General features: G+C 63.1%; 56 protein-coding genes, 2 pseudogenes and 1 riboswitch (2 of these 59 running past the window's edge). Of the genes and pseudogenes, 20 read left to right on the top strand and 38 right to left on the bottom strand.

Going from position 1 to position 55,632, the window contains the following annotated elements; translation table 11 throughout:
* Together RX331_RS14000 and RX331_RS13995 are read right to left on the bottom strand one after the other, a co-directional pair.
* Positions 1-279, bottom strand: the 5' portion of a protein-coding gene (locus tag RX331_RS14000) for a low temperature requirement protein A (RefSeq protein ID WP_317257108.1). 900 nt of this gene lie to the left of the window's left edge; the window shows 279 of its 1,179 coding nt (coding positions 1-279); its start codon is at positions 277-279; its stop codon lies beyond the left edge, outside the window.
* A 28-nt stretch (positions 280-307) separates the two neighbouring features.
* The gene (locus RX331_RS13995) at positions 308-544 is read right to left on the bottom strand and encodes a BolA family protein (protein ID WP_074815459.1); all 237 of its coding nucleotides are present in this window, start codon (positions 542-544) and stop codon (positions 308-310) included.
* Positions 545-728: 184 nt separating this feature from the next.
* Between RX331_RS13995 and RX331_RS13990 the strand changes: the two genes are divergently transcribed.
* Positions 729-1,091, top strand: coding sequence for a DUF427 domain-containing protein (locus RX331_RS13990; protein WP_317257107.1), 363 nt, complete (start codon positions 729-731; stop codon positions 1,089-1,091).
* 137 nt (positions 1,092-1,228) lie between these two features.
* On the opposite strand, the gene RX331_RS13985 is transcribed toward RX331_RS13990, so the two are convergent.
* Positions 1,229-1,402: a DUF1328 domain-containing protein gene (locus RX331_RS13985; RefSeq protein WP_283033872.1), complete on the bottom strand. Its 174-nt coding sequence runs from the start codon at positions 1,400-1,402 to the stop codon at positions 1,229-1,231.
* Positions 1,403-1,576: 174 nt separating this feature from the next.
* On the opposite strand from RX331_RS13985, the gene RX331_RS13980 reads away from it, so the two are divergent.
* Positions 1,577-2,761 (top strand): acyltransferase, encoded by a 1,185-nt coding sequence (locus RX331_RS13980; protein ID WP_317257106.1) that lies wholly within the window; start codon positions 1,577-1,579, stop codon positions 2,759-2,761.
* Between the two features lie 48 nt (positions 2,762-2,809).
* Here RX331_RS13980 and purL read toward each other — a convergent pair whose 3' ends face one another.
* The gene (gene purL, locus RX331_RS13975; RefSeq protein ID WP_317257105.1) at positions 2,810-5,017 is read right to left on the bottom strand and encodes a phosphoribosylformylglycinamidine synthase subunit PurL; all 2,208 of its coding nucleotides are present in this window, start codon (positions 5,015-5,017) and stop codon (positions 2,810-2,812) included.
* Positions 5,018-5,179: 162 nt separating this feature from the next.
* Between purL and RX331_RS13970 the strand changes: the two genes are divergently transcribed.
* Complete coding sequence (locus RX331_RS13970) at positions 5,180-5,668, top strand: PaaI family thioesterase (RefSeq protein WP_317257104.1); 489 nt, start codon at positions 5,180-5,182, stop codon at positions 5,666-5,668.
* Entirely contained in the window at positions 5,658-6,590 is a 933-nt protein-coding gene (locus tag RX331_RS13965) for a DMT family transporter (protein ID WP_410708196.1), read from the top strand. Before RX331_RS13970 ends, RX331_RS13965 begins: the two co-directional genes overlap by 11 nt.
* A 21-nt stretch (positions 6,591-6,611) precedes the next feature.
* On the opposite strand, the gene RX331_RS13960 is transcribed toward RX331_RS13965, so the two are convergent.
* The 8 genes from RX331_RS13960 to purC all read right to left on the bottom strand — a co-directional run bounded on the left by RX331_RS13960 (position 6,612) and on the right by purC (position 12,600).
* Positions 6,612-6,995, bottom strand: coding sequence for a hypothetical protein (locus tag RX331_RS13960; RefSeq protein WP_317257103.1), 384 nt, complete (start codon positions 6,993-6,995; stop codon positions 6,612-6,614).
* Positions 6,996-7,174: 179 nt separating this feature from the next.
* Positions 7,175-8,209, bottom strand: coding sequence for an ABC transporter substrate-binding protein (locus RX331_RS13955; protein WP_317257102.1), 1,035 nt, complete (start codon positions 8,207-8,209; stop codon positions 7,175-7,177).
* A gap of 86 nt (positions 8,210-8,295) precedes the next feature.
* Positions 8,296-9,591: a tetratricopeptide repeat protein gene (locus RX331_RS13950; protein WP_317257101.1), complete on the bottom strand. Its 1,296-nt coding sequence runs from the start codon at positions 9,589-9,591 to the stop codon at positions 8,296-8,298.
* A 77-nt stretch (positions 9,592-9,668) separates the two neighbouring features.
* Positions 9,669-10,634, bottom strand: coding sequence for a tripartite tricarboxylate transporter substrate-binding protein (locus RX331_RS13945; protein WP_317257100.1), 966 nt, complete (start codon positions 10,632-10,634; stop codon positions 9,669-9,671).
* Positions 10,631-11,332 (bottom strand): phosphoribosylformylglycinamidine synthase subunit PurQ, encoded by a 702-nt coding sequence (gene purQ, locus RX331_RS13940; protein WP_317257099.1) that lies wholly within the window; start codon positions 11,330-11,332, stop codon positions 10,631-10,633. The genes RX331_RS13945 and purQ overlap by 4 nt, the downstream gene beginning before the upstream one ends.
* The gene (locus RX331_RS13935; RefSeq protein ID WP_317257098.1) at positions 11,329-11,562 is read right to left on the bottom strand and encodes a hypothetical protein; all 234 of its coding nucleotides are present in this window, start codon (positions 11,560-11,562) and stop codon (positions 11,329-11,331) included. The genes purQ and RX331_RS13935 overlap by 4 nt, the downstream gene beginning before the upstream one ends.
* A 10-nt stretch (positions 11,563-11,572) precedes the next feature.
* Positions 11,573-11,815 carry a phosphoribosylformylglycinamidine synthase subunit PurS gene (purS, locus tag RX331_RS13930; RefSeq protein WP_317257097.1) on the bottom strand — a complete coding sequence of 81 codons (243 nt, stop codon included), beginning with the start codon at positions 11,813-11,815 and terminating at the stop codon, positions 11,573-11,575.
* Between the two features lie 17 nt (positions 11,816-11,832).
* A complete protein-coding gene (gene purC, locus RX331_RS13925) occupies positions 11,833-12,600 on the bottom strand; it encodes a phosphoribosylaminoimidazolesuccinocarboxamide synthase (RefSeq protein WP_171708996.1) in 768 nt (255 codons plus the stop codon).
* Between the two features lie 318 nt (positions 12,601-12,918).
* On the opposite strand from purC, the gene RX331_RS13920 reads away from it, so the two are divergent.
* Positions 12,919-13,242: a DUF1476 domain-containing protein gene (locus tag RX331_RS13920; protein ID WP_317257096.1), complete on the top strand. Its 324-nt coding sequence runs from the start codon at positions 12,919-12,921 to the stop codon at positions 13,240-13,242.
* A 155-nt stretch (positions 13,243-13,397) separates the two neighbouring features.
* On the opposite strand, the gene cynS is transcribed toward RX331_RS13920, so the two are convergent.
* The 4 genes from cynS to RX331_RS13900 form a co-directional block, all read right to left on the bottom strand.
* Positions 13,398-13,886, bottom strand: a complete 489-nt coding sequence (gene cynS, locus RX331_RS13915) for a cyanase (RefSeq protein WP_057843778.1) — start codon at positions 13,884-13,886, stop codon at positions 13,398-13,400.
* Between the two features lie 62 nt (positions 13,887-13,948).
* Positions 13,949-14,878 carry an ABC transporter ATP-binding protein gene (locus tag RX331_RS13910; RefSeq protein ID WP_317257095.1) on the bottom strand — a complete coding sequence of 310 codons (930 nt, stop codon included), beginning with the start codon at positions 14,876-14,878 and terminating at the stop codon, positions 13,949-13,951.
* Positions 14,879-15,031: 153 nt separating this feature from the next.
* Positions 15,032-15,871, bottom strand: coding sequence for a nitrate ABC transporter permease (gene ntrB, locus RX331_RS13905; protein ID WP_317257094.1), 840 nt, complete (start codon positions 15,869-15,871; stop codon positions 15,032-15,034).
* Positions 15,872-16,037: 166 nt separating this feature from the next.
* Positions 16,038-17,420, bottom strand: a complete 1,383-nt coding sequence (locus RX331_RS13900) for a CmpA/NrtA family ABC transporter substrate-binding protein (RefSeq protein WP_317257093.1) — start codon at positions 17,418-17,420, stop codon at positions 16,038-16,040.
* A gap of 167 nt (positions 17,421-17,587) precedes the next feature.
* Here RX331_RS13900 and RX331_RS13895 point away from each other — a divergent pair, with 167 nt between their 5' ends.
* Positions 17,588-19,516, top strand: a complete 1,929-nt coding sequence (locus RX331_RS13895) for a sigma 54-interacting transcriptional regulator (protein ID WP_317257092.1) — start codon at positions 17,588-17,590, stop codon at positions 19,514-19,516.
* A gap of 33 nt (positions 19,517-19,549) precedes the next feature.
* Here the strand turns inward: RX331_RS13895 and RX331_RS13890 are convergent, their stop codons facing one another.
* Positions 19,550-19,918, bottom strand: a complete 369-nt coding sequence (locus RX331_RS13890) for a hypothetical protein (RefSeq protein WP_317257091.1) — start codon at positions 19,916-19,918, stop codon at positions 19,550-19,552.
* 353 nt (positions 19,919-20,271) lie between these two features.
* On the opposite strand from RX331_RS13890, the gene RX331_RS13885 reads away from it, so the two are divergent.
* The gene (locus tag RX331_RS13885; protein ID WP_317257090.1) at positions 20,272-20,526 is read left to right on the top strand and encodes a hypothetical protein; all 255 of its coding nucleotides are present in this window, start codon (positions 20,272-20,274) and stop codon (positions 20,524-20,526) included.
* 533 nt (positions 20,527-21,059) lie between these two features.
* Here RX331_RS13885 and RX331_RS13880 read toward each other — a convergent pair.
* Entirely contained in the window at positions 21,060-21,671 is a 612-nt protein-coding gene (locus RX331_RS13880; RefSeq protein ID WP_317257089.1) for a hypothetical protein, read from the bottom strand.
* A 166-nt stretch (positions 21,672-21,837) separates the two neighbouring features.
* Between RX331_RS13880 and RX331_RS13875 the strand changes: the two genes are divergently transcribed.
* Positions 21,838-22,218 (top strand): nuclear transport factor 2 family protein, encoded by a 381-nt coding sequence (locus RX331_RS13875; protein ID WP_317257088.1) that lies wholly within the window; start codon positions 21,838-21,840, stop codon positions 22,216-22,218.
* A 57-nt stretch (positions 22,219-22,275) separates the two neighbouring features.
* Here RX331_RS13875 and RX331_RS13870 read toward each other — a convergent pair whose 3' ends face one another.
* The 3 genes from RX331_RS13870 to RX331_RS13860 are packed head-to-tail and all read right to left on the bottom strand — an operon-like array spanning position 22,276 to position 24,896.
* Positions 22,276-23,151 (bottom strand): sulfurtransferase, encoded by an 876-nt coding sequence (locus tag RX331_RS13870; RefSeq protein ID WP_317257087.1) that lies wholly within the window; start codon positions 23,149-23,151, stop codon positions 22,276-22,278.
* A 45-nt stretch (positions 23,152-23,196) separates the two neighbouring features.
* Positions 23,197-24,318, bottom strand: a complete 1,122-nt coding sequence (locus tag RX331_RS13865; RefSeq protein ID WP_317257086.1) for an acyl-CoA dehydrogenase family protein — start codon at positions 24,316-24,318, stop codon at positions 23,197-23,199.
* Positions 24,319-24,353: 35 nt separating this feature from the next.
* Complete coding sequence (locus RX331_RS13860; protein ID WP_317257085.1) at positions 24,354-24,896, bottom strand: OsmC family protein; 543 nt, start codon at positions 24,894-24,896, stop codon at positions 24,354-24,356.
* A 226-nt stretch (positions 24,897-25,122) separates the two neighbouring features.
* Between RX331_RS13860 and RX331_RS13855 the strand changes: the two genes are divergently transcribed.
* Positions 25,123-25,773 (top strand): TetR/AcrR family transcriptional regulator, encoded by a 651-nt coding sequence (locus tag RX331_RS13855; RefSeq protein WP_317257084.1) that lies wholly within the window; start codon positions 25,123-25,125, stop codon positions 25,771-25,773.
* A gap of 22 nt (positions 25,774-25,795) precedes the next feature.
* Here RX331_RS13855 and RX331_RS13850 read toward each other — a convergent pair whose 3' ends face one another.
* From RX331_RS13850 to RX331_RS13840, 3 genes are all read right to left on the bottom strand, one after another.
* Positions 25,796-26,593: a DUF2182 domain-containing protein gene (locus RX331_RS13850; protein WP_317257083.1), complete on the bottom strand. Its 798-nt coding sequence runs from the start codon at positions 26,591-26,593 to the stop codon at positions 25,796-25,798.
* Between the two features lie 51 nt (positions 26,594-26,644).
* Positions 26,645-27,277 (bottom strand): DUF1326 domain-containing protein, encoded by a 633-nt coding sequence (locus RX331_RS13845; protein ID WP_317257082.1) that lies wholly within the window; start codon positions 27,275-27,277, stop codon positions 26,645-26,647.
* 261 nt (positions 27,278-27,538) lie between these two features.
* The gene (locus RX331_RS13840) at positions 27,539-28,741 is read right to left on the bottom strand and encodes a TrmJ/YjtD family RNA methyltransferase (protein ID WP_317257081.1); all 1,203 of its coding nucleotides are present in this window, start codon (positions 28,739-28,741) and stop codon (positions 27,539-27,541) included.
* 300 nt (positions 28,742-29,041) lie between these two features.
* Between RX331_RS13840 and RX331_RS13835 the strand changes: the two genes are divergently transcribed.
* From RX331_RS13835 to RX331_RS13820, 4 genes are all read left to right on the top strand, one after another.
* On the top strand, positions 29,042-30,769 hold the full coding sequence (locus tag RX331_RS13835) for an alpha/beta hydrolase family protein (RefSeq protein WP_317257080.1): 1,728 nt from the start codon (positions 29,042-29,044) through the stop codon (positions 30,767-30,769).
* 45 nt (positions 30,770-30,814) lie between these two features.
* Positions 30,815-31,429, top strand: coding sequence for a hypothetical protein (locus tag RX331_RS13830; RefSeq protein ID WP_317257079.1), 615 nt, complete (start codon positions 30,815-30,817; stop codon positions 31,427-31,429).
* Between the two features lie 176 nt (positions 31,430-31,605).
* Entirely contained in the window at positions 31,606-32,820 is a 1,215-nt protein-coding gene (locus tag RX331_RS13825) for an NADP-dependent isocitrate dehydrogenase (protein ID WP_317257078.1), read from the top strand.
* A 216-nt stretch (positions 32,821-33,036) separates the two neighbouring features.
* Positions 33,037-33,525 (top strand): DUF3455 domain-containing protein, encoded by a 489-nt coding sequence (locus tag RX331_RS13820; protein WP_317258119.1) that lies wholly within the window; start codon positions 33,037-33,039, stop codon positions 33,523-33,525.
* Positions 33,526-33,635: 110 nt separating this feature from the next.
* On the opposite strand, the pseudogene RX331_RS13815 reads toward RX331_RS13820, so the two are convergent.
* The 8 genes and pseudogenes from RX331_RS13815 to alaS form a co-directional block, all read right to left on the bottom strand.
* Positions 33,636-33,800: pseudogene (locus tag RX331_RS13815) on the bottom strand (cytochrome b); the annotation flags it as partial.
* A pseudogene (locus RX331_RS13810) lies at positions 33,799-35,685 on the bottom strand (efflux RND transporter permease subunit); the annotation flags it as partial. The pseudogenes RX331_RS13815 and RX331_RS13810, both read right to left, overlap by 2 nt.
* Positions 35,685-36,818 (bottom strand): efflux RND transporter periplasmic adaptor subunit, encoded by a 1,134-nt coding sequence (locus tag RX331_RS13805; protein WP_317257076.1) that lies wholly within the window; start codon positions 36,816-36,818, stop codon positions 35,685-35,687. The pseudogene RX331_RS13810 and the gene RX331_RS13805, both read right to left, overlap by 1 nt.
* A 234-nt stretch (positions 36,819-37,052) precedes the next feature.
* Entirely contained in the window at positions 37,053-37,727 is a 675-nt protein-coding gene (locus RX331_RS13800) for a DUF2270 domain-containing protein (protein ID WP_317257075.1), read from the bottom strand.
* A 256-nt stretch (positions 37,728-37,983) separates the two neighbouring features.
* Positions 37,984-38,340: a septal ring lytic transglycosylase RlpA family protein gene (locus tag RX331_RS13795; protein ID WP_317257074.1), complete on the bottom strand. Its 357-nt coding sequence runs from the start codon at positions 38,338-38,340 to the stop codon at positions 37,984-37,986.
* Positions 38,341-38,521: 181 nt separating this feature from the next.
* On the bottom strand, positions 38,522-38,866 hold the full coding sequence (locus RX331_RS13790; protein ID WP_317257073.1) for a hypothetical protein: 345 nt from the start codon (positions 38,864-38,866) through the stop codon (positions 38,522-38,524).
* A 207-nt stretch (positions 38,867-39,073) separates the two neighbouring features.
* Positions 39,074-40,303, bottom strand: a complete 1,230-nt coding sequence (locus tag RX331_RS13785; protein ID WP_317257072.1) for a cyclic nucleotide-gated ion channel — start codon at positions 40,301-40,303, stop codon at positions 39,074-39,076.
* On the bottom strand, positions 40,304-42,979 hold the full coding sequence (alaS, locus tag RX331_RS13780) for an alanine--tRNA ligase (protein ID WP_317258118.1): 2,676 nt from the start codon (positions 42,977-42,979) through the stop codon (positions 40,304-40,306).
* A 233-nt stretch (positions 42,980-43,212) separates the two neighbouring features.
* Positions 43,213-43,303, top strand: a riboswitch (glycine riboswitch).
* A gap of 136 nt (positions 43,304-43,439) precedes the next feature.
* Here alaS and gcvT point away from each other — a divergent pair.
* The 3 genes from gcvT to gcvP all read left to right on the top strand — a co-directional run bounded on the left by gcvT (position 43,440) and on the right by gcvP (position 48,029).
* A complete protein-coding gene (gcvT, locus tag RX331_RS13775) occupies positions 43,440-44,585 on the top strand; it encodes a glycine cleavage system aminomethyltransferase GcvT (protein ID WP_317257071.1) in 1,146 nt (381 codons plus the stop codon).
* A 33-nt stretch (positions 44,586-44,618) separates the two neighbouring features.
* Positions 44,619-44,984: a glycine cleavage system protein GcvH gene (gcvH, locus tag RX331_RS13770; RefSeq protein ID WP_317257070.1), complete on the top strand. Its 366-nt coding sequence runs from the start codon at positions 44,619-44,621 to the stop codon at positions 44,982-44,984.
* A 171-nt stretch (positions 44,985-45,155) separates the two neighbouring features.
* Complete coding sequence (gene gcvP, locus RX331_RS13765) at positions 45,156-48,029, top strand: aminomethyl-transferring glycine dehydrogenase (protein WP_317257069.1); 2,874 nt, start codon at positions 45,156-45,158, stop codon at positions 48,027-48,029.
* 101 nt (positions 48,030-48,130) lie between these two features.
* Here the strand turns inward: gcvP and RX331_RS13760 are convergent, their stop codons facing one another.
* Together RX331_RS13760 and recA are read right to left on the bottom strand one after the other, a co-directional pair.
* Positions 48,131-49,114, bottom strand: coding sequence for a hypothetical protein (locus tag RX331_RS13760; RefSeq protein WP_317257068.1), 984 nt, complete (start codon positions 49,112-49,114; stop codon positions 48,131-48,133).
* A 129-nt stretch (positions 49,115-49,243) separates the two neighbouring features.
* Positions 49,244-50,335 (bottom strand): recombinase RecA, encoded by a 1,092-nt coding sequence (gene recA, locus RX331_RS13755; RefSeq protein WP_317257067.1) that lies wholly within the window; start codon positions 50,333-50,335, stop codon positions 49,244-49,246.
* An 828-nt stretch (positions 50,336-51,163) separates the two neighbouring features.
* Between recA and RX331_RS13750 the strand changes: the two genes are divergently transcribed.
* The 3 genes from RX331_RS13750 (at position 51,164) to RX331_RS13740 (ending at position 52,444) form a co-directional block, all read left to right on the top strand.
* A complete protein-coding gene (locus RX331_RS13750) occupies positions 51,164-51,289 on the top strand; it encodes a hypothetical protein (RefSeq protein ID WP_317257066.1) in 126 nt (41 codons plus the stop codon).
* Between the two features lie 140 nt (positions 51,290-51,429).
* A complete protein-coding gene (locus RX331_RS13745; RefSeq protein WP_317257065.1) occupies positions 51,430-51,636 on the top strand; it encodes a hypothetical protein in 207 nt (68 codons plus the stop codon).
* Between the two features lie 628 nt (positions 51,637-52,264).
* A complete protein-coding gene (locus RX331_RS13740; RefSeq protein ID WP_283033834.1) occupies positions 52,265-52,444 on the top strand; it encodes a hypothetical protein in 180 nt (59 codons plus the stop codon).
* Positions 52,445-52,529: 85 nt separating this feature from the next.
* Here the strand turns inward: RX331_RS13740 and RX331_RS13735 are convergent, their stop codons facing one another.
* The 3 genes from RX331_RS13735 to RX331_RS13725 all read right to left on the bottom strand — a co-directional run bounded on the left by RX331_RS13735 (position 52,530) and on the right by RX331_RS13725 (position 53,565).
* Complete coding sequence (locus RX331_RS13735) at positions 52,530-52,865, bottom strand: PilZ domain-containing protein (protein ID WP_317257064.1); 336 nt, start codon at positions 52,863-52,865, stop codon at positions 52,530-52,532.
* A gap of 106 nt (positions 52,866-52,971) precedes the next feature.
* On the bottom strand, positions 52,972-53,202 hold the full coding sequence (locus RX331_RS13730) for a hypothetical protein (protein WP_317257063.1): 231 nt from the start codon (positions 53,200-53,202) through the stop codon (positions 52,972-52,974).
* Between the two features lie 84 nt (positions 53,203-53,286).
* The gene (locus RX331_RS13725) at positions 53,287-53,565 is read right to left on the bottom strand and encodes a hypothetical protein (RefSeq protein ID WP_317257062.1); all 279 of its coding nucleotides are present in this window, start codon (positions 53,563-53,565) and stop codon (positions 53,287-53,289) included.
* A gap of 169 nt (positions 53,566-53,734) precedes the next feature.
* Between RX331_RS13725 and RX331_RS13720 the strand changes: the two genes are divergently transcribed.
* Positions 53,735-54,196: a PaaI family thioesterase gene (locus RX331_RS13720; protein WP_317257061.1), complete on the top strand. Its 462-nt coding sequence runs from the start codon at positions 53,735-53,737 to the stop codon at positions 54,194-54,196.
* Positions 54,197-54,533: 337 nt separating this feature from the next.
* On the opposite strand, the gene RX331_RS13715 is transcribed toward RX331_RS13720, so the two are convergent.
* Positions 54,534-55,632, bottom strand: the 3' portion of a protein-coding gene (locus RX331_RS13715) for a pyrroloquinoline quinone-dependent dehydrogenase (protein ID WP_317257060.1). The gene runs 935 nt beyond the window's last position; 1,099 of the gene's 2,034 nt are visible here — the last part of the coding sequence; its start codon lies beyond the right edge, outside the window; it ends in the stop codon at positions 54,534-54,536.

Genomic DNA, 55,632 nt, shown 5'->3' with positions numbered 1-55,632 from the left:
GCCCAGCATCATCGCAAACAGCAGCAGCCGGACCGGGGTCTTTTCCGGATCGAGCCAGTTGGTGATCCAAGAGGTGAAAACCCAGACCCACCAAACGGCGAGAAACAGCAGCGTGACCTGCAGCGCGCCGAGCAGCGTGAAATGCGCCAGCAGCGTGTGCGATATCTGGGTAATCGCGAAGACGAAGACGAGGTCGAAAAACAGCTCCGCGTAGGTGACGCGGCTGTGCTGATGCGGCACGATCACGCGAAACATCGCGCCGTGTGGATTATCCGTCATCGGTGCCCCCGCCTCGCCGGATCGGGGACTAACCTCCCGGCACTCCGGTCTGCAATGCGAGTGCGTGCAGCACGCCGCCCATCTGGCCCTTGAGCGACTGATAGACGATCTGGTGCTGCTGCACGCGCGACTTGCCGCGGAAGGATTCCGAGATCACGGTCGCGGCGTAGTGGTCGCCGTCGCCTGCGAGATCGCGGATCGTCACCTCGGCATCAGGGATCGCTGCCTTGATCATCGATTCGATATCGTGGGCGTCCATCGGCATTCCAGCATGTCTCCGTCAGGTGCTTCGAATCACGGCCGGCTCGCGCGGCTGTGACAGCCAAACCTAGCGCGTACGCTCTTCTAGGTCACGCCTGGCGCCACTATATTCCGCCCCGACCGCTTTGACACCGCGACATCCCGCCCGCCCGATCACGTCGGGCTGACCAAAAAAGAGGCCCAGAATCATGAAATTGCCCGGCCCCGACCATCCGATCACGATCACGGCAAACCCGCGGCGCATCAGGGTCTCGGTCGACGGCGTCGTCGTCGCCGACACCACCCATGCCCTGACGCTGAAGGAAGCCAGCTATCCGGCAGTGCAATATCTGCCGCGCGAGGACGCCAATATGGCGCTCTTGGCCCGCACCGAGCGGACCACGCACTGCCCCTACAAGGGGGACGCCAACTATTTCAGCATCAATGCCAATGGCCGGCGCATCGAAAATTCGATCTGGACCTATGAGACGCCCTTCCCGGCCATGGCCGAGATCGCCGGGCACCTGGCGTTCTACCCGGACAAGGTGACGATCGAGGAAGTGGCGTCGTAAGCCCGATGTCATTCCGGGATGGCGCGAAGTGCCAGACCTCAGGTGCGCAGTTGCGCACCGGGGAATCTCGAGATTCTCAGGGGCGCAAGTGCGCCCCATAGTTCGATGCTTCGCATCGCCCGGAATGACAGCAGGAGCTACGCTCTGAATATCGTGAGCCCGAGGATCAGGAGCACCAGGAAGATCACGACGAAGACATAGAACAGGAAGCGGGCGATGTCGGCGGAAGCCGCCGAAATGCCGGTAAAGCCTAGAATGCCGGCGACGATCGACACCAGAAAGAAGATCAGCGCCCATTTGAGAATTGTCATTGCCTGCTCCGCAGCCTCTCTACAGCCATGCCCAATGGCGACCCATCAAGAACGGCGGGTTGCGCCGCCGGTTCCGAAGCGACGAACATGCGAATTAGCTGGCACGAATCGGCCTTGCTGAATCAAGGTTCCCAGCGGCAACATTTGACCAGACAGCCCGGCCGGGAGGCCCGTATGACATCGATTTCCACCGTGGGGCATGCCGACGTCAGCGCCGTGCCCACAGCCAAAACGCGAAACCTTTCGCTCGATCGCGCCCGCACCTTCCTGACACTGGTGGTGCTGCTCCACCACGCCGTCATTCCCTATACCTATTTCGGCCATACCGACGCGAAGTCCTTCTTCGGCTTCGATATGATCGTGCTCGCCACCGACAGTTTCTTCATGGCGATGTTCTTCTTCCTGTCGGGGCTGTTCGCCTGGTCAGGTATCGCACGGAAGGGCGCGCTGAGCTATCTGGCGGACCGCCTGCTTCGGCTTGGCCTGCCTTTCGTGATCTGCGCCTTCACGGTCATTCCGCTCGCCTATTATGCCATCTCGCTCCGGCACCATCCCGAGGTGGGCTTTTCGGAATTCTGGTGGAATCTGGTCACGAAGGGCCCGTGGCCGAGCGGGCCGATCTGGTTCCTCTGGGTCCTGCTCGCCTTCGACGTGGTCGCCTGCATCCTGCACCGATTGTCGCCCAACCTGCTCGATCCGATCAATCGCCTTTCGCTGTACGGCCGCCGCCGGCCCGCCGCGTTCTTCGCGGTCATGTTGGCCGTCACCGCCGCGTTCTATGTTCCCGGGCTGATGATTTACGGGCCAAGCAGTTGGTTCGAGTTCGGGCCGTTCTCGGTCCAGCACGGTCGCGTCATGCTCTATGCGAGCTACTTCTTCTTCGGCGCCGGCATCGGGGTTGCGCAAATGGATCGCGGCCTGCTCTCGGCAGACGGCCGGATGGCGAAGGTGAGCTGGGACTGGATGGTGCTGGCGATCGTGCCGTATTGCCTGCTCTGGACGCTGATCTTCATCAAGCGCCAAATATTGGGCAACCCGTCGCCATTGCCGAACTGGTATGAGGGACTCTATGCCGTCTGTTTCGCGGTCTTCAGCGTCGCCATCCTGTTTCTGATCCTGGCCTTTTTCCAGAGGTTCAGGCAATCGGGCACAGCCAGGCTGCTCGATCCGATGCAATCGGACGCCTACGGCATGTTCCTGGTGCATTACCCGATCGCGCTGTGGCTGCAATATTGGCTGTTCGACTATGACCTGCCCGCGATTGTGAAGGCGACCGTCGGCTTCGTGCTGACGGTGGCGTTCAGCTGGGCGCTGACACGGGCGTTGCGACAGATCCCCGGCGCGACGAAGGTGCTGTGACCTCACCCGTCATTCCGGGTCTCGGACCATCCCGGAATGACGGCAAGCTTACGACGCCTTGCCGCTCATATAGGCCGGCAGCCAGTGCTCGAACGCGGTCTTGAGCGTCTCGACCGCGACCTGCCCCTCACCGGCCGCCGTGAGCGCATCGCCGCCCGTGGTGCCGATCCGCGCGCAGGGCACGCCGGCGCCCTTCATCTTGGCGAGCACGAGGCCGGCATCCGCCGCCGGCACGGTGACAATGTAGCGCGCCTGATCCTCGCCGAACCAATAGGCATGCGGCACGATCGAGGCTGGCGCCGCAAGGAGCTGCGCGCCGATGCCACCAGCGATCGCCATCTCGGCGAGCGCGATCAACAGCCCGCCATCGGAAACGTCATGCACCGCGGTCGCAGTGCCGGCGCGGATCATGCCGCGCACCACGTCGCCATTGCGCTTTTCGGCGGCAAGATCGACTGGCGGCGGCGCGCCCTCTTCGCGGCCGCAGATATCGCGCAGATAGACGGATTGTCCGAGCCAGCCGTGGGTGTCGCCGATCAGCAGGATCGCCTCGCCGGCCACCTTGAACGCCAGCGTCGCCGATTTGGTGAAGTCATCGAGCACGCCGACGCCGCCGATCGAGGGCGTCGGCAGGATGCCGCGGCCGTTGGTCTCGTTGTAGAGCGAGACGTTGCCGGAGACGACCGGGAAGTCGAGCGCGCGGCAGGCTTCGCCGATGCCCTTCAGGCAGCCGACGAACTGGCCCATGATCTCGGGCCGTTCCGGATTACCGAAATTGAGATTGTCGGTGATGGCGAGCGGACGGCCGCCGACCGCAGTGATGTTACGCCAGGCCTCCGCCACGGCCTGCTTGCCGCCCTCGAACGGGTCAGCCTCGCAATAGCGCGGCGTCACGTCGACGGTGAGCGCGAGCCCCTTCGGCCCGTCCTCGACGCGCACCACCGCGGCGTCGCCGCCCGGACGCTGCACGGTATTGCCCAAAATGACGTGATCGTATTGTTCCCACACCCAGCGCTTCGAGCACAGCTCGGGCGTTGCGATCAGCTTCTCCAGCGCCGGCATGATTCCGACCGGCGGCTTCACCTCGCGCGCCTGCACCACTGGCAAGGCTGCTGACGGCACATGCGGCCGGTCATACACCGGCGCCTCGTCGCCAAGCTCCTTGATCGGCAGGTCGGCCATGACGTCGCCGCCATGCTTGACCACAAAACGCTTGCTCGGCGTGGTGTAGCCGACGATGGCGAAGTCGAGCCCCCACTTCGTGAAGATCGCCTCGGCCTCTTTCTCCTTCTCGGGCTTGAGCACCATGAGCATGCGCTCCTGGCTTTCCGATAGCATCATCTCATAGGCGCTCATGCCGGTCTCGCGCGTCGGCACATCATCGAGGATCAGATCGACGCCGAGATCGCCCTTGGCGCCCATCTCGACCGCCGAACAGGTCAGGCCCGCCGCACCCATGTCCTGGATCGCGATCACACAGCCCTTTTCCATGATCTCGAGGCAGGCCTCCAGAAGCAGCTTTTCGGCGAAGGGATCGCCGACCTGCACGGTCGGACGCTTCTCCTCGGAATTATCGTCGAACTCGGCCGACGCCATCGAGGCGCCGTGGATGCCGTCGCGCCCCGTTTTCGAGCCGAGATAAACGATCGGCATGTTCACGCCGGAAGCCGCCGCATAGAAGATCTTGTCAGCATCGGCGAGGCCGACCGCCATCGCATTTACTAGGATGTTGCCGTCATAGCGGGTGTGGAAGCGCACCTGGCCGCCGACCGTCGGCACGCCGAAGGAATTGCCATACCCGCCAACGCCGGCGACCACGCCCGACACCAGATGGCGGGTCTTGGGATGCTCCGGCGCGCCGAACGACAGCGCATTGAGGCAGGCAATGGGGCGCGCGCCCATGGTGAAAACGTCACGCAAGATGCCGCCGACGCCGGTGGTCGCGCCCTGATAGGGCTCGATATAGCTCGGGTGGTTGTGGCTCTCCATCTTAAAGACCACCGCCTGCCCGTCGCCGATGTCGATCACGCCGGCGTTCTCGCCCGGGCCCTGGATCACCCAGGGCGCCTTGGTCGGCAGGCCCCGGAGATGGATGCGCGAGGACTTGTACGAGCAGTGCTCGTTCCACATTGCCGAGAAAATCCCGAGCTCGGTGAAGGTCGGCACCCGCCCGATCAGCTTCAGGATGCGCTCATACTCGTCGGGCTTGAGACCATGGCTGGCGACGAGTTCGGGAGTGATCTGGGGCTCGTTCATGGGTGCCTTAATAGGAAGATCGACGGGAGGCGAAAAGGCCTTTTATGGCGCATTTCGGCCCTGTCCAGAGCTTTGCGAGGGGGACCTTGCAGGATCGGCGTTTGCACATCGTTCCCGGATCAGATTTAAGGGCGCAAACATCTGGTTGAAGGGCCTTTTTTCGTGAACGAACTACCCAAAAATGCATTTCAGAACCGCCCCGACCTTCACGTCGAAACCGGGGGTGAGTTTGCGGGTTGGCGGACCTGGACCCGCGACAATTTTGAGACCCATACCGGCCCTTTCTGGCACCGGATGGATGAGAACGGGAAGGTCCGCTGCGCGTTCCGGGTCGAGAAGAAACACCTCAACGGCCAGCGCAACGTCCATGGCGGCTGCTTCATGTCGTTCGCCGATTACAGCCTGTTTGCGATCGCCTCCTCCGTGCTGGAGGGCCCGGGCGTCACGGTTGCGTTCGCCTGCGAGTTTCTTGATGCGGCGCGCGAGGGCGAGCTGATCGAATGCGATGGGGAGATCACCCGCGCCGGCCGCTCGCTGATCTTCCTGCGCGGCGTCCTGAAATCCGGCGAGCGGCCGCTGTTCACCTTCTCCGGCACGATCAAGCGCGTGAAGTGGAAGAAGCCTGCGGACGCTGGCGCCGTTGCCAGCTGACGCGCCACAGCCCCGCCGCACCTGGCGCGACTATCTGCTGCTGCTTGCGCTGGCAGGCTGCTGGAGCTCGACCTATCCGCTGACCAAGATCGGCCTCAGCTCGATCCCGCCGATCACCTTCATCTCGGCGCGCTCGCTGTTGGCGGCCGCTTTCCTGTTCGTGATCCTGCGCGCCCGCGGCCTGCGCATCCCGACCGACGGCAAGGCCTGGAAGCTGTTCGCGCAGCAGCAGACCATCAATTCGACGATCCCGTTCCTCTTGATCACATGGGCGCAGCAATATGTGCCGGCCTCGAACACCGTGGTGCTGGCCTCGACGACGCCGATCTTCGCCTTTCTCATCACCTGGGGCATTACGCGGCACGAGCCGGCAACGCTGCTCAAGCTAGTCGGCGCCATTCTGGGACTGGCCGGCACGGCCGCGATCATCGGCCTCGACGCGCTCGCAACCCTCGATGCCAACATCCTGGCCGAGATCGTCATCCTGCTCGCCACCATCTCGTTTGCCTTTGCCACGATCTACGGCTTGCGGCTGACCGAATACGATCCGATGGTGGTCGCCGCCGGCTCGCTACTGTTCGGCGGGCTGATCCTGCTGCCGCTGGCGCTCATCGTCGATCATCCCTGGACGTTGCGGCCGACGGCCGAAGCGCTGGCCGCCACCGTCGCGATGGGCATCTTCTCCAGTGCCTTCGGGCTGATGCTGTTCTACATGTGCCTGACGCGGCTCGGCACGCTCACCACCAATGCGCAAGGTTACTTGCGGATCCCGATCGGTGTCGGCCTGTCGGTGCTGCTGCTCGGCGAATCCGTGCCGGCCAATCTTGCGCTCGGCCTCGTGCTGGTGATGGCCGGCGTCGCCGCCATGACCATTCCGGCCACGAGCTATCGCAAATGGATCAACCGGCTGCTTTCCCGGTAACCGCGCCACCAACGCCGCCAGCTATTGCAGGCCGACCAGCGTGAGATCGACGAACCAGGATTGCGGCGAGACGAACCCCTTGATCTTAGGGCTCATCGCCCGCGGGTTGAGATCGTGGACGATGAAGAGCCAGGGCGGGTTGTCGACGATGCGCTCATGCGCCTTGCGATAGGCGGCGGAAATCGTCGCGGGATCGGTGGCTTCCGAAATCGTCTGCAGCGCGGCGTCAAATTCGTCGTCCTTCCACTGCTCGAAGTTGAAGCCGTTCGGCGAAAAATTGGCCGACGAGAAATAACGCGCCATGACGCCGGCATCGGAGGAAGGCGAGCTGATATTGAGTACCATGGCGCCCTGCAAGGTGGGGCTGTGGGCGTGGCGCGGGCGGCGGTCAATAGCACCTGCCATTCGATCACGTTGAATTCGACGTTGACGCCGCAGGCCTCCTTGAGATTTTGCTGCAGGAATTCGTTCATCGGCAGCGGCAGCATTTGCCCGAGCCGGAATTCGAGATCATCGCCTTGAACGACAGCGGTTTTGCCGCCGTATAGCCGGCTTCCGCCAGCAGCGCCTTGCCCTTGGCGGCGTCATACTTGTAGCGATTGACCGGGGAGCCGGGGATCGCTGGACTTGAGCCAGCCGACCGAGGGCTCTGCCGTTCCGTTGAGCAGCGAGACCAGCCCTTCCCGATCGATGCAATAGTTCAACGCCTGCCGCACCTTGACGTCTTTGAACGGGCTGTTCGCCGCGCCGATATTATAGAACCACGGCCAGACATGCGGGTAGGAGCCGGTGGTGATGGTGAAGCCGGCCGATTTCAGCGACGCGAGGCCGTCGGGCGGCGGCACCTCGATCCAGTCGACCTGTCCGGAGCGCAGCGCGGCCAGCCGTGAATTTGCCTCGGGGATCGGCATCAGCACGACATTGTCGACCTTGGCTTTTTTATCCGGGTCCCAATAGCCGTCCCAGCGCGCCAGATCCGCCTCCTGCCGCGGCACGACTTTCGTGATGCGGAACGGCCCGGTGCCGGCCGCCGGCAGGGTGGCGACCTTGGCCCATTCCCTACCCGCCTTCTCGAACGAGGCCGGCGAGGTGAACAGCAGATAGACCGCCATATACGGGAAATCCGAGGCCGGTTTGGTCGTGGTGATCGCGACGGTGTCGTCATCGACCTTCCGGTAGGACCCCATGATCGGGACACGCGCCCGCGACATCGCCGAACTCGGCGGCTCGAATTGCGGGCTGTTGTTGTTGAAATAGCGGTCGAGATTCCAGATCACGGCATCGGCATTGAAATCCGTGCCGTCATGGAATTTCACGCCGCGGCGCAGGTGGAAAATCCAGGTCTTGTTGTCGGCCGGGTCCTGCTCCCACTTCTCCGCAAGGCCCGCACGCAAGGTCGCCAACCTGTCGGTTTGCGTCAGGTCCCACAGCACCAATCCTTCGAAGATCGGGTAGCCGAGGAAACGCATGCCCTCAAAGCCGTTGTTGGGCAGCCCCGTCGCCGTCGGGATATCGGACGCCGTCATGGCGATGCGTAGCGTCGCCTCAGCCATCGCTGCGTGTGACGACAGCAGCGCTGCCGCAAGCGCAGTCATGCAGGATGGCTTGCGAATGAGCATGATGCCTCTCCCGTCCAGCGATTGGAAAATCCGCATTGCGGATCAGGAGAAACACCAGCAATTTTCAGGCCAGACGCGGCAGCGGCTCACGCCGACAATTGCTTCTCGGCGATCGAGAGCCACTCGGCCTGTGCGTCGCGCAGATATTTCGGCGCCCGCCGCATCTGCAGCAGCAATTCGTTGAAGACCACCCTCGCCTCGGCGGTGCGCCCCATCATCTGCAGCAGCATGCCGTAGCGCACCCTGGCCTCGGCGCCCGGAAAATAATCAGATAGCGCCTGGTACTCGTCGAGCGCCTCGTCGATGCGCCCGACCTCCACCAGGGCCCGGGCATACAGCAGGTGGCGTTCGGCCGATTCAAAATCGGACCAGTGCTTCTTCAGATCATCCAGTGTCGCGAGCGCGTCGGCCGGACGCGTGAGACCGAATTGCGCCTGCGCCTTGCCCAGCGCGTAGGCCGGCTCTCTCCCCATCGGCAGCGTGAGGACGTGTTCATAATGCCGCTCGGCCTCGTTGAACCGCCCGATCCTAAGGCATTCGGCGGCAATCGCCTCGCGATTGGCGATGGTGTCGCTGCCAGCGAGCCGGTCGGTCAGTTGACGGTAGCGCTTTTCCGGATCGAGCCTCTCTGCCATCCGCCTGCGCGCCTGCTGCGCGCCCGGGCTGCCAAGCCACCCCGGTATCAGTTCGACGACGATATAGGCGAGCGCGCCGACCAGCGGGATCATCAGGATGATGAAGGCCCAGGGCTGCAGGCGCCCGGTCTTCGACGCGTGCCAGATCAGCGTGAGGTCGAGCAACAAGACAACGAGAGCAACGGGCATGGCACATTCCAGGCAAACCGAGTGGACGGTCCTTAGTGGGGTTGATAGCGCGGCAAGTTCATTCGAACAATCTTCAGTTGCGTCATAAATGTGAAACCTATCGGACGGCGATGGCCGTTTTCCGCTCTTTCCGCGGCGAGACCTGCGCTTGCTTCGAGCGCGAAGTTTTTCCATGGAACAGCAACGATCTGTGATTGCGCACGCAGGAACGCATGCGAGCGCATCGTGTTGCGCCGATACGCGAACCACAAAAGGAGCAACCATGAAACTCGCGACATTGGGATTGATGACGGCGCTGGTATTCACAAGCAGCATGGCGCTCGCGCAGTCGGGCGGCGGCGCATCAGGCGGCAGTTCGGGCACCGGCGGCGCGGCAGCAAGCGGTGCGACAGGATCCTCTACCAGCGGAACGACCGCCGGAAGTGGAGCAGGCAATAATGCAACCACCGGCATGAGCAATGACGCCGGCAGCGCCGCGGCCGGACGCAACAGTGCCGTGAACCCATCCGGGAACACCCATATCAACCCGTCGCCGAGCGGCTCGACAATTTCGCCCACCGGCCCCGGCTCAACCACCGGCCGATAGCAAAAAGCCCCGCGATGCGGGGCTTTTTCATTGACGCGATGCCGGAGCGCTACTTCTTCTCTTCCAGCAGCTTCCGGTATTTTTCGACATCGCGCGTCACCAGTTGGCCAAGCACCTCGCTGGCGTGCTCGTTGGCATCGGGCGCGACGGTGGAGAGATCGCGGAAGCGCGTCTTCACCGCCTCGCTCTCGACGGCGCTCTTGGCGGCCGCGTTCAGTTTCGCAACGATCGCCGGCGGCGTGCCCTTTGGCGCGAACAGGCCGTTCCAGCCCTGCGCCTCGAAATCGGGGAGCCCGGCCTCGGCCGACGTCGGCAGGTTGGGCAAGGTTGCAAGCCGCACCGTCGATCCGACGACGAGGCCCCTCACCAGCTTGTCGTCAATCGCCTGCGACACCGAGGCGGCGCTGTCGCAGACGCCGTCGATCTGGCCGCCGATCGCATCCGTCAGCGCCGGCGCGGCACCGCGATAGCCGACGAGTTGGACCTCGATGCCGGCGGCCTGCACAAAACTCTTGCAGATCAGGTAATTCGAGGAGCCGACGCCGGCATGGCCGAGATTGACCTTGCCGGGATTCTTCTTTGCGAACGCGATGAACTCCTGCAGGTCCTTGGCCGGAAAGTCCTTGCGCAGCGCGACGATGCCAAAAGTCTTTGCGACCACCGCGATCGGCACGAAGGATTGTGGCGTGAACGGCAGCTTCGGATAGATCGTATAGGTCGCCGCGCTGGTGCCGGCATTCCCGATGGCGATGGTGTAGCCGTCGGCTTCTGCGCGCGCGGCCCGCGCCAGCGCGGTCGAACCGCCGGCGCCCGCGACGTTCTCGATCACGATCGGCTGTCCGAGCGACTTGCTCATCTCTTCCGCGACCACGCGCGCGATCACGTCGGAGGTGCCGCCGGCCGCGAACGGCACGATCATGGAAATGGGACGCTTCGGATAGTCCTGGGCATGCGCTGTCGTCGCCAGAGACACCGCCGCCAGCGCGACCGTCAATTTACCAATGAATGAATTCACGCTGCTTTTTCCAGATGCGCGGCAAGACCCGCAAACAGGCCACGGCCGTCGGTGCAGCCCATGATGTCTTCAACGTGGTTTTCCGGATGCGGCATCATGCCGAGCACGTTGCCGCGCTCGTTGACGATGCCGGCGATCGATCGTGCCGCGCCGTTGATGTTGGATTCCGCGTCGACGACGCCCTCGGCCGTGCAGTAGCGATAGAGCACGCGCCCCTCGCCTTCCAGCCGCTTCACGGTCTCTTCATCGGCCTCGTAATTACCCTCGCCATGCGCAACCGGCACGCGGATCACCTGGCCGGCATTGTAGCCGCGCGTGAACGGCGTATCCGAGCGCTCGACCCGCAGATGCACGTCCTTGCAGATGAATTTCAGCCGCGCATTGCGCATCAACACGCCCGGCAGCAGCCCCGCTTCGCAGAGGATCTGGAAGCCGTTGCAGACGCCGAGCACGAGCCCGCCGCCATCGGCATATTTGCGCACCGCGTCCATCACTGGCGCCCGCGCGGCAATTGCGCCGCAGCGCAGATAATCGCCATAGGAGAATCCACCAGGCACGACCACGAGATCGGTGCCGTTGGGCAGCTCGGTCTCGGCGTGCCAGACCATTGCCGCCTCCTGACCCGAGACGAGCTTGAGCGCGCGCGCCATGTCGCGCTCGCGGTTGATTCCAGGAAAGACGAGAACGGCGGATTTCATGTGTGCGGTACGTCGCTCAACTCAAGACGCTTCTCGATGCGATCAAGACGACCTTCATGGCGAACCAGAGTTGCGTGCACGCCCGAAATCTCCTGGAGAATGCTGATCTGCGATGTTCGCAGGGCCTGAGTTGCTTGTGTGAGTTCATCAATCTTGCCATCCACCTGTGCAAGCCGGGCCTGGACCGATTTCAACACCTCAAACATCGGCTCCATCGTCACGTCGGCCATCTCTCAGCCCCTAAGCCTTCATCTCGATCGCATAATTCTCGATCACCGTATTCGCCAAGAGTTTATCGGCGGCATCCTTCAATGCCGCTTCCGCCTTGGCCTTGTCGGCGCCTGCCAGTTCAATGTCGAACACCTTGCCCTGACGGACGCTGGCGACGCCATCGACGCCGAGAGATTTCAGCGCGCCTTCGATCGCCTTGCCCTGCGGATCGAGGATGCCGGATTTCAATGTAACGGTAACGCGTGCCTTCACGAGACTTGCCCCTTAGCTCAGCTCTTCACCAGCACCGGGCCGGTGCCGGCCGGGCGCTCGTTCTCCATCAGAATGCCCAGGCGCTTCGCCACCTCGGTATAAGCCTCGAGCAGGCCACCGAGATCCCTGCGGAAACGGTCCTTGTCGAGCTTCTCGTTCGACTTGATGTCCCACAGCCGGCACGAATCTGGCGAGATCTCGTCGGCGACGATGATCCGCATCATCTCGTTTTCAAACAGCCGGCCGCATTCCATCTTGAAATCGACTAGGCGGATGCCGATGCCGAGGAAGAGGCCGGTCAGGAAGTCGTTGACGCGGATGGCGAGCGCCATGATGTCGTCGATTTCCTGCGGCGTCGCCCAGCCGAACGCCGTGATGTGCTCTTCCGACACCATGGGGTCGTTGAGCTGGTCGTTCTTGTAATAGAACTCGATGATCGAGCGCGGCAGCTGCGTGCCCTCCTCGATGCCAAGGCGCTGCGACAGCGAGCCGGCCGCGACGTTGCGCACCACCACCTCCAGCGGCACGATCTCGACTTCGCGAATCAACTGCTCGCGCATGTTGAGGCGGCGGATGAAATGTGTCGGCACCCCGATGTCGTTGAGGTGCTGAAACAGGTACTCCGAAATCCGGTTGTTGAGGACGCCCTTGCCCTCGATCACCTGGTGTTTCTTGGCATTGAACGCGGTCGCATCATCCTTGAAGTGCTGAATCAAGGTTCCGGGCTCCGGGCCTTCATACAGGACCTTGGCCTTGCCTTCATAAATACGGCGTCGACGGCTCATTGGGATGTACCGTGTTTTGTTGAAATCCATGAAATTGGTGTGCTCCGGATGACAAGGGTTTGTGACCACGACGGAGCTGCCGTGAAGGCAAGATCCCGAACCTAAGCGACCGGAAACAGAACAAGAACCTCGCCTACCGGCAACCTATCCGATTGGCCCATCCAGCACAATCGACCCGGCCCGATTGGGCCAACTTATCCCGGTTGCCTGCGGCCTAACGGCCCGTTGTTTTACCGATTCGCCCCCTCTATCTAGGTAGGCGATCGGGCCGCGACAACGCTGGCCCCATTCACCATTTGCGGGGATTGGAACCGAAGAATGACCACTTTCGACAAGCGCGAGGAAGGATTTGAGAAGAAGTTCGCCCTCGACGAGGAGCAGAAGTTCAAGGCCGAGGCGCGCCGGAACAGGCTGCTCGGTCTTTGGGCAGCGGAAAAGCTCGGGCTGACCGGCGATGCCGCAACGGCCTATTCCAAGGAAGTGGTCGCCGCCGATTTCGAGGAAGCCGGCGACAAGGACGTCGAGAACAAGGTGGTGAGGGATTTTACCGCCAAGGGCGTCGCGATCTCGGCGCCGGAAGTGCGCGCCAAGATGGACGAGCTGATGGCGGTGGCGGCCGCCCAGGTAAAGGCGGGGTCTTAGGGCCCTTCAACTGTCATTCCGGGATGGTTAGAAGGACCAGACCTCAGCGGTGCAATTGCACCCCCGGGGATCTCGAGATTCTAAGGTGCGCAAGCGCGCACCTTAGTTCGCTTCGTGCCCCGGAATGACATTGCCATCGCAGGGCGACGGTAACGTCATTCCTCCTTAAACCCATATTCCGGCACGTTGCCACTCGCGCCGTAGTACTTGTACGGCAGGAATTTGCCCGACATCGTGATCTTCACCCGGTCACCCTTCGGATTGGCGACGCGGTCGATCGCCATGTCGAAATCGATCGCCGACATGATGCCGTCGCCGAATTCCTCCTCGATCAGCGCCTTCCAGGCCGGGCCGTTGACCATCACCATTTCGTAGAAGCGGTAGATCAACGGATCGGTCGGCGGCATCGGTGTGCCGGTGCCGCGCATCGGCACCTCGTTGAGCATCGCGGTTTCCGCCTTCGACAGCCCGAACAGTTCGCCGGCATTGGCGGCCTGCGGCTTGGTCAGCTTCATCTGACCCATGATGGCGCCGACGATCAGCACGTCGGAATAGCCGCCGATCTTTTCGCAGATGTGCTTCCAGCTCCAGCCCTTCTCGCGCTTGATGTCGAGCAGCTTCTCGGTGAGGTCTTCGCGTTTCATGGATGGTCTCCTCTATTCGTATGCCCGGGCTTGTCCCGGGCATCCACGTTCTATTGGCTGGCCTAGGAGCAAGACGTGGATGGTCGGGCCAGGCCCGGCCATGACGCCTCAATAGGATCGTCGCCTGTCGATGCCACGATGAGCTCCGGCTTGCCGATCCGCACCAGCGGCACATTGCGTGGATCGTGGTCGGTCACGGTGGCCGCAAAGGTCTTGCTGCGGCTGACCAGAAAATCGACGATGTGGTTGCGCAGCGCGTAGTAAAGTGGATGGCGGTGCAGATCGATGCGGCCGCGGTCCTTGGGCAGTGGGTTCTCGACGATCTCGGCCAGCACTGCGCCGGGCCCATTGGTCATCAGGAAAATCTTGTCGGCGAGATAGATCGCTTCATCGACGTCATGGGTGATCATGAACGCGGTCTGTCCGGTCTCGAGGCAGATACGGCGAACCTCGTCCTGCAGCGTGCCGCGCGTCAGCGCGTCCAGCGCCGAGAACGGCTCGTCCATCAGCATGATCTTTGGTGTGATCGACAGGGCGCGTGCAATGCCGACCCGCTGCTTCATGCCGCCGGACAGTTCCGACGGCCGCTTGTGCTCGGAACCCGACAGCCCGACCAGATCGATAAACGTCTGCGCATGCGCCTTGACCTTGGCGCGGTCCCAGTTGCGCCATTTCGAGCTCACGGCATAGGCAACGTTGCCGAGCACCGTGCGCCACGGCAGCAGCGCATGGCTCTGGAAGATCACGGCGCGGTCGAGGCTGGTACCCTCAATGGCCTGTCCGTCGACGATCACGGCGCCCTCGCTCGGCTCGTCGAGGCCCGCGAGAATGTTAAGCACTGTGGTCTTGCCGCAGCCGGAATGGCCGATCACGCAGCCGAACTCGCCGCGGTTCATCGACAGCCACAGGTTCTCGAACACCGTCGTCTGTTTGCCATCCGCGCCCGGATAACGCCGCGCGATGCCTTCGATGGAAATGAACTTGTCGGTCATGCCTATATCTCGTGTCCCGCGCGCGGTGCGCCACGCAGTGGTGCGCCGCAGATGCGGGACCCACACTGCCGCACTGGGTCCCGGTTCTGCACGGCGGCGCGCTGCGCCGCGGTGCGCTCGGGACACGATTGCATTTGTCGCGTCACCATCGCCTCACTCCGGAAACGTAACCATGTGCGTGAACCGCGCCAGGATCTGATCGAGCAGCATGCCGACGAGGCCGATCATCAGGATGGCGATGATGACGTTGGTGATCGAGAGGTTGTTCCACTCGTTCCAAACGAAGTAGCCGATGCCGGTGCCGCCGACGAGCATTTCGGCCGCGACGATCACGAGCCAGGCGATGCCGATCGAAATCCGCATGCCCGTGAGAATCGTCGGCGCCGCGGCCGGTAGGATCACGGTGAAGGCACGCCTAACGGTGCCGACTTCCAGCGTGCGCGCGACGTTGATCCATTCCTTGCGCACGCTAGCGACGCCGAACGCAGTGTTGAGCAGCATCGGCCAGACCGAACAGATGAAGATGACGAAGATCGCCGAGATCGAAGAATCCTTGATGGTGTAGAGCGCGAGCGGCATCCAGGCGAGCGGCGAGATCGGCTTCAGCACCTGGATGAAGGGATCGAGCGCCTTGCTGATCAGCGGCGACATGCCGATCAAAAAGCCGAGCGGGATCGCGATGAGTACCGCGAGCAGATAGCCGAGACCGACGCGCGCGATGGAATAGCCGAGCTGGATCCCGAGCCCCTTATCGTTCGGCCCCTTGTCGTAGAACGGCTGCTTGAGGTGCTCCCACAATTTCGCGCCGACATCAAGCGGCCCCGGCATCGCCGATTTGCCCTGCGTAGCCGTCAGTCCCATCAGCTTGGCGTATTCCGGTGACATGTTGGTGGCCGCAGCGCTCGGGCGCGTGGCGAGATGCCAGATGCCGAGAAAGGCGGCGAACAGCGCGATCGAGACGACCGCTGCGCGGAAGCGAAGCGAGGCGTTCATGGGATATAGTCCCTCAGCACGTCGTCCCGGCGAACGCCGGGACCCATACGCCGTGGCGCCTCTTTTAGGCAGGATGTTAGAGACCTTCCTTCATTACTAACGCCGCGGAGTATGGGTCCCGGCGTTCGCCGGGACGACAGCGGCAAACGTCGTTGCGCCTCTGCCATCACGACGCCTTCCTGATCTTGAAGCTGGCGAGATAGTCCTCGGGCTTGGCCGGATCGAAATTCTTGCCCATCACCGAAAAGCTCTTGGTCGTCGCCGTCGGCGGCGTCAGCCCGGCTTCCTTCATCAGGCGCGTCGCGTCGGTCGCGAGATAGACCTGCGCGGCGATGCTGGCATAGTCGATGTCGCCCTTGATCTGCCCCCAGCGCTTCATCTGGGTCATGATCCACACCGCAAACGACTGCCACGGGAACGGATCGAAATCGACGCGGTTCGGCTGGTTGACGATGTTGCCGAGCCCGTCGGCGAAGGTGCCGGTCAAAATCTGCTCCAGCACGATCGGCGGCTGGTTCAGATAGTTCGCCGGCGCGATCGCGTTCGCGATCTCCTTGCGGTTCTCGGCCTTGTGCGCATAGGCGGTCGCCTCGATGATCGATTTCAACAGCGCGCCGTAGGTATTGGGCATTGTGGTGACGAATTCCTTCGAAGCGGCGAAGGCGCAGCACGGGTGCCCTTCCCAGATATCCTTGGTCAGGATGTGGATGAAGCCGGCGCCGTCGAATACCGCGCGCTGGTTCATCGGATCGGGCCCGAGGAAGCCGTCGATATTGTCGGCGCGCAAATTGGCGACCATTTCCGGCGGCGGCACCGCGCGGATCTGCACGTCGGCATCGGGATCGAGGCCGTGCTCGGCGAGATAGTAGCGCAAGAGATAATTGTGCATCGAATAGTCGAAGGGCACCGCGAATTTGAAACCCTTCCAGCTCTTCGGATCGCGCTTGTCCTTGTGCTTGATCGACAGCGTGATCGCCTGCCCGTTGATGTTCTCCACCGCCGGCATGGTGAAGGGAATCGGATTGGAGCCGGCGCCCATGGTGATGGCGAGCGGCATCGGCGACAGCATGTGCGCCGCGTCGTATTCCTTGTTGAGCGTCTTGTCGCGGATCACAGCCCAGCCGGCCGTCTTGATGACTTCGACGTTCAAGCCGTTCTTGGCATAGAAGCCCATGGGCGCCGCCATGATGATCGGCGTCGCGCATGTGATCGGGATGAACCCGACCTTGAGGTCCTTCTTCTCCAGCGGCCCGCCTTGCGCAAACGCTTCGGTCGCGGTCTTCAGCGGGAAGAATTGCGACACCGCCGCCAGCGCCGTCGCCGCGCCGACCGATTTCAGGAAGGCGCGCCGCGCGACATCCTGCGGAAACATCGCGCGCATCACGGCGGAGGCGACCACGCCCTCGTAGCGCTTCTGCTCGTTCGCGATAGTGGCCTCGATCTGCAGCTCGGCGGCCTGATGCTCGGCCTCGCTGACATGCCGGCCACACGAGCAGCCCCCGGAATGAAGGCGGCGGTTGGGGTCGAACGGGTTGTCGAACGTAGACATCAGCCCTCCTGCGCATCGTTGCATCCTAATTAAGCAAGGCACATGCCAGCGCCGTTCGGTCGCGAGGGCATTGAGATCGCTAGGATTCTGCGGAGATTGGCGATTACGAAAATTCGTGATAAACGAAAATTCGTAATTTAATTACGAGATTTCGGAGTAGCATTCAGATGGATCTCGCCCTCGGTTCAACCGCCCCGCCGCAGGATGCCGAACTGCGCGCCGCCGCCTTCGAGTGCGCGATCGAGCCGGCGTTGCTGCTCGATCCCCACGCTGACCAGATTCTCGACGCCAACCCGGCCGCCTGCACCCTGCTCGGCTACGACCGCGGTTTGCTGCGGCAGAGCAAGGTCTCGACGCTGCACTCAGGACAACTCCCCGCGCTGATCGTGTTCACGCAAGCGGTGCTCGACAAGGGCGCGTACTGGACCAACGCGCTGACCCCGCGCCACGCCACCGGCCAAAACCTGCGGCTCGAATATGCCGGCGCGCTCGTCCCTGGCGACGGCCGCGCGCTGGTGCTGCTGACCATGAGCGACCTCGATGCCCGCCGCCGCCGCTATGTCGACGCCGCGGCCGAGGACCATATGCGCGGCGGGATCGCGACCTGGCAGCGCGTCGAGCGCGTCTTCCAGGACATCGAACGGGAAAACCAGCTCATCCTGCGCGCCGCCGGCGAAGGCATCTATGGCGTCAACGCGGAAGGCAAGACCACCTTCGTCAATCCCGCGGCCGAACGCATGCTCGGCTGGAGCGCGGAAGAACTGGTCGGCAAGGCCATTCATCCGATCGTGCATCACACCCATCATGACGGGCGGCACTATCCCGACCACGACTGCCCAATTTACGCGGCGTTTCGCGACGGCGCCGTGCACCAGGTCGATGGCGAGGTGTTCTGGCGCAAGGATGGCACGCCGGTCTGGGTCGAATACACCTCGACGCCAATCCGCGACCGCGGCGTCGTCGTCGGCGCGGTCATCGTGTTCCGCGACGTCAGCCAAAGGCGCGAGGCCGACGAGAAGCTGCACGCCGCGCTCACCGAGGTGGACCGCCTGCGCGAGCGGCTGGAACTCGAAAACGCCTATTTGCAGGAAGAAATCCGCATCGAGACCAACCCGCGCGGGATCATCGGCCAGAGCGAGGCGATCCAAAAGACGCTGCGGCAGGTCAAGCTGGTGGCACCGACCACCGCCGCGGTGATGATCACGGGGGAGTCCGGCACCGGCAAGGAACTGATCGCGCGCGCGATCCATGAAGCGAGCAGCCGCCGTGACCGCCCGCTGATCCGCGTCAACTGCGCGGCGATCCCGCGCGAACTGTTCGAGAGCGAATTCTTCGGCCATGTCAGGGGCGCCTTCACCGGCGCGATGCGCGACCGCATCGGGCGCTTCGAACTTGCCGATGGCGGCACGCTGTTTCTCGACGAGGTCGGCGACATCCCGCTGGAGCTGCAGGGCAAGCTGCTCCGCGTGCTGCAGGAGGGCAATTTCGAGCGCGTCGGCGAGGAGCGCACCCGCGCGGTCGACGTGCGCGTGATCGCCGCCACCAACCGCGACCTCAAGCAGGAAGTGCAACGCGGCCGCTTTCGCGAGGATCTCTACTTCCGTCTCAACGTATTCCCGGTGGAGTCAGTGCCACTACGTGAGCGGCGCGAGGACATCCCGCTGCTCGCGCAGCATTTCCTGACCCGCGAGAGCAAGGCTCTGAAATCCGAGCTGCGCTTGTCGGAAGGCGATGCGCGCCGCCTTTCACGCTACGACTGGCCAGGCAACGTCCGCGAATTGCAGAACGTGATCGAGCGCGCGGCGATCCTCGCCCAGAACGGGCGGCTGCGCATCGACCTGCCTGATGTTGAAGGCGCTCCGCTCTCTCTCAGCGCGGCACGGGTGAAAGCAGACAGCCCCGCGGTCATGACTGCATCGGAAATGCGCGCCCACGAGCGCGCCAACATTCTCGCGGCGCTAGCGGCCTGCTCCGGAAAAGTGTTCGGCCCGGGCGGCGCGGCCGAAATGCTCGACATCAAGCCGACCACCCTGGCCTCGCGCATCAAGGCGCTGGAGATTGTGAATGGACGCCGCTCGGTTCCCTTCACTGTATAAAGATTGGCTGGCCTGTCGCGGATCGGCGGCTCATCAGAGACCCCCTCGCGGCACGAAGAAGCAAAGCTCAACTCCCGTGTGCCGGTTAATGAACAGCACGGGGAGATGATCGGGAGTATCTTCTTCTTTTATGATGTCGGGCGGGATGATTTTCCACTCGCCATCTTTCAAATATTGCCACTGGTCTGAGCGATCTTCGCCAACCCTGAAACGGGTCTTGAATACGTCGCCATTGTCGCAGCAAGATTTCCAGGGAACTCCAAGTCGCTGGCGAGCCGCGGGGTTCATTTCCTGCTTGTTGAACCATTCGTGGTTCGGCATCGACGGGTCGTGCGCGTCAACCCGAATGGAAAACAAGACAAGGAGACCGACGATCACCGGTACGCGACCGAACGCTTTCATGGCAGCCTCCATTGTGGACTGTCATCAAACTTAGCATCCGCGAATCACACAAACTTCCGGCAACCAATCAGGCCACATTCAGAGGAAAATGGAATCTCATTTCTGATCGGCCCTCTCGTTTACGTGGCGCTGTTGTTTTCCCGTTTGTTTTTGACGCACGCGCTCCGCAAAATTACGGGCCTCCTGAACTTTCTCCGCTGCCGGTGATGCTCATTGCACACCGGAACGCTCAAGCAAAAAAGGTCCGGTGCTCCGTCTCTGCATCAAGTAACCGTGAGACGTGAGATAGTTCACATCTGAAAATCGCGCGTTGACCTAAGGCGTTGGCAAAACCCGGTTTCGGGAGGCGTGCGATGCTCTCGTCCAACAGCCAAATCCAGGGATTAGGTACCACCGTAGCGGTCGAACTTCTCGCCTTGCTCGCACTTGCGTTTGCCGTTGTCAGCTATGTCGAATGGTCGTCGAACAAGGCCGTGGCCGAATTTATGAGTGCATCCGATCCGAACCAATCCGCCGGATCTTCAGCCCCGGTTCAGCCCGCCAACGGACGGACGGGCTGCCCCAAAGGTAAGAAAGTGCTACCAACTCAATTAGCGCCCTTGCCGTGATCTGCGCGCCAATTCGGCCTGGCGCGCCTACGGCGCGCATCGTGCGATAAACTCGACCGGCGTTCGGTAGAGCTCGTTACTGTCACAGTCAGTGACGCGCACGGCCCATCCGGTCGAACACAGCTCAGGACGTACGATGCGAAGTTCGCTCGCAAGGCTCTCAGCCTTGTCGATCGCGTTTTCGGTATTTTCGAGGATCATGCCGCCTTGGCATTTGAATTCCGCGCCAATGACGAGATCAAAATTGAAGTATGGCATTGCAGCCCCCTGCCAGATTCCAATCGCAGGAAAACTAACCTGAGTCTGGCAGGTTCCTTCATTACATCTCTGATTTCGAAATCTGATTGTAGCCGGCTGTTGCGTTTCGGTATCGCGGAACTGCGTGCATCAATCTCGACGAGACACCGACGGATCATTCGGTTGCAGCATCCGGGTTATGAGAGTCTGTCTCGAAGACGCCGCGCCTCTGGCGACGTGCGACATGCTTCAATACTGGGCCTGATCAAAGCGGACGTGACGTAGCTATCGACCCGCTAATAGCGGCGGCCACCGACCGAGAACGACGACGCGCCGGGCAGCGCGTTGATCTCGCTGTCGATCCGGCCCGTCTGCTGGACGACGCCCACCCCGAGCGAGAGGCTGAGATTGGACGTCGGCTGGAATTCGACGCCGGCATAGGCGCTGGAGACGGGCAGCGTGCCGGACTTGGAGTCGAACGGCGCGAACGCGGTGCCCCCGATCCCGCTATTGTATTTCAGCGTGTCGAAGCCGGCATAGAAGGTGACGGGCGGCCCGCCGGCATTCTTCAGGCTGTAACCAAACTGCGTGCCTTCGCTGTAGATCGAACCGAAACCACCGAACGCACTCTGGCTGAGACTGCCGAAGCCCATGGTGTTGCGCTGGCTGCCGACAAAAAAGCCGTTCGAAAAATTGTAGCGCGCATAGGACGAGCCGTTGCCGAGGTCGCGGAAGTCGAAGCTCGGAAAGCTGCCGTAGGCGTTCGGGCTCTCGCCCGCCGCGCCGCTGAACCCCATCGGCCAACCCGGGATCCAGTAATTCACCGCCGCCTGCGCGTGGGCCGCTGGCGCGCCCAGTCCCAGCGTTGCCGTGAATGCGAGAGCAAATTTGCGTGAGAGCTTCGACATCTGCGCGACCACCTGATTGTGCCGCGATTATACGCAGAGCATATCGGGAACGCCAGAGTGGCGCGGCGGCGCGGTTCCATCGGCTCCCGCCGCATCGATCGCCACCTGTGGCGCAATGACTTCAATTTCCCGGCATGATGGCGGCAAACGCAGGCAGGAGATCGAGATGGATGACCTGATGGTGCGGACGGCGCTGCAGCGCCATTGGGACGCTTCGGATGCGAACGATTTCGAGACCGAGCATGAAATCTACCGAGAGGATGCCGTGCTTGATTATCCGCAATCGGGTGAGCGGATTCGCGGCCGGCGCAACATTCAACAGAGCCGGTTTGTCCAGCCCAACAAGAAGCGTTTTACGGTCCGGCGAATCATCGGCAGCGGCGACCTCTGGGTCACGGAATTCGTGCTGAGCTATGACGGCATCCCATCCTACGCGGTAAGCATCATGGAATTCCGCGAAGGCCTGGTGGCCAACGAAACGCAATATTTCGCCGATCGGTTCGACCCATCACCCTCGCGTGCGAAGCTCGTGGAACGGACGAACTGATCCGTCGGGCGTCGCAGTCCGATCCCGCGGGATCGGACCGCAACTTCGGACAGATCGTTACGCCGCCTTGGTCAGCTTCGCCTCCATCGGCAGCCCCTCCTCGATCGGCAGCGCGGGATCGCGCGACCACTCGTTCCAGGAGCCGAAATACATCCGCACATCCTTCACGCCGGCATTTTTCAGCGCGAGGAACGTGTTCGATGCGCGCGCGCCCTTGAAGCAGTAGAGATAGACCGGCGTGCTCTCGGTGATGCCGACGGTGGCGCATTCCGCCAGGATTTCGTTCTTCGACTTGAAGCGCGGCCCTTCCGCGGTCGGCTTCATCATGCGGTACCATTCGAGCCAGACTGCGCCGGGGATGCGTCCCTTGCGCGGGCAGAAATCCTTCCCGTAAGGCGACGAGCTTTCGCCGATCCATTCGTCGATGTCGCGCACGTCTAGGATGGCAATGCCTGGCTTGCCCACCGCCGCGAGCATGGTCTTGGCGTCGATCAAAATATCTCCCGCCTCGGGCAGAACTGCGAACGACGCCTTCACCGGCGACGGCACATCGGTCGTCACCGGCAGGCCTGCCGTCGTCCACGCGTCGAAGCCGCCGTGCAGCACCTTGACCTTGGGATAGCCGAGCATGGTGAGCAGATAATAGCCGCGGCAGGACTGGCCGAAGCCGGAATTCATCGACTGCTCGTAGATAACCGCCGTCTCCTTGCCGGAAAGCCCGGCGGCGCCGAACGCGTCGGCGAATTTGGTCTTCAGCTCGTGAATGCCCTCCGGCGTCGAGGTTGCGAGATAGGTGAAGATTTCATGGACGTTGACGGCGCCGGGGAGATGGCCTGCGCCATAGGCGTCGGGATTGCGGGTGTCGATGACGACACACGGCTCTTTCTTGAGGAATTCCGCGAGTTCGCCGGCAGTAATCAGAACGTCCGTCATGGCAGGCCTCTCCTGTTTTTGGGTTGCGGGTTGGTCGGTCGGAAGTCAGTGCTGGTCCAGCATCTTGCGAAGCTGCTTGGTGGCGGGGGTGACGATGGCGACGAAATAGGCCTCGCGAAGCCGGCGCTGGGCGCGGTGGCTTTGCAGATAGCCGCGCGCGCCGCAATGGAGCATCGCCGCATGCGCCGCCGCGACGCTGGCATCGCCGGCGCGCAGCCGCAGCGCCACCACCCGCCGCCAGTAGCTGTCGTCGCTGTTGTAGGGATCGCTCGCCAGCGCCATCGCCTCCTTCTCGAACTCGGCATGGAGCTCGCGAAACTGTTGCGGCTGCTGCGGCAGATAGCGGTTGACGTGGCCAAGTGGCGTGTCGACCTCGTCCATGATCTGGACGCAATCCTTGATCAGGCCTAGCGCCAAGCCGGTCTGCAATAAAATGAACCCGGCGCGAATTTTTTTGACGAATGGCCCTGCCGGCTCTGCCAGAATAAGTTCATCCGGCACGAACACGTCGCGGAACTGCACGGCATAGGTCCCGGTACCATCCATAGCCAGGAATGGCTTGCACGGCTGCAGCGTGATCGCGGGATCAGCGCAGTCGGCGAGGAACATCACGATCCCGGTGCCACCATCCTCGTCCTCGCGCTCGAAGATGGTGCCGAAGAAATGGTCGGGACCGAGGTTGGAGACCCAGGGCAGCGCGCCGCGCACGATGTAACCGCCCTCGACTTTCCGTCCCTTCAGCTTCAGCTTCTCAATGCCGAAAAAGCTTTTCATCGGGTTGGACAGCCCGGTGCCGCCGAGCAGCCTGCCGCTCGAAAAGCAGTCGCCGAAGCGTTTTGCGAGCTTCAGGTTGGTGGAATTGGCGACGTACCAGACCAGCGTCATTTGGCACCACGCCATGAAGGCGGAGGCGCCGCAGACCTCTCCGATCGCTGCCATCGACTGGATCGCGCAGCGCAGATCGGCGGGCCCCTCCTGCGGGACATGGCTGCCCCAGACGCCGACCTTGCCGAGGCGGCGCAACAGATCGCCTGGATAGTGCGAGCCGGCATCGATGGCGGGGGCCAGCGGCGCCAGCTCGTGACGCGCGATCCTCGCCACCTCGTCGACAATCGCAGGTGCGGGCTGATCCGATATTTCGACCCGCGATAAAGCCAGTGAACCCATGTTCGCCTCCCGCACCTCTTGCACGCGCCTGTTCGTCAGATCCCAACTTCGAGATTGACCGGGCGGATGAATGTGTTGGCGACCGGCGACCACTTCTTGACATGTGCGACCAGCGCCTCGATCTCGGCCGGCGCAACGCCCTCGCATTCCATATCGACCTTGACGCGGACATCGGTGAACCCGACCGGCTTCTCGCTGACGTCGCCGGTGCCCCACACCGCCGTGATGTTGAGATCGCCTTCCAGTTCGAGCTCGAGCTTGTTGACGATCCAGCCGCGGTGAACGGCATTGGCATGCAGGCCGACCGCAAGGCAGGAGCCGAGCGCGGCGAGCGAGGCCTCCGACGGATTGGGCGCGGTGTCGTCGCCCAACAGGCCCGGCGGCTCGTCCACGATGTAGGGCGCGAGGTTGCGGATGTAGTTGGCGTGGCGGAACTTGCCCTCCGCGACCGTCTTGCACTTCAAGGTCTTGATGACCTTCGGATTGGCCTTGCCGTTGGCGATGAGCTGCTCGAGCCCGCCTTTGTCGATCGGCGCGAGGCAGCCGGTGAGCACTGTTTTCTGGGCGACCGCGGTCATCATTTCTCTCCCTGAGGTAGGATACTGAACGTTCTGTTTCCTGCATTAAGCGTGCCAGAACCGGCCTAAATCAAAAGCCGAACGTCTTAAGCCGCTTACGGGCCCCTGCCCGGAAATTGATCAGCGGCGGGCTGCTCACGCGCGGTGCAGTTGCCGCACGCGCGCGATTATTTTCCGCGCAAAGATCAGCTTGATGATTGCGCCGCGGTTCGCTTAACTGGCGCGCATGGGCAAATCGGTTTCAAAGAAGAAGCAGTTCGCCGCGGGCGACGAGGAATCCGCGCGCGGCCGCCTGCTCAGCGCAGCGACGCATCTGTTCTGCAAGAACGGCATCAACGCCACTGGCATCGACGCCATCATCGACGAGGCCGGCACCGCCAAGACCACGCTCTATAAATTATTCGGCTCCAAGACCAACCTCGTCAACGCCGTGCTGGAAAGCGAAGGCAAGGCGTGGCGCGAATGGTTCATCGGCGCGATGGAGGATGGCGGCGGCGACGCACAGGCAAAACTGAAGCGGATCTTTCCGGCGCTGAAGCACTGGTTTGCCGAGGAGCGCTTCTACGGCTGCCCCTTCATCAATGCGGTCGCCGAGCACGACAAGCACGCGAAACAGTTCCGCACCATCGCGCTGCGCCACAAGAAGGTGGTGCTGGCGCACATCGAAAAGCTGGCGGGTGAAATGGGCGCGGCCGAGCCGCAGATGCTGGCGCATCAGCTCGCACTGTTGATCGACGGCGCCATCGTCGCTGCCATGGTTTCGCGCGATCCTTCGGTCGCGGATACCGCGGGCCTCGCGGCGGGCAATCTGTTCGGACCGGCGAAGGCAAAGAAGCCGAAGCGGACTGGCAGCGTTGCGGAGTTCGCCGCGGTCTGAAGGATCGGAATTGCTGATCGCGCTAAAGTGAAATTGAGGCAGGATCGACGTAGCCGCGGGCGAGCACGATCCCGCCGGCCACGATCAGAAGGATCCCCGCGGCGCGGCTGAGCCATTGGTGATGCGGCATCAGCTTCTCGAATGCGACATAAATCGCGACAGCCGCGACCCAGGCGAGATTCATGATGCCGACGACGAAGAGCAGCGCCATCAGAAACCAGCAGCAGCCGACGCAATAGCTGCCATGGCGAACACCCATGCGTAGCGCGCCCAGTGCATTCGGTTGCCAGTAGATCGAGAGAAACAGCAACGGACTCTGGCAATAGCGCAGACAGGCGCGCTTGATCGGCGTCATCTGATAGAGCCCGGCCGCTATCAGGATGACCCCGGCCAGCACATGGCTGGTGCTCGCCATCATCCCCGACAGCAGCCCAGCCTGATCAAGCGCCCACTGCAGCGAGACCGCGACGACGCTGAAGCCTGCCCAGATCAGGAGATAGCCGGCAAGAAACAGCCAGCTTGCGATGACGGGACTGTCTGTCGCCGCCTGCCGGCGCTTGACGGTGGCGAACAGCAGGATCGCGGGGGCGGCGCTGGGCACCATCATCGCGATCATCATCACCCACCACATCGCGAACATCAGGAGCGCCTGGCCCGCCGACCACGGCTCAGGGTCCATCGGCATGTCGGCCATGCTCGTGTCGATGCCAGCGCCGGCAAGCAGATAGCCCCAGGAGAACGCCACGACGGTGGCTATTCCGATGGCCACGATGAGGCGATCGTGTCGCAAGGTTTGCTCGAGCGACCAGATTCCGGTCATGAATCCGCCCCGCTGCTGGAACGGCACATCGCATTGACTTCGGGCGCGCGGCTAGGCCACGACGCCCTCGGGCGTCTGCACGACGTTGGCGAGCGAGCTATGCGTGCCCTGCGTCTCGAATTTTATGGCACCGTTCGAGCGGATGTTGGCCGAGGCAACCTCGGCAGCCCGGTGTTCGAAACCCTCCGGCATGACGACCTGAATGCGGTGCGGCAGTCCTGTCACCGGATTCTTGATCGGCTCGACGTCGGTTTCCAGCACGCCCTTGGCTGCCATGCGCGCAACGCGCCCATCCCTGTCGAACGAGAACTCGAACGGCGCGAACACCGGCTCGTGGATTTTCGTCACAATCAGGCTGAGGATCTGGAATAGCGTTCCCTCGGCGGAGAACTTGCCCGACATGATGTTGAACAGCGCCTCGCGCTGCTCGCCCGTCGCGCGCTCGTCGATGATCGGTTGCAATTGGCCATTACCCTCGTGCAGCGCACCGGGAAAATGCACGACGGCCGCAAATACCAGACCGTCGAGCGCTGTGTTTTCGAAATGCCCCTTGGTGATCCGCATGCCGACGGCGCCCTTGCAATAACCTTGCGTTGGCTTGGCATTGAAATCGCACGGGCAGCCAAATGCGCAGTTACAGTTCTTGATCCATTCGCCTTCGAGACGCCAGTCAGATGTCGCCATTGCACACCTCCTCTTGCGTTTTCGATCGGACTGCAGCCGCTTGAAATGCTCCTGGGCCGTCAAAGGCTCGACAATGCGAGCGGGATCAGGTCGGTGAAAAGCTCGCTGATTGGCGTCTTGCGGCGTCTGGTCCCAACAAGAGAAGCTTACGCCGTTTGTGGCCCCGAGGACAGCGACCGATGGGTGTGCAATGCCGCCCGGTCGCGCGAATGTGCGCCCCTCATACCTTACGCGTCTGCCACCAGGAGGGTGGGCGTGGCGCTAGCGCGCCTGTGCCGCTACGGCTTTTTCCAGCCGCGCCAGTTCCGTCGCGAGATCCGCTTCCACATCCGCCACCCGCATCTCGACGACGCGGTAATCACGTGCCTCCAGCCATGCCTTCCGCGTCGCGCGGTCGGCGACGATGGCGTCCGACTCGTTGGGGTTGACGAGCTCGATCGCAAGCCGATGAACGAAGGAGACGAAATCCGGGATATGGCGCCCGACCGGGGTCTGGCGCTTGAACTGGCCGGCGAAGCGGCGGTCGCGGGTCAGCGATTGCCACAATATCCGCTCGGCATCGGTCGGATTGCGGCGGAGCAACCGGGCGAGCCCCCGCACGGTCGAACTGTCGCCGGGCGCCGATGGCCCCTGTCCGTGCTCGGCGAGCAGCGCCCGCAGCCGGGTCGCCTGCTCGCCGTCGAGCACGCCGCCTTTGGCCGGCCCCTTGCGCCCTTCCGCAATCGCCATGACGACTCCATGCAGCGTGTGCATGTCCTGCTTGGTCGGGTCCATCCGCGTAAAGATGTTGCGCAGGTTCACCAGCATGGTGTCGCGCTTCTCCTTCGGGCGGAGGAATTCGACCTTGTCGAGTTCCCGGACCAGATTGTCGAAGAAGGCCTGCATCTGATGTTGCGATGCCGGTTCGGAGCGCTCCGGCATTGCGAACGGCAGCGCGCCGCCGGTCGAATGCTTGAACCACTCGTAACCGACCAGCAACACCGCCTGTGCGAGGTTGAGCGAGGCAAAACCCGGATTGACCGGAAAGGTGATGATCCGGTTGGCGAGCGCGACCTCCTCGTTCTGCAAACCCCAGCGTTCCCGGCCGAACAGGATGCCGGCTCCGCCGCCCGCCCCAACATGGGCCACGATCTCGCTCGCCGCCTGTTCCGGGCCAACCACCGGCTTGGCCTGATCATGGGCGCGGGCGGTGGTGGCAAACAGCAGCGTCAGGTCCGCGACCGCCTGCTCGACGGTCTCGAACAGCTCGGCCCGCTCCAAGATGTGATCGGCGCCCGCCGCCGCCCGCTGCGCGGCGATGTTCGGCCAGCCGTCGCGCGGATTGACGATGCGCAGCCGCGACAGCGCGAAATTGCCCATCGCCCGCGCGGCCATGCCGATGTTCTCGCCGAGCTGCGGTTCGACGAGGATCACAACAGGTCCGGCCAAGTCCAAACCAGTTTTGGATTTATCGGTGCCGGACATTTCGTGACGTCACTTTCTGATTCAACTTCCGAAGTTGATTCGATCTTTGAAGGTTTCGAACGCGACGCGCGACGATTCAAAAATGGCGAAGCGTCGCCAGTCGGACGGCGGAGCCAATTCGCAAAGCCCGCCGAGCGGCTTACTAGCCTCTCTGCAGGCTTGCTCAAAGCCTTAAAGGCGGCTCGATCGCTCCGTCGCTTGCGCGCGTTAGACTTTCGGATAGGCTAACAATCACAAACAAAGCGAAGCTGCAAACCAGCCTGAAAGCCGGGTTCAACGGCGGAATTTGGGGAGGCGTCCATGCGCGGCAGGTGGTCGTTGGCGATTGTCAGCATGGTCCTGATCCTCATGGGCGGCCTGCTCGCCCATTTCACCCAGACCGCCGGCGATATCCGGATCGAGGATATCAGCTTCAAGGGCGCCAAGGGCAACACGATGAGCGCCCTGCTCTACATCCCGCCGAACGCCACGCCGCAGATCCCCGCTCCCGGCATCCTCGCCGTCCACGGCTACATCAATTCACGCGAGACCCAGGACGGCTTTGCCATCGAATTCGCCCGCCGCGGCTATGTGGTGCTGGCGCTTGACCAGACCGGTCACGGCTACAGCGACCCGCCCGCCTTCGCAGGCGGTTTTGGCGGCCCCGACGGCCTCGCCTACCTGCGCAGCCTTGAGATCGTGGACAAGGACAATATCGGCCTCGAAGGCCACTCGATGGGAGGCTGGGCCGTGCTCGCTGCGGCAGCCGCGATGCCGAACCTCTACAAATCGATCGTGTTGGAAGGCTCCTCGACCGGCAAGCCATTCGCCGCTGAGGGCACGCCAAGCTGGCCGCGCAACATGGCGGTGGTCTTCGCCCAGTACGAGGAATTTCCGGTCCTGATGTGGGAGGTCGACAAGGCCCGCGACGTCGTCAAGAGCCCGAAGCTCTGGGCCGTGTTCGGCACGCAAGGGCCGGTGGAGCCAGGCAAGGTCTACGGCGATATCGCGCAAGGCACGGCGCGCGTGCTCTATACCCCCGCCATCACCCATCCGGCCGAGCACATCTCGCACCAGGCCATCGGCTACAGCCTCGACTGGTTCGCCAAGACGTTACAAGGCGGCACGCCTCGCCCGGCCAGCGACCAGATCTGGTTCCGCAAGGAAATCGGCACCGGCATCGCGCTAATCGGATTTGTAGCGCTCCTGATCGGCGCCTTCGACGCGCTATTGGAAGCGCCGATGTATTCCCGCCTGCGGCTGCCCGAAATCGCAGACGGCACCATGCCGGAGCATGTGGCGGCAACCGGCCGCCGCTGGACCGCGGCCTTCATCCTCTCGGCCTTTATTCCGGCGCTGACCTATTACCCGGCGTTCGCGCTGGGCGGCACGTTCGTAAAGCCATCCGCCGTCCTGCCGCAGGGCATCACCAACCAGGTCCTGGCCTGGGCCGTCATCAACGGCCTGATCACGCTCGGCCTGATGCGGTTTGCGCCGAAGCGCGCCAGCCGTTCCGGCATCGTGCTGCCGTCGGTCGTGATCGCGATCGCCAGCGTCGCGATAGGCTATGCCGCGCTATGGCTTGCCGACCTCGCCCTCAAGATCGACTTCCGGTTCTGGATCGTCGCGGTCAAATTGATGAGCGCGAAGCAGTTTTTGATCTTCCTGATCTATCTCGTACCATTCACGGCGTTTTTCGTCATTGCACTGCATGTCCTGCACCGCAATTTCTCGACCATGGCGGCACCCCGCAGTGCTCTATATCTGACCAATGTCCTGGCGCTGACGCTGGGCTTCATTGTGCTCGTCGGCGGGCAGTACGCCATCCTCTGGCTGACCGGCGCGCTGTTCAACCCCCTGCCCGATCCCGGCTTCGTGCCGCTCTCGACCATCGTCGCCATCCAGTTCATACCGTTGCTCGCGATCTGCGCCGTGATCGCAACCTTCACTTGGCGGCGAACCGGCTCCAGCCTGCCGGGCGCCCTGATATGCGGCCTGTTCGTAACCTGGTATGTGGTGGCGGGGACCGCGACCCAGGCGGCGTTCTGAAACTATCGGAGCCGAACCGGGTCCGCGCGCGGAAAACCAAGCCTCATGTCTTCGCAACACCAGCGCTTTCGCCATACGCCTGCCCCTTCAGGTGCATCCTTGATCGGCCGCCAGCGCGCCGGACAATTGGCGTCGAGCGGTACCACTGGGGCGCTGCAGGCGGCACGCGCCTGCCCGGATGCGTGGTACCGCGTCCAGGCCCTCGCCTCGGTCGCGGAATACGCGGACGGGAAATTGGCCGCCTCGATCCTGGAAGAAGCGGCGCGCGAGGCGCAATCGTGTCACGACGCTTATGGCACCGTCGCCGTGATGGCGTGGCCGATCGGCGTGGCGTTCAGGCGGGGACTCTCCGCCTTCGCCGGGCGCGAGCTCGCCAAATGTCTTGAACTGGCATCCCAGATCGAGCCCCGCGCATCGCAGGCTTACGCGCTCGAAAAGCTGTGGTGCGCCTGCTTTGCGGTGGATCCCGGCCTTGCCGATCTAGTGTGGCGCCGGATTCTGGAGCTCTGCCCTCCGGACCGGAGCTGGCGCGCCGCCCGGCTCTATCTCCACCTCGCGGAAATCCACCACGGCCATAATCGCAGCGCCGCCGCCGTGATCCGCGCCATGCCGCCGGGCAAGACGCGACGCTGGCTGGAGCGGCGCTTCGGGCTTGCCTGAAACCGGCCTTGCCGGCAGCGCAACTCCCTTTTAACCCCATGCAATCCGAGCCTGAAAGATGAGCTAAAGTGGGGCCCGCACCAGCTTCCGCCGGCCGGTTTGCGGTGGTATAGGCCCCCCTATAATCACCCACCCCGCCCCAAACGCGCGGTTTTCCGAAAAAGGCCCCCTCCGTCATGGCAAAAATCAAGGTGACCAACCCCGTCGTCGAACTCGATGGCGACGAGATGACCCGGATCATCTGGCAGTACATCAAGGACAAGCTGATCACCCCGTTCCTGGATGTCGAGCTCTTGTATTTTGACCTCGGAATGGAATACCGCGACCAGACCAACGATCAGGTCACGATCGATGCCGCCAACGCCATCAAGAAGGTCGGCGTCGGCGTCAAATGCGCCACCATCACCCCCGATGAAGCCCGGGTGAAGGAATTCGGCCTGAAGGAGATGTGGAAGTCGCCGAACGGCACCATCCGCAACATCCTCGGCGGCTGCATCTTCCGCGAGCCGATCATCTGCAAGAACGTGCCGCGCCTGGTTCCGGGCTGGACCAAGCCGATCATTATCGGCCGCCACGCCTATGGCGACCAGTACCGCGCCACCGACTTCAGGTTCCCCGGCAAGGGCACGCTGACGATGAAATTCGTCGGCGAGGACGGCACGGTGATCGAGAAGGAAGTGTTCAAGGCCCCCGAGTCCGGAGTCGCGATGGGAATGTACAACCTCGACGATTCCATCATCGACTTCGCCCGCGCCTCCTTCAATTACGGGCTGCTGCGCGGCTACCCGGTCTATCTCTCGACCAAGAACACCATCCTGAAAGTCTATGACGGCCGCTTCAAGGACATCTTCCAGGACGTATTCGACCGCGAATTCAAGAAGGAGTTCGAGGCCAAGCGGCTCACCTACGAACACCGCCTGATCGACGACATGGTGGCCTCGGCGCTGAAATGGTCCGGCGGCTATGTCTGGGCCTGCAAGAACTACGACGGCGACGTGCAGTCGGATACGGTGGCGCAGGGCTACGGCTCGCTCGGCCTGATGACCTCGGTGCTGCTGACGCCCGACGGCAAGACCGTGGAAGCCGAAGCCGCCCATGGCACGGTGACCCGCCACTACCGCGAGCATCAGAAGGGCAAGGAGACCTCAACCAACTCGATCGCGTCGATCTTCGCCTGGACCCGCGGCCTCGCCCACCGCGCCAAGCTGGACAACAACCCGCAGCTCGCGAAATTCGCCGACACGCTGGAGAAAGTCTGCGTCTCGACCGTCGAGGAAGGCTACATGACCAAGGACCTCGCGCTCCTGGTCGGCGCCGACCAGCGCTGGCTGTCTACGACCGGCTTCCTCGACAAGGTCGCCGCCAACCTCGAGAAGGCGATGGCGGCGTAAGCCGTCACCCGCAAAAATCCTACCCTCGGCGTTGCGAGCCGACGGGTCGGGCGAATGCCCGCCCGATGACAAGCCCCAACAAGCAATCCCTCGACCTTAAGTCGGTGGATTGCTTCGTCGGTTCTGCGCAAAATTGCTTTGCAATTTTGTCGCGGGCGGCTCGCCGCGACGACAATAACAACGACGGAGCAAATTACCGTGTCGCTCACCAAGCGCATCGCGCTCATTGCCTTCTTTCTGGCCGGCTCGCTCGTCAGCGCGACTGCCCAGGCAACGCTTCCCGACGCCATCGCCGCTCCGGGCGAAACCGCGGTTCTCACGCTGCACGCCGAAGGTGCCCAGGTTTACGAATGCAAGACCGGCCCCGACGGCACACTCGTCTGGGTGTTTCGCGAGCCGATCGCGACGCTTTTCCAGGACGGCAAGACGGTCGGCCGGCATTATGCCGGACCGAACTGGGAGTATAGCGACGGCAGCGCGGTGGTCGGCCAGGTCACCGGCACCGCCCCCGGGCAGGTCGCCATGGACATTCCCTGGCTGAAGCTTGCCGTCAATGCCCGGCGGGGCAACGGTGTTCTCAGTCCGGTGACGACGGTGCAACGGATCAACACAGTCGGTGGAAGGCTCACTAGCGCCTGCTACAAGGCGGGCACCTATGAAAGCGTCCCCTACTCGGCCGATTACGTGTTCCTGCGCAAGGGCTGATGCGGCGCAGGCCATTCGCCAGACGGCGGGTGCCACCGGCACGATGACGGGCTGCCGCCGCTGGCGAAACTACAAACGTCTGGCTGCGAAGCAAGGCGCTGCCTTGCGCGCTATTTGTCGGAACGCGGCAGCATCCGAAGAAGCGTGCGGTCTCGAAATACGCAGTGATGGATCAGTGCGGCGGCTGCGTGAAAAATCGCGAGGACTACGAGCGCATGGGCCAGAACTTCATGTACCTCCTTCACGCTACGGGCGAAGGCACGATCCTTGAGCCACTGTCCGTCTCTCTTCCGACGGTTTCAGGACCAGAAACGTGTCGGTTTGATTAAGTCCCATCGGATCGAGGCCGAGTTCGTCCGATCCGGTACTGGCGACTATTCCCGCGACATCAGGTACGCGCGACAGAATGGCGGCCTGAAGTCCCGCATTGATCGAATTGGCCTGATCGAGATTGACCGACGGAATTGCTTCAACGCTGACGATGATGTCGCCTTCGTCCATGGTCGGCATGAACGTCTTGCCGAGTTGGGTGTAGGCAAAACCCGCGGCAATCAGGGCGACCATCGCCGCACCCATCACCTTGCGCTCGTTGGCCAATGCCCAGCCGAGCGCGGGCGCATAGCCTCGGGAGGCCAATCTGAGGAGCCATGGCTCACGGTGCGGGGCCGCCTTGAGCAGAAACGAGGTTGCAACCGGGATGACCGTGAGCGCCAGCAGCAATGAGGCGCCGAGGGCGAAGATAATCGCGAGCGCTACGGGAGTGAACAGCTTTCCCTCAAGCCCCTGCAACGCAAGCAGCGGCACGAAAACGATGATGATGATCAGCACGCCCGTTGAAACCGGCTCCAGGACTTCGCAGACCGACCGGAACACTGTGTGGATAAGTGGTGTCGCCACCCGTTCCTGATCCTTGCTTAGATTTCCGACGATGTTTTCGACAACCACCACCAGCGCATCGATCAACATGCCGATGGCGATCGCCAGACCTCCCAGACTCATCAGATTGGCCGACATACCCACGGCTCGCATGATCATCAGTGCGATCACGATCGCAAGCGGCAGGCTAACGGCGATCACCAGCGAGGCTCGCCAGTTGCCTAGGAATAGCAGCAGCAGAGCGATAACCAGAACCGTGGCTTCGCCCAGCGCCCTCACGACGGTTCCGACCGCGCGACCGACCAACTGGCTTCGGTCATAGAACACGTTAATGGTAACGCTCTTCGGGAGATTAGGCTGCAGTTCCTGAAGCCGCTGGCGGACATCGCGCACAAGCTGACCGGCATTGGCGCCGGGCAAGCCAAGCACAAGTCCTTCGACCGTTTCGCCGCGGCCGTCGACGGTGACGGAGCCATACCGCGTCAGCGAGCCGATCTGAACCCGTGCAACGTCGTTGACCCGGATTGGAATGCCGTCCCGGTTTTCGACCACGATGGCCTTGATATCGTCGATCGAGCGAATGCTTCCTTCGATGCGGACAAGGGCGCTGTCCTCTCCCTGGTTGACGCGGCCGGCGCCATCGTTGCGGCTGTTGGTCTCGATCGCCCGCCGAAGCAAATCATACGAAATGCCGCGTGCCGCCAGGGCATCGTTGAGCGGCACGATCTCAAAAGCCCGGGCATGTCCGCCAAGCGAGTTGACATCGGCGACCCCGGGGACGGTTCGCAAAGCAGGGCGGATCACCCAGTCGAGAAGGCTTCGCCGCTCAGCCAGCGTTAGATCCGGACTGTCAATCGTGAACATGAACATTTCGCCCAGCGGACTCGTGATCGGGGCAAGGCCGCCCGTCATGCCTTCCGGAAGATCGCGCGCAATATTGGACAGCCGTTCAGAGACTTGGTTGCGCGCCCAATAGATATCGGTGCCGTCCTCGAAATCGATGGTGATGTCGGCGAGCGCGTATTTTGTCGTCGAGCGAAGGATCTTCTTGTTGGGCAATCCCAGCAATTCAAGCTCGATCGGACCCGTGATCCGCTGCTCAACCTCCTCGGGTGTCAGACCCGGTGCCTTCATGATGACCTTCACCTGCACAGGCGAAACGTCAGGAAATGCATCGATCGGCAGGCCGGGCAGAACGGCAACGCCGGCACCGACAAGCAGCAGGACGCTCAAGGCGACAAACATGCGCTGCGAAAGCGCGAAGGCGACCAGACGCTCGAGCATCACTCCGCTCCGAGCCGCAGCAAAATCCCTCGCAGGGCGGTGATGCCGCTGACCGCCACTTCGTCCTGTTCCGTAATCGCACCGGACACCACCACGTGGTCCTGGTCCTCGGCGAGGAGCGTCACGGGCTCCAGCCGAAATCCACCCTCGATCGCAACAAAGACCGATGCCTTGTCCCCGCGGCGCACAAGCGCGCTGTAGGGAAACTCCCAGGCGCTTTCACCAGCGGAGAGAAAGCTGACTCGCGATGCTGCGGTTTGCCCGGGTCGCAGTTCGCCCGAATTCGGCACTTCTGCTCGCACCAAGACAGTCTGGGTCGCTGCATCTGTTGTCTCCGACACCAGCACCACCCTGCCAGGCGACGCGTACCCCTCGATTTCTACCCGCGCGCCCGGCTTGATGGCGCGAATGCTCGACGCCGGAATCGCAATCTCGGCCCACAGCGTCGACAAGCGTGCGAGCTTGACGAGCGGCGCCGCCTGCTCAACCCGCTGGCCCGGGGAAACCACGATTTCCACCACGGTCGCCTGCTGGGGCGCGGTTACCGAAATCGTCGCCATGATGGCCGTCTCGCTGGTGAGGCGCGAAATTGCCATATCCGACAGGCCGCTTAGTCGAAGCATTTGCCGCCGTTCGGCCAGCACGATGCTCGCCTGCCGGGCTTCGGTCTGGCTGGTCTCCAGGACGCGTTGCGGTATCGCTTTCCCTTCGAACAGGTCGGCGTTCCGTTTCAGTTGCTGGGCAGCAAGCACGTCCTGCGCGAAGGCGTGCAGGTAGTCACGCTGAAGCGACACAAAGCTCGGGCTCTCAAGCGTGACCAGCGCCTGGCTGGAGTCGACCCGGTCGCCTCGTGCGACCGACAAGCCATTGACCATGCCGGCCACCGGAGCGCTCACGACCCACAATTGGGGAGTTGGGATAACTATCTGAGCGGGATATGCCAGTGTCTGGTCGGTCCGGCTCGAAGCAGGATGTACGACACGAACGCCCAAGGTTTGTGCCTGAGCAGGACTGACCTTTACCAAGTCCTCAGCGAATGACGTGCTTGCAGGACCAATCAACGCAAGCCCTAGCCAGGTTCGAATCAACCACCGCCATGAGCCAACATCCTGGATCGCCTGAGCGACACTCATCGGCAAGAAACCATGTGATATGCAACGCCGCTAAGTCGTGGGTTCCGGACGTCTTGATTAGTCCATCCCGGTTGCTGTGCCTTGATTTGCGTCAAGCGATGACGGGCCGGACGCGGCTCGCTGTGCGGTTTCGCCTGGGCGTTCTGCGAGCCGGTCGCAACGCTGCGGCTCGACGGCAAGACCGTCGACCGACACCGTTTCTCGACGGGAAGTAGCTGATCGCTCGTGCTATGGCTAACCCATCGCCACCTTGTCGCCCCGGTGCTCGCGTCCGTCGAGCCACATCGTGCCGAGCGCAAAGGCCAGCCAGCCGAAATTATAGACAAGGCCGATCATCAGAACGATCCAGCCGGGAATCGGTCCGACCGCGGCGCGATCGACAAATTCAGCCACGGTTGACGCGGGCGCCGGATGGATCGCGATCTTGCCGTAATAGGCAATCACCTGGACGGCGAGAATCCAGACATAGTTGCGGCGCAGCCGCCGTCCTGCCGCGCGGACAAACGAAATGTGGTGGCGGGGCGCGGTGTAGTCGCGCCCGAGTATCACCTGCCAGCTATTGTCGCGGGCCTCGCCGGTGAAGATTGGCGCGTAGAAGTTCGTCTCCATCCACCGCGCCCGGGCGCGCCAGACATTGAAGTAGCGATAGCGCCGCGCCTCCATGCCAAGGAACACGGCAATGAGCAGGCCTACGAGAAGCAGTGGTAGCGGTGAGGCCTCCGGGCTCGAAAAGGTCGTCGACAGGGCGATGCCCATGGTAACGATCGCCCAGTTGGTCGTGTTGTCGAGCCGCGTTCTCCAGATCGTCGAGCGGTAGACCTCGCCCCGGTAGAGATGAGCGATGGCGCCCATTTCGGCAGAATTGAAGCTATGTTGGTGCTGTATTTCGCTGGAAGCCGTGACAGACATGGCGGGACTCCGGTTGTCCGAACCGCAGATCACCGGCGCTGACCGGCAGAGTCCACATCATCAACGCCGATGAACCTATCCGGAATTGTGACACCGCAACTATGCTCGCCCTGACTCCGAATTGCCAGCGACAGATCGAGCAATAGAACGCTGCACCGCACCACTCCACGTCCGCATTGGGTCGCGCGTTCTGGCTGCAATGACGATGACATCGCCAGTGATCGTGAAACACGTCCGTTGCGTGCGCTTGAGCCGCTTACGGGGTAGCTTCCCACTTGTGCTTATCTACCTCAGCGAGGGAGACCTTCGTAGTCCCGGCTAAGCCAAGCACACGGGCGGCTCCGGTCGACAGGTCTATGCACCTTCCCTTCACGAATGGGCCGCGATCATTTATCCGAACGGTGACGCTTCGCCCGTTGGAATGTGAGGTGACCGTGACGTGGGAGCCGAACGGTCTGGCGCGATGTGCCGCAGTCATCGCATTTGGATTCATGCGCTCCCCCGATGCGGTTCGGCCACCACTATAGCCATAGCGAGAAGCAATACAGGTTTCGGCGAATGCCGGCGCAGACAGACAGGCGAGCGCCAAGACGGCGCTGATCGGACGGATCATCGTTACCCTTCCAGGATCGAGGCCCCATTGGCGAACTGCCAACTTTTCCCAAGCCTCTAAGTTCCAGTCAGAGCGTCAAAGAGACACAGCATCGCACGCAACAAGATCGTCCGAGCGCAGACAAACGGCCGTATCAGCCGGTGCATGAGTATGGTTCGATCGATAAGAGCCCTGAGGCGCCCTACCTCTTGGCCGCAAGATACGTCGTCCATACGGCGCTGGCTAAAGTCTGTGATGTTTTGCGAGCGCATGCTTTTTCGACTTCCGCAACGATCGAAGACACGCCGATTTTTGGCTGCGTTTGGTCACTCGCCGCGGCAACGTAATTAAGTCCCGTCCAGAAACCGTGAATCCAGACAGTGCCCTCCAAAATACGCTCCTGCGTAGATCGCCAGTGCGCGCAACTCATGCTTCCCACTCCGATCATCTCGACTGAAACCTTGCTGTCCTGCGCGGACGCCACGCAGGTCGAAACGCCAAAGACGATCGACGCAAATATAGATGGCTTTATCATCCACCAGGTCATGCTGGCACCTCTCGAACGCCCACAGTCGGCTGTTGCGTAAGTCCAGCGATCGGATTGTTTACGAATGCCGTACCTGTGATGCCTGCAAGCTTCGCGGCACCACGAGGGTTCGATCCACGTGGATGCGCTACAGCATCAGGACGAATTAGGCCGCAGCGTGACGAATGAAGGTGGCGTCTGCCCTTCTGCCGCTTGCCGGTTGAGGCGTTAATCCCGCTCGGCCTGCGCAATCTCCGCAGGCGCGATGTCGCCCTTCAGCAGTTCCGCGGTATCGGCCAGCCGCGCCTCGGCGGTTTCCTTCACATGCGCCGCCAGGTCGGGTAGCCGCTCGATCAAGGCGTGAAAATCCTGTGCATCGAGCGCCAGCAGCTTTGTCTTGCACGTCGCCGTCACCGTGCCGCTGCGGTTGGTCCGGTGCAATAGCGCGATTTCGCCGAAGAACGTGCCGTTCGAAAGCCGCACGCGCTGGCTCGGCAGCTCGATCTGAACTTCGCCCGCCGTAATGAAATACATCGAAGAGGCCGGATCACCGCGCCTGACCAGCACCTCGCCCGCTTCGATGGTCTGCGCCCGCAACAGCCGCATGATGTCGACGATCTCGGAGGCGCCGAGATGCGAGAACAGCGGCACGCGCGCCAGCATGGCCCAGGTGACGATGAAGTCCCGCCGCCGCACTTCGTCGGTGAAGGCGCGTGAGATGATCGCCACCGGCAATGCGATCATCGCGAAGCCGACGACGATAGCAAATACCGAGACGGTCTTGCCGAGCGGCGTCACCGGCACGACATCGCCATAACCGACCGTGCCGAGCGTCACGATCGCCCACCACATCGCCTGCGGGATGGTGCCGAACTTGTCGGGCTGGACGTTGCGCTCGATCGCATAGAGCAGTGTTGCGAACAGCAGCACCGCGCCGGTCAGGATGACGATGCAGCCGAACAGCGTTCGGCGTTCGGAATGGAACGCGGCGAGCAGCGAGCGCAGGGCCGGCGAATAGCGCACGAGTTTCAGGAACGGCAGCATCCCGAACAGCACCAGCGCCGATCGATCGCCGAGCGCCAACGCCACCGCCGATGGCAGGAATGCCATCAGGTCGATGATGCCGAGACTGGAGAATGCGTATTCCAGCCGCGCCCGTGCCGGCGTCACGGCACGCAGCGAATGCCCGAACACGCTCCAGAGCCGGGCCAGATATTCCAGCGCGAATGCCGCGACCGCCGCGATTTCGATTGCGGTGAACAGGGGGCCGAACCTGGCGTCCAGTTCCGGCACCGAAGCCAGGATCATCGCCAGCACGTCGAGGACGATGATCGCGACGATCGCCTGCGCGATGCGCGAGCCAACCGAATGCGGCAGGTGATCGTGCTCGAGCAGTTCGTAGAGCCGGTCCTGCAAGTCCGGGCTGTTGCTGCTGCGTTTGCCCGGGACAGCGGCCACCTAGGCGCCAGCCATCGCCTGTTCGATCGCCGACAGCGCCGCATTGGCCTTGGCGCCATCAGGCCCGCCGGCCTGCGCCATGTCGGGCCGGCCGCCGCCGCCCTTGCCGCCGAGCACTTCGGAGCCCTTGCGCACCAGCTCGACCGCGTTGAAGCGCGAGGTCAGGTCGGCGGTGACGCCGACCACGATGCCGGCCTTGCCGTCCTCGGTGACGCCGACGATCGCAACCACGCCGGAGCCGATCTGCTTCTTGCCGTCGTCGACCAGGCTCTTGAGGTCCTTGGTCTCGACGCCCTCGACCGCACGCGCCAGCAGCTTGACGCCGCCCGCTTCGCGGACGCCGCCCGCGGCACCGTTGCCGGCGGAGGCGCCGCCGCCCATCGCCAGCTTCTTGCGCGCGTCGGAGAGATCGCGCTCCAGCTTCTTGCGCTCTTCCATCAAGGCCGCGATGCGCGCCGGCACATCTTCGATGGAAGTGCGCAGTTCCGCGGCCGCCGTCTTCGCCAGCGCCATGGTGTCGTTGGCGTGCTTGCGGGCATGCCGCCCGGTCAGCGCCTCGATACGGCGCACGCCGGAGGCAACCGCGCTTTCGCTGGTCACCGAGATCAGGCCGATATCGCCGGTGCGGCGCACATGGGTGCCGCCGCACAGTTCGACCGACCAGCCGAGTGCGTTCTGACCGTGCTCGCGGGACTGCTTGCCCATCGAGACCACGCGCACCTCGTCGCCGTATTTCTCGCCGAACAGCGCTCGGGCGCCGGCCTCGCGGGCATCATCCACCGCCATGATGCGGGTGGTGACCTCGTCATTTTCCAGCACCACCTCGTTGGCGATGTCCTCGACGCGGGCGAGCTCTTCCGCCGTGATCGGCTTCGGATGCACGAAGTCGAAGCGCAGCCGGTCCGGCGCGACCAGCGAGCCGCGCTGGGCAATGTGATCGCCGAGCACCTGGCGCAGTGCCTCGTGCAACAGATGCGTCGCCGAATGATGGGCGCGGATCGACGAACGGCGCGAATGATCGACTTCGAGCTGCAAGGCGGTACCAGCTTTGAGCGTGCCCTGCTCTACCGTGCCGGTGTGCACGAAGAGATCGCCGGCTTTCTTCTGCATATCCGTGACGCGGAACTTGACGCCTTCGCCGGTCAGCACGCCGGTGTCGCCGACCTGGCCGCCGGACTCCGCATAGAACGGGGTCTGGTTCAGCACGATCGAGCCGGTCTCGCCGGCCTTGAGGCTGTCGATCTCCTTGCCGTCCTTGACCAGCGCGGTGACCACGCCCTCGGCGCTTTCGGTGTCGTAGCCGAGAAATTCGGTCGCACCGAGCTTTTCACGCAACGGGAACCAGACCGATTCATCCGCCGCTTCGCCGGAGCCGGCCCACGACGCCCGCGCCTTCTCGCGCTGGCGGTCCATCGCATCCGTGAACGCCGCCTGGTCGACGCTGATGCCGCGTGACTTCAGCGCGTCCTGCGTGAGATCCAGCGGGAAGCCATAGGTGTCGTAGAGCGTGAACGCGGTATCGCCATCGAACATGTCGCCCTTCTTCAGGCCACTGCTCTTCTCATCGAGAATGGCAAGGCCGCGCGCCAGCGTCTTGCGAAAACGAGTCTCTTCCAGCCGCAGCGTCTCCTCGATCAGCCGTTCGGCGCGCACGAGATCCGGATAGGCCTGCCCCATCTCGCGCACCAGCGCCCAGACCAGGCGATGCATCAACGGCTCTTTCGCGCCGAGCAGCTGCGCATGGCGCATCGCGCGACGCATGATCCGGCGCAGCACGTAGCCGCGGCCCTCGTTTGACGGCAGCACACCGTCGGCGATCAGGAACGCCGAGGATCGCAGATGGTCCGCGATGACGCGGAACGAGGCGACATTCTGTTCCTGCGGCCCGCTGCCGAGCGCCGACGCGGTCGCCTCGATCAGGTTGCGGAACAGGTCGGTCTCGAACACGCTGTCGACGCCCTGCAGGATGCAGGCCATGCGCTCCAGTCCCATGCCAGTATCGATCGAGGGACGCGGCAGCGGCACGCGCTCGTCCGGCGTCACCTGCTCGAACTGCATGAAGACGAGATTCCAGAATTCGAGGAAGCGGTCGCCGTCCTCCTCGGGGCTGCCGGGCGGACCGCCCCAGATGTGCTCGCCACGGTCGATGAAGATTTCCGAGCACGGGCCGCACGGACCCGTATCGCCCATCGCCCAGAAATTATCCGAGGTCGGGATGCGAATGATGCGGTCGTCGGAGAAGCCCGCGACCTTCTTCCAGTACGTCGCCGCCTCGTCGTCGGTGTGATAGACGGTGACGAGCAGCTTGTCCTTTTTGAGCCCGAACTCTTTGGTGATCAGGTTCCAGGCGAGCTCGATCGCGCGCTCCTTGAAGTAGTCGCCAAAGGAGAAGTTGCCGAGCATCTCGAAGAAGGTGAGATGGCGCGCGGTGTAGCCGACATTGTCGAGGTCATTGTGCTTGCCGCCGGCGCGGACGCATTTCTGCGAGGTGGTGGCGCGCTGGTAGGGCCGCTTCTCGACGCCGGTGAAGACGTTCTTGAACTGCACCATGCCGGCATTGGTGAACATCAGGGTCGGGTCATTGCGCGGCACGAGCGGCGACGAGGCCACGATCTCGTGGCCGTTCTCGCTGAAGAAATCCAGGAATTTTGACCTGATCTCGTTGACGCCGCTCATGTTCGTCTTCACGCCGCTCATGTTCATCCACTCGGAAAAAAGGCCGGGTCAGGTCGGAACTAACCTTAATCGTCCGGCGGAACGCTTTTAGACATTGCCGCCCGCACTGTCCAGAAACTGTGCAGGCGGATCATAGGCTTGCTGCAGCACACAAGATGGGCACGCAACTCCCGTTGATAAAGCCGTCCCCGCGTTGACAGGCTTGGCAGGGCTGTGTTTCCGTCATATTTGTAAGACGTCACGTCGGGAGAGATCGGCTTCAGCGCCGGCGCCGAAGGAGCAACCGCCCCGGAAACTCTCAGGCAAACGGACCGCGTGACGGGATAGCATCTGGAAAGAGACGCCGGGCCGCATGTGCCCAGGGTGTCCGCCGACGGGATAATACTCTCAGGCACAGCGACAGATGGGGCTTTCTTTGGATCTTTCGGAGCGGTCTCCGGAACCCTTGAGGGCCTTGACGATGCTGGAGCGCGACGAATCTTCCTTGAATCGTACCCCTTTGCACGCGCTTCATGTCGCGCGCGGCGGCAAGATGGTTCCGTTTGCCGGCTACGAGATGCCGGTGCAATTCGCGCCCGGCGTACTCAAGGAGCATCTGCATACCCGCAGCGCCGCCGGCCTGTTCGACGTCTCGCATATGGGCCAGCTCGCGCTGCGCCCGAAATCGGGCCGGGTCGAGGATGCCGCGCTGGCGCTGGAGCGGCTGGTGCCGCAGGACATCGTGGCGATCGCGCCGGGACGGCAGCGCTACGCCCAGTTCACCAATGAAGACGGCGGTCTCCTCGACGACCTGATGGTGGCAAATTTCGGCGACCACCTGTTCCTAGTCGTCAACGCCGCCTGCAAGAAGGAGGATGAGGCGCATTTGCGCGCGCATCTCTCCGATAGCTGCACCATCGATTCCCTTCGCGACCGCGCGCTGATCGCGCTGCAGGGGCCGAAGGCCGAATCGGCGCTGGCACGGCTCGGCGCCGACGTCACCGCGATGAAGTTCATGGATGCCGGGCCGCGCAAGGTCGCCGGCTTCGACTGCTTCGTCTCCCGCTCCGGCTACACCGGCGAGGACGGTTTTGAGATTTCGGTACCCGGCGCCCAGGCCGAGGCGCTGGTGACGATGCTGCTGCAAAACCCCGACGTGCTGCCGATTGGGCTCGGCGCCCGCGACAGCCTGCGGCTGGAAGCCGGCCTCTGCCTCTATGGCCATGACATCGACATCGCGACGACGCCGGTCGAAGGCGCGCTGGAATGGTCGGTGCAGAAGAGCCGCCGCACGGGCGGCGCCCGCGCCGGCGGATTTCCGGGCGCGGACAAGATCCTTTCCCAGTTCGAAAAAGGCGCCGCGCGCCGCCGCGTCGGCCTGCTCGCCCAGGGCCGCGCGCCGGTGCGCGAAGGCGCGCTGTTGTTTGCGGATAGCACCTCCAGCGAGGCCGTCGGCAAGGTCACCTCCGGAGGCTTCGGGCCGAGCCTCAATGCGCCGGTTGCGATGGGTTATCTGCCGACATCGCTTTCCGCCAACGGCACACAGGTTTTTGCCGAGGTACGCGGCCAGCGCCTGCCCCTGCTGACAGCGCCGATGCCCTTCGTTCCCAACACTTACAAACGCTGATTCTGCAAACGCTGATTCACAGAGGACCACTTCATGACGACGCTGTTCACCTCCGACCACGAATGGATCCGCATCGAAGGCGATGTCGCCACCATCGGGGTCACGGACTATGCGCAATCGCAGCTCGGCGACGTCGTGTTCGTCGACCTGCCAAAGGTCGGCCGCGCCCTGAAGAAAGCCGAAGCCGCCGCGGTGGTGGAATCGGTGAAGGCCGCTAGCGACGTCTACGCGCCGATTTCCGGTGAAGTGCTCGAAGTCAATGAGGCCCTCGCCGCCGAGCCCGCTTTGGTCAATTCCGACCCCGGCGGCAAGGCCTGGTTCTTCAAGCTGAAGATCGCAGACAAAAGCGAACTCGGCGGCCTGATGGATGAAGCCGCCTACAACGCGCATACGGCGTGAGGATGATGCAATCTGCAACCCAACGCTCGCTGTCATCGCCCGGCTTGACCGGGCGACCCAGGACGCCGTGGCCTATCGGTTCATCGCAGGCTTCCAGGCGTACTGGATACCCCGCCTTCGCGGGGCATGACACCGGTGGTTGGTATGACGGGCAATACTGAGGAAAAACCCATGAACGCGCCGCTGAAAACCACCGCCGAAGCCGCCACCGATTTCGTGCGCCGCCATATCGGCCCCTCGCCCCGCGATATCAGCGCGATGCTGGAGAGCGTCGGCGCGAAAAGCCTGGCTGAGCTGATGAGCCAGACGCTGCCGTCCTCGATCCGGCAGAAGGAGCCGCTCGATCTCGGCCCCGCCTTAAGCGAGACCGAGGCGCTGTCGCATATGCGCGAGCTTGCCGGGCAGAACGAGGTGTTCACCTCGCTGATCGGGCAAGGCTATTCCGGCACCATCCTGCCCGCGGTGATCCAGCGCAACATCCTGGAGAACCCGGCCTGGTACACGGCCTATACGCCCTATCAGCCGGAGATCAGCCAGGGACGGCTGGAGGCGCTGTTCAACTTCCAGACCATGATTTGCGACCTCACCGGCCTCGACGTCGCCAACGCCTCGCTGCTCGATGAAGGCACCGCCGCGGCCGAAGCCATGGCGCTTGCCGAACGCGCCTCGCAGGTGAAGACGAAAGCCTTCTTCGTCGATTCGGAAGTGCATCCGCAGACGCTCGCGGTCATGCGCACCCGCGCCGAGCCCTTGGGGTGGAACGTGATCGTCGGCGATCCCCTCACCGATCTCCACAAGGCCGACGTGTTCGGCGGCCTGTTGCAGTATCCGGGCACGTCGGGCGCCGTGCGCGACCTCCGACCCGCAATCGCAGCGCTGCGCGCCAAGGGCGCGCTGGCGGTCATGGCGGCCGACCTCCTGGCGCTGACGCTGATCGCCTCCCCCGGCGAGCTCGGCGCCGACATTGCGATCGGCTCGGCGCAGCGCTTTGGCGTACCGATGGGCTATGGCGGCCCGCACGCGGCGTACATGGCGGTGCGCGATGCGCTAAAACGCTCGCTGCCGGGCCGCATTGTCGGTCTCTCCGTGGATTCGCGGGGGCAGCCCGCCTATCGCCTCGCGCTGCAGACCCGCGAGCAGCACATCCGCCGCGAAAAGGCGACCTCCAACATCTGCACCGCGCAGGTGCTGCTGGCGGTGATCGCCTCGATGTACGCGGTCTATCACGGCCCCGAAGGGCTGACCCACATCGCGCGCACCGTGCACCGCCGCGCCGTCGTGCTAGCGGCGGGGTTGGCAAAACTCGGCTTTGCACTGGCTTCGCCAGCATTTTTCGATACGATCACGGTGGCCACAGGCGGCAAGCAGGACGAGATCGTTGCTCACGCGCTCGCCGAGAAGATCAACCTTCGCATCGGCGACGGCACGCTCGGCATTGCCGTCGACGAGACCACGACGCCCGCGATCGTCGAGGCGGTGTGGCGCGCGTTCGGCGGCAAGCTCGCCTATGCCGATGTCGAGCTGACCGTGCGCGAGACGCTGCCGCTCGAATTGAAGCGCGGCAGCGGGTTCCTCACCCATCCCGTATTCCACACCCATCGCTCCGAGACCGAATTGTTGCGCTACATGCGCAAACTCAGTGACCGCGATCTCGCGCTCGACCGCGCGATGATCCCGCTCGGCTCCTGCACCATGAAGCTGAATGCGACCACGGAAATGATCCCGCTGACCTGGCCGGAATTTGGCGCGCTGCATCCGTTCGCGCCGCACGAGCAGGCCGCCGGCTATCACGCGCTGTTCAAACGGCTGGGGCAATGGCTGTGCGACATCACCGGCTATGACGCAATCTCGCTGCAGCCGAATTCCGGCGCGCAGGGCGAATATGCCGGCTTGCTCGCGATCCGCGCCTATCATGCGGCACGCGGCGAGCCGCACCGCAAGGTGTGCCTGATCCCCTCCTCCGCCCACGGCACCAACCCGGCCTCCGCCCACATGGCCGGCATGGAAGTGGTGGTGACGGCGTGTGACGCGCGCGGCGACGTCGATGTCGACGACCTCCGTGCCAAGGCGGAGAAGCACTCGAAGAATCTAGCCGCGGTCATGATCACCTATCCCTCGACGCATGGCGTGTTCGAGGAGCACATCACCGAGATCTGCGACATCGTTCACGCCCATGGCGGCCAGGTCTATCTGGACGGCGCCAACATGAACGCGCAGGTCGGCCTTTCCAGGCCCGGCGATTACGGCGCCGACGTTTCGCATCTCAATTTGCACAAGACGTTCTGCATCCCGCATGGCGGCGGCGGCCCGGGCATGGGCCCGATCGGCGTCAAGGCACACCTGGCGCCCTATCTGCCTGGCCATCCCGCAACCGACGGTGCAACGCCGCTTCCGGTCGGACCGGTATCGGCCGCGCCGTTCGGCTCGGCGTCGATCCTGACCATCTCCTACATCTACATCCTGATGATGTCCGGCGAAGGCCTCCAGCACGCCACCGAGGTCGCGATCCTCAGCGCCAACTACATCGCAAGCCGCCTCGATCCGCATTTCCCGGTGCTGTACCGGAATGCCAAGGGCCGCGTCGCGCATGAGTGCATCGTCGACCCGCGCGCGTTGAAGACGACCAGCGGCGTCACCGTCGACGACATCGCCAAACGCCTGATCGATTACGGCTTCCATGCCCCGACCATGAGTTTTCCGGTGGCGGGCACGCTGATGATCGAGCCGACCGAGTCGGAATCCAAGGCCGAGCTGGATCGCTTCTGCGACGCCATGATCGCGATCCGAAGCGAGATCACGGAGATCGAGATCGGCCGCTGGAAGGTCGAAGCCTCGCCGCTCCGCAACGCCCCACATACCGTGCACGACATTGTCGATGATGCCTGGAATCGCCCCTACAGCCGCGCCACCGGCTGTTTCCCCGACGGTGTCTCACGCACGGACAAATACTGGAGCCCGGTCGGGCGCGTCGACAACGTCTATGGCGACCGCAACCTGGTGTGCTCGTGCCCGCCGGTCGCGGACTACGCGCAGGCCGCGGAGTGAGGTCCTTGTAGGATGGGTAGAGCGAAGCGAAACCCATCGCTTCTATCGCCGCGTGATATCGCCCGATGATGGGTTTCGCCGCGCTCTACCCATCCTACGCGCTACGGCACGAGCAGGACGGGGTCCCAGCGCCAAAGCTTCTCATTGGTCAAATGCGTGCCGCCCCACCAGCGGTCGATCGGGTTGTGGCGGGAAAAATCCTCCTTGTGGGCGAGCACCGCCTTGCCGAATTCGGTGATCGAGAGCCGGCTGCGCAGATACGCCGCATGCCGGTCGCGCAAATTTTCGCGGTCGAGCGTGCGCAGCTCCTCGTCGAGGCCCGCCACCGCGGGACGTGGGCCGAACGCAAGCCCATCCAGCAGATAACCGTATTCCCACTCGCCGAAGATGCGCGTCTGTCGCAGCTGGCGGAGATGGAAGAGCGCATTCGTGAGCCGGTATCCTCGCGCGATCAACTCGAGCATCCGCATTTCCGAGGCGCCGAGCCCTGTTGAGCTTGATGGCAGCTCATTGAGCAGATCGAGCAAGACAGGTTTGAGCAGCGGGAGCGCGCTCAAATCCTTGCTGAGCAGATCGAAACAGGCAGCGGGCGTAGGCGATCGCCAAGCCTGCCAAGCCGCGCTCGCCGTCGCCAACTCCGCTTCCGTGACATCGACGGCCGGCGGGTCCCACCGGCCGAATTTCTCAAGCCCGACCATCTCCAGATCGACGAGACGCAGCTTCAGCCTGTCAACGGTTTCCGCATAAGCGTGGAAGTAATCAAGCAGCCAGATCAGTTTCAGCTGCGCTTTCGGCTGCACGTCGAACCATAATTCGACGGCTTCGTATTGTTGGCAGAACTCGGCAAGGCTGAGATCGCGGTGCTTCCTATTTGCGCTCTGCTTCCATTGGCCGCCACCCCAGTCCGACCAGTGTGCGCCTCCGGCGTGGTTTGCGGTGCGGGGACCAAGATACGTTGCGAGTTGTTCCGCCGAGGGCTGCGGCCCCCAGGCGAAATCGAAGAATGCCAAGTCCAACACAAGGTCGCCGTAGCCACTCCTCATGAAGTCCGGCGTCATCCAGCCGGTCAGGATCAGAGGCTTCATCACACCCACCTACAACTGACAAACAAACGGCTCAAAAACAAAAACGGGCGCTGCGAACGTCGGCAACTCAACGTCCGCAGCGCCCGTCTGTTACGCTTCAGGCCTTAACCCCTGAAGCGATTCTCAAATTTATTCTTCTTCGCCGGGCTCCTCGCCGTCGGCATCGCGCTCTGCGGGACCAGCCAAAATCTGCTCGGCGATCAGGCCCGAGTTCTGGCGGATCGCCATCTCGATCTTGGCGGTCATGTCGGGGTTGGCCTTGAGGAAGGCTTTTGCGTTCTCGCGCCCCTGCCCGAGCCGCTGGCTGTCATAGGAGAACCAGGCGCCGGACTTTTCGACGAGGCCGGCCTTGACGCCGAGGTCGAGGATCTCGCCCATCTTGGAGACGCCCTCGCCATACATGATGTCGAACTCGACCTGCTTGAAGGGCGGCGCCAGCTTGTTCTTCACCACCTTGACGCGGGTGGTGTTGCCGACCACCTCGTCGCGCTCCTTGATCGCGCCGATGCGGCGGATGTCGAGGCGGACGGAAGCGTAAAATTTCAGCGCGTTGCCGCCGGTGGTGGTTTCCGGCGAGCCGTACATCACGCCGATCTTCATGCGGATCTGGTTGATGAAGATCACCATGGTGTTGGACTTGTTGATCGAGGCCGTGAGCTTGCGCAGCGCCTGGCTCATCAACCTCGCCTGGAGGCCGGGCAGCGCATCGCCCATCTCGCCCTCGAGCTCAGCCTTCGGCACCAGCGCCGCGACCGAATCGACCACCAGCACGTCGATCGCACCGGAGCGCACCAGCGTGTCGCAGATTTCCAGCGCCTGCTCGCCGGTGTCAGGCTGCGAGATCAAGAGCTCGTCGATGTTGACGCCGAGCTTGCGGGCATAGACCGGGTCGAGCGCGTGTTCGGCGTCGATGAAGGCGCAGATGCCGCCCTTGCGCTGTCCCTCGGCCACGCAATGCAGCGCCAGCGTGGTCTTGCCCGACGATTCCGGTCCGTAGATCTCGACTACCCGCCCCTTCGGCAGGCCGCCGACGCCGAGCGCGATGTCGAGCCCAAGCGAGCCGGTCGAGACCGTCTCGACATCCATCGAACGGTCGTTCTTGCCCAGCTTCATCACCGAGCCCTTGCCGAACTGGCGCTCGATCTGGGAGAGCGCGGCAGACAGGGCCTTGGTCTTATCCATGGAGGATCCTTCAACGATACGCAGGGCAGTGGCGGACATCTTTACGTGCTCCTTATGGCGGGGATTCGCGAGCGGGACAAACGGCGGCGAGAAGCTTTTTGGTTCGATTTCGTGTGGGAATCTTCGTACCACGTTTGTTCTATGTTCGCAATATGTTCTTTCCGCAGAACGGCACTTATCCCTGCTACGCGCCCCCTTCCCCAATTCAAGGTTGCGGATTTCCTAACCTCAATCCGGTCGCAGGGCGCTATTTCGAAACCACTAGAGCCAGTCGGCAATGAGGACCCTTAGCCGCCGGAAAGACTCGGGCGACCAGACGTGGAAGCAATCCTCACAAACGTAAAACGGTTCTCCATCGGGGTTCGGACGTTCCTTGCCGCAATAGTTGCCACGCAGGCTGAAACGGGCTGCGGGATGCCCCAATCAGGCGGCATCCGCCCTCCCCAGCTACGCAATCATACGGAAGTGACCCGGCCGGCAGGCTCTGCTTAGTCGAACGAATGGGTCGTCACATCCTTTTCAAATGCCCTCAACTGGGCACGAATGTTCAGCATTGGCTTCCGGAAACCTCCCCGAAGGACGAGCCGAACGCCTATGTGTCGGTCGTCTGCCTCGCCTGCACCCGGCTCCATTTCATCCACAAGGAAACCGGCAAGCTTCTCGGCAAGGAGTGATGCCAGGCCGGTCCCCCGGCCGACCCCGCCCCTTGCACGGCCGCCACAAAGTTCACTTTTGTACTTTTCCTCCCGGAACGGATTCCGCCGCAGCGCGTAGTCGGAGCGGGTGCGGCAGGTAGTGACGGGGAACCATATTGTGCCGGGTAAAAAATATCTCTCTGAACAAGCCGCGACTTTCCTGAAGTTTGCAATGGCCACCACGAATCCGGATGTCGCCGCCGGCTTTCTCGACAAGGCCGCCGACCTTTCCGCCAGGAGTGAAGAGGCGCCGGACGCCAGCCCCCGGCCGCCTGATGTAGAGCAGCCGGATGGCTAGCTCTCGCGATGAGGCCGCCACAGCGCGGCCTCATCGTTTTTCCGGACGTCATCTCCAAGCTGAAGTGCAGCTCGCGCATCGCTTACAATTTTAGGCATGCTTGCGGTTTCGTCTGAACCGTCCGTCAAGTGGGCGACTTTATGCTTGGCACCATGCACACACAGTTCGCCTTGCCCCATCAAACCCTGCCGACGCTTCAACAGCTTGGCGCCCGTTTCCTCACCCGGCCCTTCAGCCTCAGCCGCAACCCCGACCCCTCGCGGGTGCCGCAGCCGATCCGCGGCCCGGATACGCCGTCGCGAACCCATATACCGCCGCGGCAGCCCTATCCCGCGCGTCAGGAATAGCGCGTCCGGCGGCAAGCCTCCGCCCGTGCGGCATGCCTGGCAGACCGGCGGCCGGGACGAGCGTCCCCGCGGCGACGCCGCGGCGCGCAAGCCCCAACGACCCCGCCACATGGGGCTATGCAGCGAGGTCGCCGACGGCGCGGAAATCCAAAGACCGCCCCGCCCTTAGCGACCAGATACAGCCTGCCCTAAGCCCCCGTTTCAGGGCCCAAAATCGTCCGCCCGATACGTCGCGTCCCGCGTTGAACCTTTTGGCTGTGGCCCAGACCAAATGCTTGCCTGGGACATTGCATCACTCGGGGAATAGGCCTGCGCCGCCAAGCGATCATATTCCGCTTGTGCGGCGCAGTGTTTTGCCGGGCCCAGCTTCCGATATCGGAATTCAGCCACCCGTACGGGGTTAGACCTGCCGGAGGAACGCAGCGCCACGGCGGGCATTGCTACCGGCTGGAGCCTAGGAAAATTTACGGCCCTGATGGCCGGCCGTGCGGGAATTTCGCCTTTACCTGCCGTCCGCCGCTGCATCCATCGGCGGCGGTGAAATCTCTTTAGTTGTATTGATTAATAGTTGCAATTTTAAGTACGAGGTCTGAATTTGAAGCGGTGAGGCCGCAGCGGGATTTTCGTAATGAATCATAAGGGCGTCGAATACACCGTCACGGCGGTCGCGCCGGGCATCTGGAAATGGCAATTCCGCATCGGCGACAAGGTCGTCACGGGCAAGACGGAAGCCAAGCTCAACCTGCTTGCCATTCGGCGGGTCCAGCTCCGGATCGATCGGGAACTAAAAAAAGCCGAGCGGGAATGAGCCACTTTGCGGCATGGCCTGCGATCGGCCGCGTCTGGTGTCCGAAACGCTGCAGGGAATCGGCGGAAAGTTGCGCTGACTGGCTTTAGGCGTGCGCCTTGTGGGAAGCCTTGTCCGGCTCGCTTGGCGGTGGCGTCCCCTGCCGCAATTCCCGCGCGGAGACGAAGCGGACGCCAACCAGTTCGCCCCGGCGCCAGATCAGGCTGCAGACCCGCCGCACCTCGCCACCCGCGGTGAGCGAAAGGCCGAACATCTTCGGCACGGCGAGGTCGCCGACATCCAGGCAGGCGCCATTCTCGGAAATATCGAGGATGTAGCATTCGATCCACGGTGCATCGGGCGCCGGAATTAGAAATCCCGGCTTCTGTAGGTCGACCCGGACGAACTTGCGGGCACCGAGGTCTTTGCGGTCTCTCGCCATGATTTCTCCTGTCCGCAGAAATACTAGGCGCAACACCTGAATACCGGGTTATCGGTATTCGGCAAAAACCGGGGTATCGGTGATTTATCGCAGGGCGCGCCGCCGCCTAATCGGCGCTGGCAAGCCGGCGCATCGTGAACTCGATGTCGCCGCCGGGCAGTTCGCGCCAGCTTTCGACCGAACTCATATAGGCGGCCTTGGGATAGCGGTTGAGGAAGTCGCGCGCCCTCGCCCTGGCCTCTTCCCGCGGCAGCGTAAAAGTCTCGCGCAAATAGCCGTCGCCCGGCTTGCGCCGGGCGGCCATCCGGCTCGCGAGATCACGCGGGCGAAAGACCATGTCGCAACTCCAGACACCATGACGACAGGTCTAATATAAGGGTGCCGGCGGACGAATCCTACCCGCTCGGCTACCCCGGCGCCGTCACTGATTGCTGCTGCCGGTCTTGCTCTTCTTGGCCGGCGCGGCAGCCTTCGGCGCCTCGGTGCTGCGGACGGCGCCCCAGGGATCAGAGGACGTTTTGGCGTCGGGAATCTTCCTCAGGGAGTCCTTGTAGGCTTTGTCCCTCACCACTTCCTGCTCCTTTTCCTCCGGCGACAGGGTCTTCACTTCCGGCATCAGGTTGATGTTGGGGGTCTGCATCTGTGCGAAGGCCGGCACCGTCAAACATACGACCACCGCGGCCGCGCTCAGCACTCTCATTGAAACTCTCCTTTGGGCACTTCAGCATCTGCCTGGAAAGATATCACCAGCCCAATGGTGCCGCCAAGCGCAACCGCCCTCGCCTTTGGTTCGACGGCACCGCTGTTTCCTTCGCCGCCATGACCACTACAATACGCCGACAACAAGACGAATGAGGAAACCGACGTTCATGCAACAAGAGCCACAGGCGGCGGAATTCGGCATCGCGGACGCGCGGCGCGTGCTCGGCGAAGTATTTGCGCCATGGGTGATGGATCTCAATCTGTCCGTCGAACGCTTTGACGTGACGCCATCCGGCGACGCGGCCGAGTGGCAGCCGGGCGCGATCCTGCGCCTGCCGTTCTCGGAGCGGCTGTGCCGCAACGGCGGCACGGTCTCCGGCCAGGCGCTGATGGCCTTTGCCGACACCGCTATGGTGATTGCCAACCTCGCCGCCATCAGAGGCTATCGCGCGATGACCACGGTCGACCAGACCACGCATTTCATGCGCGCGGTCTCGGCCTCCGACGTGCTGGCCGACGCCCGCGTGGTCCGCCTCGGCCGCACCATGAGCTTTGGCCGCGTCACGCTTCTCTCCGCGGCCGATAATAAGCCGGTCGCGATGGTCTCGAGCGCGTTTGCGATGCTGTAGAAAACCGAAGGGTGGGCAAAGGAGCGCAAGCGACGTGTCACCATGAAGACAAGGCTACCGCATGATGTGCGGCCTTCGAGTCCGCGACCGTAGTTGTACGGACTACTCCAACCCTACGAACCGATTGTAGTGTTGGTCTACCCAGCGCGGTGTTTTCATCCCGAACAATTTGGGGCTGGCGGAGGGCCGCGCGAATGCGCGGCCCTTTTGCTTTTGGGCGGTTCGCATTACTCTGGCGGCCGCAGGTCCGGCGAAGGCGTGCGCGTCATCAACGCGAAAAATAAAAAGCCGCCGCCTGCATTCCCGCATGCGCGGGAATGACGATATGCGGTGCGCGTTACGCCCTCACCCTGCGCCGCCGCCAGCGCCACACGAACGCTGCCATCGCCAAAACCAAAAACCCCACTGTGATCGCGCCGCTCATGAAGCGTCCACCCGGCCGATCGATCGTGCGCGAGCGGAGCGAGGGCGACTCTCCGGGCCGCGCCAGGCGGAATGCGACCACGCTGTCGCCGATCGTGGTGCCGGACTCCGAATGACCGCCGGCGCCGATCGCGACATATTGCTCGCCCTTCCACATGTAGGTCATGGGATTGGCGACACCCGGCACCGGCAACCGCCCCTGCCACAACTCGCGTCCCGACCGCGCATCGAAGGCGCGCAAATACGCATCCATCGCTCCGGTGAAGACGAGCCCGCCCGCGGTGATCGCAACCCCACTGACCAGCGGCGTGCCGAATGGAAAAGCAATGCCGAGCGGCGCGCGGTCCTCCGTGGTGCCAACGCGGGAACGCCAGAGGACCTTGCCGCCCTTGAGATCGACCGCGACCATCTCGCCCCATGGCGGCTTGTTGCAGAGCAGCCCCAGCGGCGACAGCGCCACTGCGCGGGTCATCGCAAACGGTGCGCCCTGCTGCCGGCCGAAATCGTGCCCGGGCGGCGGCTCGAAGCCTTGCGTCTGGGCTTGCGGGATCAATTTGACGATGTGGATCGCCCGCGTCGTGTTGGCAACGAGGATCTGGTTGACGGGATCGAAGGCAGCGCCGCCCCAGTTCACGCCGCCGCCCGTCATCGGAAACACGACCGTGCCTTGTGTCGAGGGCGGCGTATAGAGGCCGTCATTGCGGGCGGCGGCGACCTTGGCGCGGCAGACCTCGCGTTCCCAGAACGGGATCAGGCCGAACACGTCGTCGGGCGAAATCTGCTGCGGCAGCAGCGCCGGCACATGGGTCGGAAACGGCTGCGTCGGCGAGAGCTGCTCGCCTTCGGCGCCGCCCTGCGGCACGGCGCGCTCCTCGATCGGCCACACCGGCTTGCCGGTGTCGCGGTCGAGCACGAAGACAAATCCCTGCTTGGTGGGCTGGATCACGACGTCCCGCTGACCGTCACCGGTCTCGATGCGCGCCAGCGTCGGCTGCGCCGGCAGGTCGTAATCC

Source organism: Bradyrhizobium sp. BWA-3-5, assembly GCF_032917985.1.
GTDB lineage: Bacteria > Pseudomonadota > Alphaproteobacteria > Rhizobiales > Xanthobacteraceae > Bradyrhizobium.
This window is presented reverse-complemented; position numbering and strand designations above follow the sequence as displayed.

Excerpts from the sequence above, each read along its gene's own strand:
- RX331_RS13995 (WP_074815459.1), bottom strand. The coding sequence starts at position 544 with ATGCCGATGGACGCCCACGATATCGAATCGATGATCAAGGCAGCGATC.
- RX331_RS13990 (WP_317257107.1), top strand. The coding sequence starts at position 729 with ATGAAATTGCCCGGCCCCGACCATCCGATCACGATCACGGCAAACCCG.
- RX331_RS13985 (WP_283033872.1), bottom strand. The coding sequence starts at position 1,402 with ATGACAATTCTCAAATGGGCGCTGATCTTCTTTCTGGTGTCGATCGTC.
- RX331_RS13980 (WP_317257106.1), top strand. The coding sequence starts at position 1,577 with ATGACATCGATTTCCACCGTGGGGCATGCCGACGTCAGCGCCGTGCCC.
- purL (WP_317257105.1), bottom strand. The coding sequence starts at position 5,017 with ATGAACGAGCCCCAGATCACTCCCGAACTCGTCGCCAGCCATGGTCTC.
- RX331_RS13960 (WP_317257103.1), bottom strand. The coding sequence starts at position 6,995 with ATGGCAGGTGCTATTGACCGCCGCCCGCGCCACGCCCACAGCCCCACC.
- RX331_RS13955 (WP_317257102.1), bottom strand. The coding sequence starts at position 8,209 with ATGCTCATTCGCAAGCCATCCTGCATGACTGCGCTTGCGGCAGCGCTG.
- purQ (WP_317257099.1), bottom strand. The coding sequence starts at position 11,332 with ATGAAATCCGCCGTTCTCGTCTTTCCTGGAATCAACCGCGAGCGCGAC.
- RX331_RS13935 (WP_317257098.1), bottom strand. The coding sequence starts at position 11,562 with ATGGCCGACGTGACGATGGAGCCGATGTTTGAGGTGTTGAAATCGGTC.
- purC (WP_171708996.1), bottom strand. The coding sequence starts at position 12,600 with ATGAGCCGTCGACGCCGTATTTATGAAGGCAAGGCCAAGGTCCTGTAT.
- RX331_RS13920 (WP_317257096.1), top strand. The coding sequence starts at position 12,919 with ATGACCACTTTCGACAAGCGCGAGGAAGGATTTGAGAAGAAGTTCGCC.
- cynS (WP_057843778.1), bottom strand. The coding sequence starts at position 13,886 with ATGAAACGCGAAGACCTCACCGAGAAGCTGCTCGACATCAAGCGCGAG.
- RX331_RS13910 (WP_317257095.1), bottom strand. The coding sequence starts at position 14,878 with ATGACCGACAAGTTCATTTCCATCGAAGGCATCGCGCGGCGTTATCCG.
- ntrB (WP_317257094.1), bottom strand. The coding sequence starts at position 15,871 with ATGAACGCCTCGCTTCGCTTCCGCGCAGCGGTCGTCTCGATCGCGCTG.
- RX331_RS13900 (WP_317257093.1), bottom strand. The coding sequence starts at position 17,420 with ATGTCTACGTTCGACAACCCGTTCGACCCCAACCGCCGCCTTCATTCC.
- RX331_RS13895 (WP_317257092.1), top strand. The coding sequence starts at position 17,588 with ATGGATCTCGCCCTCGGTTCAACCGCCCCGCCGCAGGATGCCGAACTG.
- RX331_RS13890 (WP_317257091.1), bottom strand. The coding sequence starts at position 19,918 with ATGAAAGCGTTCGGTCGCGTACCGGTGATCGTCGGTCTCCTTGTCTTG.
- RX331_RS13885 (WP_317257090.1), top strand. The coding sequence starts at position 20,272 with ATGCTCTCGTCCAACAGCCAAATCCAGGGATTAGGTACCACCGTAGCG.
- RX331_RS13880 (WP_317257089.1), bottom strand. The coding sequence starts at position 21,671 with ATGTCGAAGCTCTCACGCAAATTTGCTCTCGCATTCACGGCAACGCTG.
- RX331_RS13875 (WP_317257088.1), top strand. The coding sequence starts at position 21,838 with ATGGATGACCTGATGGTGCGGACGGCGCTGCAGCGCCATTGGGACGCT.
- RX331_RS13870 (WP_317257087.1), bottom strand. The coding sequence starts at position 23,151 with ATGACGGACGTTCTGATTACTGCCGGCGAACTCGCGGAATTCCTCAAG.
- RX331_RS13865 (WP_317257086.1), bottom strand. The coding sequence starts at position 24,318 with ATGGGTTCACTGGCTTTATCGCGGGTCGAAATATCGGATCAGCCCGCA.
- RX331_RS13860 (WP_317257085.1), bottom strand. The coding sequence starts at position 24,896 with ATGACCGCGGTCGCCCAGAAAACAGTGCTCACCGGCTGCCTCGCGCCG.
- RX331_RS13855 (WP_317257084.1), top strand. The coding sequence starts at position 25,123 with ATGGGCAAATCGGTTTCAAAGAAGAAGCAGTTCGCCGCGGGCGACGAG.
- RX331_RS13850 (WP_317257083.1), bottom strand. The coding sequence starts at position 26,593 with ATGACCGGAATCTGGTCGCTCGAGCAAACCTTGCGACACGATCGCCTC.
- RX331_RS13845 (WP_317257082.1), bottom strand. The coding sequence starts at position 27,277 with ATGGCGACATCTGACTGGCGTCTCGAAGGCGAATGGATCAAGAACTGT.
- RX331_RS13840 (WP_317257081.1), bottom strand. The coding sequence starts at position 28,741 with ATGTCCGGCACCGATAAATCCAAAACTGGTTTGGACTTGGCCGGACCT.
- RX331_RS13835 (WP_317257080.1), top strand. The coding sequence starts at position 29,042 with ATGCGCGGCAGGTGGTCGTTGGCGATTGTCAGCATGGTCCTGATCCTC.
- RX331_RS13830 (WP_317257079.1), top strand. The coding sequence starts at position 30,815 with ATGTCTTCGCAACACCAGCGCTTTCGCCATACGCCTGCCCCTTCAGGT.
- RX331_RS13825 (WP_317257078.1), top strand. The coding sequence starts at position 31,606 with ATGGCAAAAATCAAGGTGACCAACCCCGTCGTCGAACTCGATGGCGAC.
- RX331_RS13805 (WP_317257076.1), bottom strand. The coding sequence starts at position 36,818 with ATGAGTGTCGCTCAGGCGATCCAGGATGTTGGCTCATGGCGGTGGTTG.
- RX331_RS13800 (WP_317257075.1), bottom strand. The coding sequence starts at position 37,727 with ATGTCTGTCACGGCTTCCAGCGAAATACAGCACCAACATAGCTTCAAT.
- RX331_RS13795 (WP_317257074.1), bottom strand. The coding sequence starts at position 38,340 with ATGATCCGTCCGATCAGCGCCGTCTTGGCGCTCGCCTGTCTGTCTGCG.
- RX331_RS13790 (WP_317257073.1), bottom strand. The coding sequence starts at position 38,866 with ATGACCTGGTGGATGATAAAGCCATCTATATTTGCGTCGATCGTCTTT.
- alaS (WP_317258118.1), bottom strand. The coding sequence starts at position 42,979 with ATGAGCGGCGTCAACGAGATCAGGTCAAAATTCCTGGATTTCTTCAGC.
- gcvT (WP_317257071.1), top strand. The coding sequence starts at position 43,440 with ATGCTGGAGCGCGACGAATCTTCCTTGAATCGTACCCCTTTGCACGCG.
- gcvH (WP_317257070.1), top strand. The coding sequence starts at position 44,619 with ATGACGACGCTGTTCACCTCCGACCACGAATGGATCCGCATCGAAGGC.
- gcvP (WP_317257069.1), top strand. The coding sequence starts at position 45,156 with ATGAACGCGCCGCTGAAAACCACCGCCGAAGCCGCCACCGATTTCGTG.
- RX331_RS13760 (WP_317257068.1), bottom strand. The coding sequence starts at position 49,114 with ATGAAGCCTCTGATCCTGACCGGCTGGATGACGCCGGACTTCATGAGG.
- recA (WP_317257067.1), bottom strand. The coding sequence starts at position 50,335 with ATGTCCGCCACTGCCCTGCGTATCGTTGAAGGATCCTCCATGGATAAG.
- RX331_RS13750 (WP_317257066.1), top strand. The coding sequence starts at position 51,164 with ATGGCCACCACGAATCCGGATGTCGCCGCCGGCTTTCTCGACAAGGCC.
- RX331_RS13745 (WP_317257065.1), top strand. The coding sequence starts at position 51,430 with ATGCTTGGCACCATGCACACACAGTTCGCCTTGCCCCATCAAACCCTG.
- RX331_RS13740 (WP_283033834.1), top strand. The coding sequence starts at position 52,265 with ATGAATCATAAGGGCGTCGAATACACCGTCACGGCGGTCGCGCCGGGC.
- RX331_RS13735 (WP_317257064.1), bottom strand. The coding sequence starts at position 52,865 with ATGGCGAGAGACCGCAAAGACCTCGGTGCCCGCAAGTTCGTCCGGGTC.
- RX331_RS13730 (WP_317257063.1), bottom strand. The coding sequence starts at position 53,202 with ATGGTCTTTCGCCCGCGTGATCTCGCGAGCCGGATGGCCGCCCGGCGC.
- RX331_RS13725 (WP_317257062.1), bottom strand. The coding sequence starts at position 53,565 with ATGAGAGTGCTGAGCGCGGCCGCGGTGGTCGTATGTTTGACGGTGCCG.
- RX331_RS13720 (WP_317257061.1), top strand. The coding sequence starts at position 53,735 with ATGCAACAAGAGCCACAGGCGGCGGAATTCGGCATCGCGGACGCGCGG.